The sequence below is a fragment of the Streptomyces sp. NPDC097129 genome (assembly GCF_055668065.1).
Window position 1 is genome coordinate 1,027,155 of sequence record NZ_JBVOQE010000002.1, and the last position, 57,671, is coordinate 1,084,825.

Annotated in this window: 46 protein-coding genes (2 of these 46 cut by a window edge); 16 read left to right on the top strand and 30 right to left on the bottom strand. The window is 72.2% G+C overall.

All coding sequences use genetic code 11. The annotated features are described in order from the left end of the window. The 6 genes from AC0B9F_RS10260 to AC0B9F_RS10285 form a co-directional block, all read right to left on the bottom strand. Positions 1-8 carry the 5' portion of an RNA polymerase sigma factor gene (locus AC0B9F_RS10260; RefSeq protein ID WP_472000714.1) on the bottom strand. It extends 1,540 nt beyond the left edge of the window, so the window shows 8 of its 1,548 coding nt (coding positions 1-8); the start codon lies at positions 6-8; its stop codon lies off the left edge, out of view. A gap of 606 nt (positions 9-614) precedes the next feature. After that, positions 615-1,499, bottom strand: a complete 885-nt coding sequence (locus tag AC0B9F_RS10265; protein ID WP_472000716.1) for a FadR/GntR family transcriptional regulator — start codon at positions 1,497-1,499, stop codon at positions 615-617. Positions 1,500-1,663: 164 nt separating this feature from the next. Beyond that, positions 1,664-3,586: an ABC transporter ATP-binding protein gene (locus AC0B9F_RS10270; protein ID WP_472000916.1), complete on the bottom strand. Its 1,923-nt coding sequence runs from the start codon at positions 3,584-3,586 to the stop codon at positions 1,664-1,666. Between the two features lie 154 nt (positions 3,587-3,740). Beyond that, positions 3,741-4,499 (bottom strand): NUDIX hydrolase, encoded by a 759-nt coding sequence (locus AC0B9F_RS10275; RefSeq protein ID WP_472000718.1) that lies wholly within the window; start codon positions 4,497-4,499, stop codon positions 3,741-3,743. Between the two features lie 300 nt (positions 4,500-4,799). Continuing rightward, positions 4,800-6,713, bottom strand: a complete 1,914-nt coding sequence (locus AC0B9F_RS10280) for a glycogen debranching N-terminal domain-containing protein (protein WP_472000918.1) — start codon at positions 6,711-6,713, stop codon at positions 4,800-4,802. 767 nt (positions 6,714-7,480) lie between these two features. After that, positions 7,481-9,025, bottom strand: coding sequence for a DUF4192 domain-containing protein (locus AC0B9F_RS10285; RefSeq protein ID WP_472000721.1), 1,545 nt, complete (start codon positions 9,023-9,025; stop codon positions 7,481-7,483). Positions 9,026-9,265: 240 nt separating this feature from the next. Here AC0B9F_RS10285 and AC0B9F_RS10290 point away from each other — a divergent pair, with 240 nt between their 5' ends. After that, positions 9,266-11,431 (top strand): RecQ family ATP-dependent DNA helicase, encoded by a 2,166-nt coding sequence (locus tag AC0B9F_RS10290; RefSeq protein ID WP_472000723.1) that lies wholly within the window; start codon positions 9,266-9,268, stop codon positions 11,429-11,431. 361 nt (positions 11,432-11,792) lie between these two features. Further along, positions 11,793-12,413, top strand: coding sequence for a hypothetical protein (locus tag AC0B9F_RS10295; protein WP_472000725.1), 621 nt, complete (start codon positions 11,793-11,795; stop codon positions 12,411-12,413). Between the two features lie 472 nt (positions 12,414-12,885). Here AC0B9F_RS10295 and AC0B9F_RS10300 read toward each other — a convergent pair whose 3' ends face one another. The 5 genes from AC0B9F_RS10300 to AC0B9F_RS10320 all read right to left on the bottom strand — a co-directional run bounded on the left by AC0B9F_RS10300 (position 12,886) and on the right by AC0B9F_RS10320 (position 16,787). Further along, positions 12,886-13,503, bottom strand: a complete 618-nt coding sequence (locus AC0B9F_RS10300) for a hypothetical protein (protein ID WP_472000727.1) — start codon at positions 13,501-13,503, stop codon at positions 12,886-12,888. Positions 13,504-13,571: 68 nt separating this feature from the next. Continuing rightward, on the bottom strand, positions 13,572-14,273 hold the full coding sequence (locus AC0B9F_RS10305; protein WP_472000729.1) for a ribonuclease HII: 702 nt from the start codon (positions 14,271-14,273) through the stop codon (positions 13,572-13,574). 196 nt (positions 14,274-14,469) lie between these two features. Beyond that, positions 14,470-15,375 carry an ADP-ribosylglycohydrolase family protein gene (locus tag AC0B9F_RS10310; protein ID WP_472000731.1) on the bottom strand — a complete coding sequence of 302 codons (906 nt, stop codon included), beginning with the start codon at positions 15,373-15,375 and terminating at the stop codon, positions 14,470-14,472. Between the two features lie 12 nt (positions 15,376-15,387). Further along, positions 15,388-16,047: a histidine phosphatase family protein gene (locus AC0B9F_RS10315; RefSeq protein ID WP_472000733.1), complete on the bottom strand. Its 660-nt coding sequence runs from the start codon at positions 16,045-16,047 to the stop codon at positions 15,388-15,390. Positions 16,048-16,181: 134 nt separating this feature from the next. Then, positions 16,182-16,787: a YdbC family protein gene (locus AC0B9F_RS10320; RefSeq protein ID WP_472000735.1), complete on the bottom strand. Its 606-nt coding sequence runs from the start codon at positions 16,785-16,787 to the stop codon at positions 16,182-16,184. Between the two features lie 155 nt (positions 16,788-16,942). On the opposite strand from AC0B9F_RS10320, the gene AC0B9F_RS10325 reads away from it, so the two are divergent. Then, positions 16,943-17,473 (top strand): TerD family protein, encoded by a 531-nt coding sequence (locus AC0B9F_RS10325; RefSeq protein WP_472000737.1) that lies wholly within the window; start codon positions 16,943-16,945, stop codon positions 17,471-17,473. Positions 17,474-17,564: 91 nt separating this feature from the next. Here AC0B9F_RS10325 and AC0B9F_RS10330 read toward each other — a convergent pair whose 3' ends face one another. Next, entirely contained in the window at positions 17,565-20,462 is a 2,898-nt protein-coding gene (locus tag AC0B9F_RS10330; RefSeq protein WP_472000739.1) for a vitamin B12-dependent ribonucleotide reductase, read from the bottom strand. A 164-nt stretch (positions 20,463-20,626) separates the two neighbouring features. Beyond that, positions 20,627-21,196, bottom strand: coding sequence for a transcriptional regulator NrdR (gene nrdR, locus AC0B9F_RS10335; protein WP_472000741.1), 570 nt, complete (start codon positions 21,194-21,196; stop codon positions 20,627-20,629). A 636-nt stretch (positions 21,197-21,832) separates the two neighbouring features. On the opposite strand from nrdR, the gene lexA reads away from it, so the two are divergent. Next, complete coding sequence (lexA, locus tag AC0B9F_RS10340) at positions 21,833-22,612, top strand: transcriptional repressor LexA (RefSeq protein ID WP_361625100.1); 780 nt, start codon at positions 21,833-21,835, stop codon at positions 22,610-22,612. A gap of 341 nt (positions 22,613-22,953) precedes the next feature. Here lexA and AC0B9F_RS10345 read toward each other — a convergent pair whose 3' ends face one another. The 4 genes from AC0B9F_RS10345 to AC0B9F_RS10360 form a co-directional block, all read right to left on the bottom strand. Further along, positions 22,954-25,026, bottom strand: coding sequence for an ATP-dependent DNA helicase (locus AC0B9F_RS10345; protein WP_472000744.1), 2,073 nt, complete (start codon positions 25,024-25,026; stop codon positions 22,954-22,956). 161 nt (positions 25,027-25,187) lie between these two features. Beyond that, complete coding sequence (locus tag AC0B9F_RS10350) at positions 25,188-25,940, bottom strand: GNAT family N-acetyltransferase (protein ID WP_472000746.1); 753 nt, start codon at positions 25,938-25,940, stop codon at positions 25,188-25,190. Between the two features lie 13 nt (positions 25,941-25,953). Then, positions 25,954-27,813, bottom strand: a complete 1,860-nt coding sequence (locus tag AC0B9F_RS10355; RefSeq protein ID WP_472000919.1) for an IucA/IucC family protein — start codon at positions 27,811-27,813, stop codon at positions 25,954-25,956. Positions 27,814-28,057: 244 nt separating this feature from the next. After that, entirely contained in the window at positions 28,058-29,590 is a 1,533-nt protein-coding gene (locus AC0B9F_RS10360; protein WP_472000920.1) for a diaminobutyrate--2-oxoglutarate transaminase family protein, read from the bottom strand. A gap of 353 nt (positions 29,591-29,943) precedes the next feature. On the opposite strand from AC0B9F_RS10360, the gene AC0B9F_RS10365 reads away from it, so the two are divergent. Together AC0B9F_RS10365 and AC0B9F_RS10370 are read left to right on the top strand one after the other, a co-directional pair. Then, on the top strand, positions 29,944-31,173 hold the full coding sequence (locus tag AC0B9F_RS10365; RefSeq protein ID WP_472000749.1) for a trypsin-like serine peptidase: 1,230 nt from the start codon (positions 29,944-29,946) through the stop codon (positions 31,171-31,173). A gap of 168 nt (positions 31,174-31,341) precedes the next feature. Then, entirely contained in the window at positions 31,342-32,550 is a 1,209-nt protein-coding gene (locus tag AC0B9F_RS10370) for a trypsin-like serine peptidase (protein WP_472000751.1), read from the top strand. Between the two features lie 112 nt (positions 32,551-32,662). Here the strand turns inward: AC0B9F_RS10370 and hflX are convergent, their stop codons facing one another. The 6 genes from hflX to miaA all read right to left on the bottom strand — a co-directional run bounded on the left by hflX (position 32,663) and on the right by miaA (position 41,584). Continuing rightward, the gene (gene hflX, locus AC0B9F_RS10375; protein WP_472000754.1) at positions 32,663-34,156 is read right to left on the bottom strand and encodes a GTPase HflX; all 1,494 of its coding nucleotides are present in this window, start codon (positions 34,154-34,156) and stop codon (positions 32,663-32,665) included. 125 nt (positions 34,157-34,281) lie between these two features. Continuing rightward, complete coding sequence (locus tag AC0B9F_RS10380; protein WP_472000757.1) at positions 34,282-35,793, bottom strand: M1 family metallopeptidase; 1,512 nt, start codon at positions 35,791-35,793, stop codon at positions 34,282-34,284. A 114-nt stretch (positions 35,794-35,907) separates the two neighbouring features. After that, the gene (locus AC0B9F_RS10385; RefSeq protein WP_472000758.1) at positions 35,908-38,394 is read right to left on the bottom strand and encodes a RelA/SpoT family protein; all 2,487 of its coding nucleotides are present in this window, start codon (positions 38,392-38,394) and stop codon (positions 35,908-35,910) included. A gap of 385 nt (positions 38,395-38,779) precedes the next feature. Continuing rightward, positions 38,780-39,649, bottom strand: a complete 870-nt coding sequence (dapF, locus tag AC0B9F_RS10390) for a diaminopimelate epimerase (protein WP_472000760.1) — start codon at positions 39,647-39,649, stop codon at positions 38,780-38,782. Between the two features lie 342 nt (positions 39,650-39,991). Then, on the bottom strand, positions 39,992-40,537 hold the full coding sequence (locus tag AC0B9F_RS10395; protein WP_472000922.1) for a hypothetical protein: 546 nt from the start codon (positions 40,535-40,537) through the stop codon (positions 39,992-39,994). Between the two features lie 108 nt (positions 40,538-40,645). Then, positions 40,646-41,584, bottom strand: coding sequence for a tRNA (adenosine(37)-N6)-dimethylallyltransferase MiaA (miaA, locus tag AC0B9F_RS10400; protein WP_472000762.1), 939 nt, complete (start codon positions 41,582-41,584; stop codon positions 40,646-40,648). A 243-nt stretch (positions 41,585-41,827) separates the two neighbouring features. On the opposite strand from miaA, the gene AC0B9F_RS10405 reads away from it, so the two are divergent. Together AC0B9F_RS10405 and AC0B9F_RS10410 are read left to right on the top strand one after the other, a co-directional pair. Then, positions 41,828-42,085, top strand: a complete 258-nt coding sequence (locus tag AC0B9F_RS10405; protein ID WP_472000764.1) for a hypothetical protein — start codon at positions 41,828-41,830, stop codon at positions 42,083-42,085. A gap of 24 nt (positions 42,086-42,109) precedes the next feature. Next, positions 42,110-42,403 carry an antitoxin gene (locus AC0B9F_RS10410; RefSeq protein WP_472000766.1) on the top strand — a complete coding sequence of 98 codons (294 nt, stop codon included), beginning with the start codon at positions 42,110-42,112 and terminating at the stop codon, positions 42,401-42,403. Between the two features lie 120 nt (positions 42,404-42,523). On the opposite strand, the gene AC0B9F_RS10415 is transcribed toward AC0B9F_RS10410, so the two are convergent. The 4 genes from AC0B9F_RS10415 to AC0B9F_RS10430 all read right to left on the bottom strand — a co-directional run bounded on the left by AC0B9F_RS10415 (position 42,524) and on the right by AC0B9F_RS10430 (position 47,191). Beyond that, the gene (locus tag AC0B9F_RS10415; protein WP_472000768.1) at positions 42,524-43,231 is read right to left on the bottom strand and encodes a class III extradiol dioxygenase subunit B-like domain-containing protein; all 708 of its coding nucleotides are present in this window, start codon (positions 43,229-43,231) and stop codon (positions 42,524-42,526) included. Between the two features lie 687 nt (positions 43,232-43,918). Then, entirely contained in the window at positions 43,919-45,436 is a 1,518-nt protein-coding gene (gene miaB / locus AC0B9F_RS10420) for a tRNA (N6-isopentenyl adenosine(37)-C2)-methylthiotransferase MiaB (protein WP_472000769.1), read from the bottom strand. 103 nt (positions 45,437-45,539) lie between these two features. Continuing rightward, positions 45,540-46,196: a response regulator gene (locus AC0B9F_RS10425; protein WP_472000771.1), complete on the bottom strand. Its 657-nt coding sequence runs from the start codon at positions 46,194-46,196 to the stop codon at positions 45,540-45,542. Beyond that, the gene (locus tag AC0B9F_RS10430; RefSeq protein WP_472000773.1) at positions 46,193-47,191 is read right to left on the bottom strand and encodes a sensor histidine kinase; all 999 of its coding nucleotides are present in this window, start codon (positions 47,189-47,191) and stop codon (positions 46,193-46,195) included. The genes AC0B9F_RS10425 and AC0B9F_RS10430 overlap by 4 nt, the downstream gene beginning before the upstream one ends. 194 nt (positions 47,192-47,385) lie before the next feature. On the opposite strand from AC0B9F_RS10430, the gene AC0B9F_RS10435 reads away from it, so the two are divergent. Beyond that, positions 47,386-47,871: a cation:proton antiporter regulatory subunit gene (locus AC0B9F_RS10435; RefSeq protein WP_472000775.1), complete on the top strand. Its 486-nt coding sequence runs from the start codon at positions 47,386-47,388 to the stop codon at positions 47,869-47,871. Positions 47,872-47,878: 7 nt separating this feature from the next. Beyond that, positions 47,879-49,132 carry a cation:proton antiporter gene (locus tag AC0B9F_RS10440; RefSeq protein ID WP_472000776.1) on the top strand — a complete coding sequence of 418 codons (1,254 nt, stop codon included), beginning with the start codon at positions 47,879-47,881 and terminating at the stop codon, positions 49,130-49,132. Positions 49,133-49,233: 101 nt separating this feature from the next. On the opposite strand, the gene AC0B9F_RS10445 is transcribed toward AC0B9F_RS10440, so the two are convergent. Further along, positions 49,234-49,659 (bottom strand): pyrophosphohydrolase domain-containing protein, encoded by a 426-nt coding sequence (locus AC0B9F_RS10445; RefSeq protein ID WP_472000779.1) that lies wholly within the window; start codon positions 49,657-49,659, stop codon positions 49,234-49,236. A 121-nt stretch (positions 49,660-49,780) separates the two neighbouring features. On the opposite strand from AC0B9F_RS10445, the gene AC0B9F_RS10450 reads away from it, so the two are divergent. Next, positions 49,781-50,779, top strand: coding sequence for a TAXI family TRAP transporter solute-binding subunit (locus AC0B9F_RS10450; RefSeq protein WP_472000781.1), 999 nt, complete (start codon positions 49,781-49,783; stop codon positions 50,777-50,779). A gap of 25 nt (positions 50,780-50,804) precedes the next feature. Here the strand turns inward: AC0B9F_RS10450 and AC0B9F_RS10455 are convergent, their stop codons facing one another. Together AC0B9F_RS10455 and AC0B9F_RS10460 are read right to left on the bottom strand one after the other, a co-directional pair. After that, positions 50,805-52,235: a sensor histidine kinase gene (locus AC0B9F_RS10455; protein ID WP_472000783.1), complete on the bottom strand. Its 1,431-nt coding sequence runs from the start codon at positions 52,233-52,235 to the stop codon at positions 50,805-50,807. A 10-nt stretch (positions 52,236-52,245) separates the two neighbouring features. Then, a complete protein-coding gene (locus tag AC0B9F_RS10460) occupies positions 52,246-52,935 on the bottom strand; it encodes a response regulator transcription factor (protein WP_472000784.1) in 690 nt (229 codons plus the stop codon). 297 nt (positions 52,936-53,232) lie between these two features. On the opposite strand from AC0B9F_RS10460, the gene AC0B9F_RS10465 reads away from it, so the two are divergent. From AC0B9F_RS10465 to AC0B9F_RS10485, 5 genes are all read left to right on the top strand, one after another. Continuing rightward, the gene (locus AC0B9F_RS10465; protein WP_472000786.1) at positions 53,233-54,009 is read left to right on the top strand and encodes an amino acid ABC transporter ATP-binding protein; all 777 of its coding nucleotides are present in this window, start codon (positions 53,233-53,235) and stop codon (positions 54,007-54,009) included. A gap of 65 nt (positions 54,010-54,074) precedes the next feature. After that, complete coding sequence (locus AC0B9F_RS10470; RefSeq protein WP_472000788.1) at positions 54,075-54,917, top strand: glutamate ABC transporter substrate-binding protein; 843 nt, start codon at positions 54,075-54,077, stop codon at positions 54,915-54,917. Between the two features lie 117 nt (positions 54,918-55,034). Next, entirely contained in the window at positions 55,035-55,703 is a 669-nt protein-coding gene (locus AC0B9F_RS10475) for an amino acid ABC transporter permease (protein ID WP_472000791.1), read from the top strand. Then, positions 55,700-56,644 (top strand): amino acid ABC transporter permease, encoded by a 945-nt coding sequence (locus AC0B9F_RS10480; RefSeq protein WP_472000792.1) that lies wholly within the window; start codon positions 55,700-55,702, stop codon positions 56,642-56,644. The genes AC0B9F_RS10475 and AC0B9F_RS10480 overlap by 4 nt, the downstream gene beginning before the upstream one ends. 175 nt (positions 56,645-56,819) lie before the next feature. Further along, a protein-coding gene (locus AC0B9F_RS10485) for an FAD-dependent monooxygenase (protein ID WP_472000924.1) crosses the window boundary here: on the top strand, positions 56,820-57,671 show its 5' portion. It continues 753 nt past the right edge of the window; the window shows 852 of its 1,605 coding nt (coding positions 1-852); its start codon is at positions 56,820-56,822; its stop codon lies beyond the right edge, outside the window.

Sequence of the window (57,671 nt, forward strand, 5' to 3'; positions counted from 1 at the left end):
GCCGACACGAACAACCTCTCGGAACGTTGGAAAACGGCTTCCGGCCCCGTCCACTGCGGACAGGAGCCGACCACCGGCTTGGGGATGGGCCGACGGCGCGGGCGGGCGCCGGGAAGATGCACAGCGCCATGAACGGCGTCCGTATTCCCTCCGCGGCTGTCACCTCTTAGGTCATCGCGTGGTTCCCACGAGCGTTACGCCCAATCTTCGTGGCCCGAGTCACACCCCGTAAGCGCTCAAAAGCGGCCAGACACGGGCACACATGGTCACCTGTACCCGTGAGGGGAGCGTCGAATCCCCGTTCGGCACGGGTTCACGATCCCGTCACCCGCACCGCCCGTGCCGATCGGTGACCGCCGGCACCGCCCTGGCCGGCTGCCGGCCGCAGTCTCGCTCGCGGCCGACCGGTGGCCGCGGGCACCGCTTCAGGCCGGTCGGCCGCTCTGCCGCTCTGCCGCTCTGCCGCTTCCGCCGTACGGCCCGGCTCGCGCGGCCCGGTCGCCGGACCCCGGGGCATCGCGCGGAGGCCGCGGGGTCCGGCGGGGCGGTGGCCGGCCGGGGTATGCCGCAGGAGGGGGGCGGCATACCCCGGCCGTGCCGTCCGCGGGAGGGGGTCAGTGTTCGCGCGGTGCGGGGACCACGCGCTCCACCTCGGGGTGGACGGTGAGCAGTTGCCGCATGGCCGTCTCGGCCGCGGTGCCGTCCGCGGCGGCGAGGGCGTCGGCGATCCTGCCGTGCAGCGCGAGGGACGCCTCGTTCGGCCGGTCACACCCGGTGACGGGAGCGCCGGAGACCTGGAGCGCAGCGGAGACGATCCCCGAAAGGTGCTCGAGCATGCGGTTGCCCGCGATCTGGATGAGCAGGCTGTGGAACTCGGCATCGGCACGGGCGAAGGTCAGCGCGTCGCCCTGCGCCAGGGCGTGCCCCATGATCTCGACCATGTCGCCCAGCCGCTGCTGGACGTCCTCACGTCCGTGCCCCGCCGCGAGGCGAGCGGCCAGTGGCTCGATCGTCCACCGCAGCTCGTTCAGCTCACGACGCTGGTCGTCGCGCTGCGGCCCGAACGCACGCCATTCGATGATGTCCGGATCGAGAAGGTTCCAGTCGCTCACGGGCCGCACGCGCGTGCCCACGTTCGGGCGGGCGCTGACCAGTCCCTTGGCCTCCAGCACGCGGAGCGACTCGCGCACGACGGTGCGGGAGACCTCGAAGCGCTGGCCGATCTCCTCGGGGACCAGCGGACGGTCGGCTCCCAGGTCACCGGAGACGATCATCTGTCCCAGCTGCTGGACGAGTTGGCCGTGCAGCCCGCGGCCGCGGTTGCCCCCGGCCCGCCGGCCCACCCGGCCCAGCTCGGGGTCCGCTCCTTCCCACACGGGTGCGCCGACGCGGTCGGCGGGGGCCTCGGCGTAGGGGTAGCGGTCGAGTTCGCCCGGGCCGGCGAGGCCGGAGTCTGCGGAGCGGGCGGCGGTCATCATGGTGTGCGCAAGGGTACTCACGGATTCCTTTCTCGGCGCTGCCCTCAACTCCCTTGAGGGCTTTGGTGAAAAGCACACGAAAGGGTGATCGCTCACCCCGTCGCAATTGACGCCTTATCGGAAAGAAATGAGCTTCCCTCGGGGGAGTTGTGCACAAGGCGTGCAGGGGAGGGCAGGGACGGTCTTCACCGGACCCGGCTGCGCAGGTTCGTGAGCACATATGCGCAGAGCAGAGCCGTGAGTGACAACATCAGCGCACCTCCGACAGGTTGCACGACCAAGCGCACGGTGGCGAGCAGATAGCGCTCTCCGCCGAAGGGCCACTGCACGAGAAACACCTCGCGCATCCGCGCGGACAGCCCGGCGGCCTCTCGCACGGATGCCCCAGCAACGGCCTGGTGTACGAGGGGTACGACGACGATCGGTACGGCGACCACGGCGGCCAGCCCGGCCGTCGTGGACCGGAACACACCGGCGGCCAGAACGCCGGCCCACGCGCACCCGACGACGAGTCCGGCCCAACTCGCGGACATCACAAGCCAGTCCCCGGGAACTTCCGTGAGCTCCCGCCCGTAGAACAGGTACAGCACTTCGGCATCGCAGCCCACGGACAGAAAAGCCAGCATCAGCGCCGTGGCCGCGGAAACCAGGAGCTTGGCCGTGAGCAGCCCCAGCCGGCGGGGCACGGTGCCGCGGTCCGCCGCCAGAGCGGGGTGGCGGAACTCGTCACCGAACGCGAGCGCGCCCAGCAGCCCGGCCCCGAGCGCCGCGGGCGGCCAGGGCAGCTCCTGCGGCCAGGCGGCGAGCAGCCGGTGCTGCGGAGTGTGCCCGATGCGAGCCAGGATCACGGCAGTGAGAGCGGAGGTGATCAGCACGGCGGCGCAGGTGACGAAACCGGTGCTGATACCCGTGGCGCGCCGCACCTCGTAGCGGAGCGGACGCAGCGGGCTGGGCGCGGCGCGGACGGAGATGGGGGGCGGGAGGGGAGGGAGGGGGGTCCGGGCCCCGGGGACATCCCGACTGCCGCGGTCGCCGCTGCCGTCCCCGGCGTCACCGTCCGGCTCCGGCTCCGGCTCCTCAAGGGCGTGCGGGGCGGATTCCTCCGGCGTCTCGCCGTTTTCCGCAGGGACATCTTCCGCCGCGCCTTCTCCGCCATACGCCTGCTCGAGCTCCCCTGAGGCTGCGGCTGCGGCTGCGTTTTCGGCCTCGCCGCAGGGCTGGTCGGTCGCCCCGGGGCCCATGTCGCCGACCTCGTCGGCGAGTTGGTGGACGAGGATGCCGTAGCGGTAGGCGATCTCTCCGACCTCGGCGCAGGTGCTGCCGTACACGGACAGGTGGTTTCCCGCTTCGGGCACGACTTCCACGGAGCGCCGGCCGGTGCGGGCCTCCTTGGCGAGCAGGGCCGCCAGGCGGGGAGCGTGCGGGCTGCGCACGGCGACCCGGGGCCGCAGCCGGGTCCGGGAGAAGGCCACGGCCTCCTGGTCGGCGACGAGTCTGCCCCCTTCCAGGGTGACGACGCGGTCGGCCGTGCGGGCGGCCTCCTTGGGATCGGTCGTGGTGAGCAGGACGGTGCCGCCCTGGTCTGCGTGCGCGCGCAGCATGCCGTGCAGCCAGCGGCTCTCCCGGACGGACAGTCCGTCGGTGGGATCGTCGAGGACGAGGGTGTGCGGGTCGGCGAGCAGGGCACAGGCCAGTCCGAGCCGACGGTCCATGCCGCGCGAGAGGGTGCCCAGGCGTTCTTCGCGAAGGCTGATGAGTCCTACGGCCTCGAGGACTTCGTCGGCCCGGCGCACCGGGACGCCGGCCGCGGCGCACAGCATGCGCAGATGGCCGCGGACCGAGCGGGCGGGATGTCCGGGGACATCGCCCAGCACCACTCCGACCTCGCGGGACGGGTGGGCGATGCGGTGGAGCGGGCGTCCTCTGAAGTAGGTGATGCCACGGCCCTGTTGGAGTTCGAGCATCAGTCTCAGCGCCGTGGTCTTGCCCGCGCCGGCTGCGCCCAGCAGCGTGGTGACGCGGCCCGCGTGTGCCTCGAAGGAGACGTCGTCGAGGGCGGGGGGAAGGTCCTTGCGCGGATTGCTGGTCAGTCCGAAGGCCTGGATCACCGCAGCAAGATAGCGCGCCATTTCGGGTTTTTCGGGCATCACGGGCGCGTTCGTGCCCTGGTCACCTCCGTACGGCACCGCGTGAGCCCCCGAGCGGGCGTGGCCGGTGGGACAGCGCGTGCCCCCTGGAGCAGGGTCTGCCGTAGGGGGGTTGTCAGACCTCGGGGCGCAGCATCGGCGGGTTGAGGAGGGTGGCGCCGCCCGCGCGGAAGAGCTGGGCCGGGCGGCCGCCCTGCCGCGTGGTGGTCCCGCCCGTGGGGACCAGGAAGCCCGGGGTGCCGGTCACCTTGCGGTGGAAGTTGCGCGGGTCGAGCGCGACGCCCCACACCGCCTCGTACACGCGGCGCAGCTCGCCGACCGTGAACTCGGGCGGGCAGAACGCCGTGGCCAGCGAGGAGTACTCGATCTTGGAACGGGCCCGCTCGACACCGTCCCCGAGGATCTGCGCGTGGTCGAAGGCGAGGGGGGCGACCGGCTCCTCGTCGCGGCCGTAACCACCCTGCTGCAGCAGTTCCTCGACCGGGGCCCAGCGTGCGTTGCTGGCGTCACCGCCCGCGCGGGGCGCGGGAAGATCGGGGGCCAGCGCCAGGTGGGCGACGCTCACGACGCGCATCCGCGGGTCGCGCTTGGGGTCGCCGTAGGTGGCGAGCTGCTCCAGGTGCGCGCCGTTGTCCTGGACGGGCGCCGAGGGGTCGTGGACACGCAGTCCCGTCTCCTCGGCCAGCTCGCGCGCTGCGGCCTGCGCCAGGTCCTCGTCGGCCCGTACGAAGCCGCCGGGGAGCGCCCAGCGTCCCTTGAACGGTGCCTCGCCCCTGCGGACCGCCAGCGCGCACAGAGCATGGCGGCGCACGGTCAGCACGACCAGGTCCACGGTGACGGCGAAGGGCGGAAAGGCTGACGGGTCGTAGGGCATGCGGCGATCATAGTCGTCTGCCTGACGATAAACACGCCCTTCGTCGGTCGCATCGCCCACTGATCCACTTCCGTTCGCCGTGCGCCGCACTGTGCGTCGAGCTCCCTTCCACTCCGCTCCGTCCGTACCGGATTCTGGCCGGTCTGTCGAGGTCAGGATGGCCGTGCGCGGAAGTGTGATCGCTGCCGGGCGAGGTCATGGGACGGCCGCAGGAGGACGGGATCAGGTCCGGGGCAGGCCGGATCAGGTCCCATGCCGACCGTATGAGGTTCGGGACAGGCCGGGCGAGTGCCGAGGTGGTCAGGAGCCCAGTTGGAGTCCCTCGGCGGCCTCCTCGACCATGGCGAGGCCGAGTCTGCTGACCCGTATGGAAAACGGGGCGCCGGCCACTCTGAGGCCCGTCAGGACGAGCTCGCCGAGCGGGGCACTCGGCATGGGGCGCAGGGTCACGGTTCCGGCTGCGGCGTCGGGGCGGATGCCGGCGAGCGTGGTCAGCAGCAGCACCCCTGCGGCAGCTGCGGTCGCGGCGGGGCGGCAGGCGGCTGGATGCGGGAGCGGGAGTCTGCCCTCGGCGCGCTGCTCGCCGCCGTACATCTCGGGCAGCCGGTGCCCGAAGGCTTCCGACGCCGCGAGGAGTCCGCGCAGCAGCGAGGACGCCTCCTTCTCGTAGCCGGCCGCGGTCAGTCCGGCGACGGCCACCGCTGTCTCGTGGACCCGCACGGCGCCGCTGCGGTGGCCGAACGGGTTGTAGCCGGCGTCCTTCGCCGAGAGTCCGCGCAGTCCCCAGCCCGAGTCCAGCGCGGGGCTGCCGAGCAGTCGGGCGAGTTGTTCGGTCTGCACGCGGTCCAGCAGCCCCGGCGCCTGCTCTCCCCCGCCGAGCAGGCCTGTGTCGAGGAGGTGGGCCGCGCCCGCCCCGAGGTGTGTGACGAGCCGGCCGTCGTGGGCGCGGGCAGCGGCCGGACGTCCGCCACCTGGGGCGTCCGCCCAGAACTCCTCCCGGAACGCTGTCCGAAGCGCCTTCGCCCAGTGCCGCAGTTCGTCGGCACCGGGCCTGCCACAGGTGTCGAGCAGGTCGGCTCCGAGCAGCGCCGCGCGGTGGGCATGCGCCTGCGTCTCACAGCGGGCCGGGCCTCCCCGCTGCGGATCGCACAGATAGGTACGGTCACGCACGGTGGCTCGCAGCCAGGCCAGGCAGCGTTCGGCTGCGGGCAGCAGCTGGTCCGTCTGCTGGTCCGGCAGCCCCCATCGACGGGCTTCCGCCAGGAGGACGGGGAAGAGCAGCGTCGCTTCCGTGCCGGTACAGCTCGGTGGCAGATGAGGGCCCGCGTCCCTGCGCGGGCCTGGGATCATCCCGTACCGCGGTCCGGCGCCGGTGACTTGAGTGCGGGCGAGGACGCGCAGTGTGCCCGCGGCGAGCCCGGTGCCCAGGGGGAGGGCCATGCGGGCCGCGGCAAGTGCTTCGGCGGGGGCGAGGCCGCAGCGCCAGGGGGCGCCGGCCGCGAGGTAGGTGTCGCCCGGGTGCGCGGGGTCTCTGAGCAGAAGGGCTTGCAGGTCTTCCACGCTCGTGCGCAGCAGCGCTGGTGCTCGTGGGTCGTCGCCTCCGGCGTGTGCCGATGCGAGCGGGCTCGTCGCCGTACGGCCGGCGGCGCGGACGGGTCCCGCGCCGTCCGGCCGGACGCGCAGTTCCACGGTCGCGGTCTCCCCCGGGCGCAGTTCCAGGTCCCAGCGCAGCAGTCCGGCCGAGGCCAGCGCGTCGGTGGGCGGCGGGTCGGCGCTGACCGAGCAGGTACCGGCGGGCGAGGTCCAGCGCAGACCGCAGTCGTGGACCGTGGCGGGCAGTTCGGGGCCGGCGTCGCCGGAGGCAATGGCGGCGAGGTCTGCCAGGTCGGTGCCGAGGGCCACTTCGAGTGGGAGCCGCAGGGGGCGCGGAGCGGTGCTGTGCAGGGTGATCCGCTCGGTGCCGTCGGCGGAGCGGATCCGTTCGACCACGACGTCCGGGTCCGGACCGCTGTGCGGGGAGGCGCGCAGTGTGGCCACGAAGCGGGCTCGGTCGGCGGAGGTCATCCGTGCCTGCACGGGGAGCGGTTCGCGGCCGGCCACCCGGACCTGGCAGCGGGCGAGCAGACGCCGGCCGGCGCGGTAGATGCCGTCCAGTCCTTTGCCCGAGAGCTGCCCGTCCTGAGAGATGGCGAGCCCCGGCAGAGCGACGCAGATCAGGCTGGTGTGGACGGGCGGGAGATCGACCAGCCGCCGGGGAGCGGACGAACGGGCGGGCAGCGCGGCGTCACGGGAGGTGGGTGACACGGCGGTCGCGGTACTGCCGCGGGTGCCCGGTGCGGCGGATGCAGTGGTCGCGGTACTGCCGCGGGTGCCCAGCGTCGCGGATGCGGTGGTGGCGGTACTGCCGCGGGTGCCCGGTGCGGCGGATGCGGTGGTCGCGGCGGCACGGGGCGTGGCCGGCGGTGTGACCGCCGTGGCGGCACCGGGCGTCCCAGGCGGGGTGGCGTGCGGTGGCGTGGCTGGATGTGGGTGCGGCTGCGGGGCGGTCGTGGAGGCCCTGGGCAGAGGGGGCCGTGTCGGGTGCGGGCTGCCAGGCGACCGGGACAAAGGGGCCGTGGGTGTGTCCGGCGAGGCCGCGGACGGCGGCGTGGGCTGCTGCATGCGTTGGCTCTTCTGCGCGCGGTGCGTCTCGGGCGTGGTCGGCGCCGGATGGCGGGCTGCGACGGAGCGGGTTCGGTGCGGCCACGCACCGGGTCCTGGTGTTCCGCCACTCAGGTGAACGGAGCTGGGCTCTCCGGGGTCACGCCCGCACTTGAGTGGCTCTGAGGCACGGCGGAGGTGACGCATGCGATCGAGGACTGCTCGCAGCGGACCGCCCGTCGATCGACGCCCCGTCGCACCACGGCTCGCCCGGGGTTCGCGCCCGGCGCCGCCGCCGTCCGCACCGGTGCGTTGCCCCTGGCCACCGAGCAGCGGCGCGCTCACCCTTCCCCCTCGGCGTCCGCGCCGGTCTGCAGGGCGCCTTCCCCAGCGGCGCCTTCCGGTCGGCCGCTCGTCCTGCCCGCGGCGCGTGGACGTGTACCGGCCGGCCGTGCGGACCGCGGGCGGGTTCCCGCGCGCACGCGTCCGCTTCCAGGGCGCCGTCGTCGCTCGGCGGCGCCGGACCTGGCCGGTACCTTCGGCCCGGTGCCGGCGAGAGGCTGGGCCGCGTCCGCATCTGCGTTGGCGGCGTCGGCCGTGCCGGGGTCGGGTGTCGCGGACGGTTCGTCGGCGCACTGCCGGTCCGTGGCCTCTTGGCTGCCTGCCACGGCATCGGCACGCTCCGGTGAGCTCGTGGCACGCGTGCGTTCATCCCGCTCCGCGCGCAGGCAACGCCGCACCGACTCGGGGTCCAGTCCTTCGTTGACGGCCTGGTGCAGGAGGCGTGCGAAGACGTACGCCGGGTCTGCGCCGAGCGCCATGGCGAGGGCTTCGCGGGCTTCGATCTCGTCGCCCGTCGACCAGGCGACCCAGCCGGCAAGGGTGAGGGGCGCCGCGGCGTGCTCGCCGTAGGGACCGACGCATCGGCGGGCGAGTGCGCGCCACAGGCGCAGTGCGGGGCCGGCTTCGTCGCCCTCCATCCACTCGGCCAGCCGGTCGCGTGTCGTGCGGTCCTGCAGGCCGAGGATGAGGGCCGCGGCTTCGTCGTGGTCCAGCAGTTCGTCGTCGCGCCGGTCCGCTGCCGCGGCGTCGGGCAGCGGTGTCGCTTCCGACAGACGCCGCATGATCCGTTCGGCCAGCGTGACCGTCTCCAGGGCGACCTCGCTGCCTGCGCCGTCGATGATCCTGGGGACCAGCGCCATGCCGGCGGTGTCCAGGGCCACCTCTTGTTCGAGGGCGGCGGCCGTCTCCCAGGGCAGCAGGCGTTCCCGCAGTTCGCGCAGGGTGCCGCGTACCCGCACGCCCGCGTAGGCGGCCGCGGCGGCGAGCACGGAGGTGCCGGGCAGTCCCATCGGGGTGCCTTCGGGAGGACAGCATGCCTCGCGTTCACAGACGTACGACCAGCAGCGGCCGTCCGAGACGCACAACGCCTCGATGACCGGTACGTCGAGCGATCCGCACTCGGTGCGGAGTTTGTGAGCGAGCGGCTGCAGCCGTTCCATGACCTGCCGGCCGGTCTCGCCCGGCCCGGGCTCCTGGCAGAGGTAGGCGACGATCTGCTCGGGCGGGGCGCCCCGGCGGCGGCTTCCGGTGATCAGGCCCCGGGTCAGCTCGCGGGCGACAGTGGGCCAGTCCTCGGCGTTGCGAGGGATGCCGAGCCGGGCCCGGCCGCCGAACCGGCCGCGTCCGCCGTGGTCGTACAGGGCGACCAGGACGATGCTGTCCTCGGGGCGGTAGCCGAGGACGTAGGGCAGGGCGTCGGCCAGTTCGGCGGGGGTACGCAGGGTCACCTGGTGTGCGGGGCGGTCGTCGGGTCCGAACGGGCCGACAAGGTGGCGGAAGGCGTCGTTTTCGAAGGATCCTGTGGTTTCGCTGTGGTTCGTCATGCCGAGACGATCTCGCGGATTTCGATATTCCGGTTGGGGCTGTGGATAAGTCCGGTCAGGGACGCGTCAACCAGGCCCCCGACCGCCGTGCCGATCCCCGCCCCTACCCCGCCAAGACCCAGGCGAGGCCCAGGCGAGGCCGAGATCAGGCCGAAACCAGGCCCGGACGAGGCGGCGGTCGTGAGCGAGCCACCGACCGTCGCCGCCCGGATTGTCAGTGGCGTCCTGTTGGATGGAGGCATGGAGCACACGAGCAACGCGGAACTCCGGACGGCCGCCGACGCGGTCCTCGCCCGCCTCGTCGGGGATCCCACCGGCGCGGCGCGCCTGCGCGAGGACCAGTGGCGGGCGATCGAGGCGCTCGTCGCGGACAGACGCCGTGCCCTGGTCGTGCAGCGCACGGGCTGGGGAAAGTCCGCGGTCTACTTCGTGGCGACCTCGCTGCTGCGGGCCCAGGGCAGCGGGCCCACGGTCATCGTCTCCCCGCTGCTCGCGCTGATGCGCAACCAGGTGGATGCGGCGGCCCGGGCCGGCATCCACGCCCGCACGATCAACTCGGCCAACACCGAGGAGTGGGCGACCGTCCAGGCCGAGATCGCGGACGGTGAGGTGGATGTGCTCCTGGTCAGCCCGGAGCGGCTGAACAACCCCGACTTCCGCGACCAGGTCCTGCCCGCCCTGGCGGCCGCCACCGGCCTCCTCGTCGTGGACGAGGCACACTGCATCTCCGACTGGGGGCACGACTTCCGGCCGGACTACCGGCGGCTGCGGACCATGCTCGCGGATCTGCCCGCGGGAGTGCCGGTGCTGGCGACCACGGCCACCGCCAACGCCCGGGTGACCGCCGATGTCGCCGAACAGCTCGGCACCGGCGACGCCTCCGACGCCCTGGTGCTGCGCGGTCCGCTGGACCGGGACAGCCTGACGCTGGGCGTGCTGCGGCTCCCGGACGCCGCGCACCGCATGGCCTGGCTCGCCGACCATCTCGACGATCTGCCGGGCTCCGGGATCATCTACACGCTCACCGTGGCCGCCGCCGAGGAGGTCACCGCCTTCCTGCGGCAACGCGGTCACACCGTCGCGTCGTACACCGGACGGACCGAGAACGCCGAGCGCCAGCAGGCCGAGGACGACCTGCTCGGCAACAAGGTGAAGGCTCTGGTCGCCACCTCCGCGCTCGGCATGGGGTTCGACAAGCCCGATCTCGGCTTCGTCGTCCACCTCGGTTCGCCCTCCTCACCGATCGCCTACTACCAGCAGGTCGGCCGCGCCGGACGCGGGGTGGAGCACGCCGAGGTGCTGCTCCTGCCGGGGAAGGAGGACGAGGCGATCTGGGAGTACTTCGCCTCGCTCGCCTTCCCCTCGGAGGACCTGGTGCGACGCACGCTCGACGTCCTCGCCCGCACCGAGGGGCCGATGTCCCTTCCGGCGCTGGAACCCTTGGTGGAGCTGCGCCGCTCGCGGCTGGAGACCATGCTGAAGGTCCTCGACGTGGACGGGGCGGTGAAGCGGGTCAAGGGCGGCTGGGTCGCGACCGGGCAGCCGTGGACGTACGACGCGGAGCGCTACGCCTGGGTCGCGCGGCAGCGCAAGGCGGAGCAGCAGGCGATGCGCGAGTACGCGTCGACGACGGGCTGCCGCATGGAGTATCTGCAGCGGCAACTGGACGACGAGGGCGCCAAGCCGTGCGGTCGCTGCGACAACTGCGCGGGTTCCCGTTTCACGGCCGACACCTCGGCGTCCGCGGTGGACGCGGCGCGCGTGGACCTCGGCCGGGCCGGTATCGAGGTCGAGCCGCGGCGCATGTGGCCGACGGGCCTGCCGGCGATCGGCATCGAGCTCAAGGGGCGTATTCCGGCCGGGGAACAGGCGGGTCAGGGGCGGGCTTTGGGGCGTTTGTCGGACATCGGCTGGGGCAACCGGCTGCGGCCGCTGCTGGCACCGCAGACGCCTGACGGGCCGGTTCCGGACGATGTGGCGAAGGCCGTGGTCGGCGTGCTGGCCGACTGGGCGAAGGGACCGGGCGGCTGGGCCTCGGGAGCGGCGGACGCCCCGCCCCGCCCGGTCGGTGTGGTCACGCTCGCCTCGCGCAGCCGACCGCAGCTGATCGGTTCACTCGGCGCGCGCATCGCGGACATCGGACGGCTGCCGCTGCTGGGGTCGGTCGAGTACGCACCCGATGCCGATCCGGTCGCGCGCAGCAACAGCGCCCAGCGCCTCAAGGCCCTCACAGGCACACTCACGGTGCCGCCGGCGCTGGCCGCCGCTCTGGGAGAGGCCCAGGGCCCGGTCCTTCTCGTGGACGACTTCACCGAAACGGGCTGGACACTGGCGGTCGCCGCCCGGCTTCTCCGACGGGCCGGGGCGCCCAGGGTGCTGCCGCTCGTCCTGGCGGTGCAGGGCTGACCCACCGGCTCGGCGCGGAGAGGCGAGGCGGCCCGTTGCGGTGGCCCGCCCGCCGTGCCAGGCCGCCGGCGCGGTCGCTGACGCGCCCGTGTCTCACTCTCCGTGGCGCCTTCCGCCCGGGCCGTGGCGGTGCATCAGCGGCCGGGAACAGGGGAAGAAATACATTGCCGAGATATAAGCCTCACGCCAGCTCATACCGGTCTGTGGCCCCAATTGCTCGTTGCCGCATCCCAGTTCGACAGGAAGAATTGAAGTCCGCTCCCCGCGCGGCCCGCCCGTGGCCCGGCAGAGCTCTGCTGCGGTGTGGGCTCCCCCGAATCCGACTCGCCCGCAGTGTGGGCGCGTAGCCGAAGGGAGGAACGTGACCTTCGGATTCGCTCCGTCCTCGGCGGCGTCCTTGTCGACGTCCGCGTCCGCCGCGTCCACCGCTCGTCTGCTCGAACCCGCCGAGTGGGCCGCCGCGGGAATTCCCCTGCTGCGCAACCCCAGAGAAGTCGTCAGCGGACTGCACGCCCGGCACCAGCCCGGGCCCTCGACCGCGATCGTGGCCGTTCTCGACCCCGACGAACGGCTGCGGGCGAGCGCCTCCTTCACCCGCCGCCCGGCACCGGCGGACGGCTGGCAGTTCCGCAACGCGCTCCTGTCCCAGCTGCGCCGGGTGATCCCGCACGATCTGCGGCGCCGCACTCCGGTGCGGACCGCCGTGCTGCTGTACTGCCGTGAGGGCGACGCACGGTGGACGGAGGAGGACGGCGCGTGGATGTGGGGCCTGCGAGACGCCTGCACCTTGCACGGACTGCGCTGCGGGGCCTACATCACCCTGACTCGCGACGGCTGGCAGGTCCTCGGCGAAGGGCGCGGCGGGCGCCGCCCGCACGCCTCCTCGGCGCCGGAGCCCTTCGCGACGGCCGAGGCACCGCCTCAGCTGCCCCGCACGGGCGGCGTCGCCTCGGAGATCCTGCGCCGGGCAGCGGCCCGCTGACCCGACTGGGCCGACCACAGGGCCGACCGCCCGGCCGAACCGGTGCCACCGCGGCCCCCGTGAGGCCGTCGACCACGGCAGGCCCATGGCCCCACGGCAGGCCAATGACCCGCCTCAGCACTCGGCCTCAGGGGCCAGGCGCGCACGGCCCGGGCCACACCCGCTCCCCTGGCCGGGCTCCTGCGCCGACCCCGGCCAGCCACAGCCACTTACTGAGGCAGCCGGCCCGGACCCGGAAACAGCCCCGCCACGCGAGCGGCCGCAGCCGCTGTCACCCAGCGGATACGGCGCACACCCGAGGCGGCGTGGCTCGCAAGGCCCCTGTCCGGCAACCGCCCGTCACCGACCCGTCCGACCTCACCCGTCACGCGAGCTGAACCCGTTCGGTCCTGCCCGTCACGGGGGGGGTGCCGGTCCTGCCCGTCACGCGGGGGTGCCGGTCCTGCCCGTCACGGGGGGCCGGTCCTGTCCGTCAGACTCCCGCGCCCAGCACCGCGTTGATCTTCTGCGGGTCGCCGCAGACGATCAGCAGGGCGCCGGCCTTGCCGTGGGCGATGGACAGCGCGGTCGCGGCAGCGGCGTCGGTTCCTCCGTTGAACGCGACGACGACCACCGGCCGGGAGGCAGCACGGCCGACCAGGGCGGCGTCGGCGTAGAAGACGTCGTCGCGCGCGTCGTGCTGCGCCCAGTACGACGTCTCGCCGAAGGACAGCTCGTGGGTGGCCCACGGGTGCTGCTCACCGGTGGTGATCACCAGCACGTCGCTGGGAGCGCGACCGGAGTCGAGCAGCAGGTCCACGGCCTCCTCGGCGGCGTCGAGGGCACCCTCGGCCGAAGCCGGGATGAGCTGGATCTGCGGGGCCGCCGGGGCGGCCGCGGCCGGCGCCGGCTGGGCCGGAACGGCCTCGCGGGGCGTGCGCTGCACCGGCGGCGCGGGCCGGAGGGGGCCAGGACGGCCGGGACGGGCCGGAGCCGCGGGGCGGGGACCGGGTACGGGGCGAGGGGTCGGCGCGGTGCGGCCACTGGCCGGAGTGGCGCGGGGACCCTGGGCACTCTCGTGAATCTGAGGCTCCTCGGGAATGAGAGGCATGGGCTTTTATTTATCAAACGTTGGTGCGGCTCACGTGAACGGGTGGCACATGAGTGCGAGCGAAACGGTCAGAAATCGAAGCCGAGCTGGCCCTCGATCTCCGGAACGCTTCCGTCCGCCCAGCTGCGGGCCTTCTTGAGGTGCCGCCACTGGGGCAGCGCATCAAGATACGCCCACGACAGCCGGTGGTGGGGGGTGGGCCCCCACTCGGCCAGCGCGGCCTTGTGCACGGGCGAGGGATACCCGGCGTTGTCCGCAAAACCGAAGTGTGCATGCTCGAAGCCCAGTTCGGCCATCATTTTGTCGCGCTGGACCTTGGCGATGACCGAGGCCGCCGCGACCGCCACGCACGAACGGTCCCCCTTGATCACCGTGCGGACCTGCCACGGTGTGCCGAGGTAGTCGTGCTTCCCGTCGAGGATCACCGCGTCGGGACGAACGGGCAGGGCGTCCAGGGCCCGACCCGCGGCGAGCCGGAGCGCGGCCGTCATCCCTCGGTCGTCGATCTCCTCGGGGCTGGCGTGCCCCAGGGCGTACGCCGTCACCCACTGCTGCAGTGTCTCCGAGAGCTGGTTGCGTCGTTTGACGGTGAGCAGTTTGGAGTCGGTGAGCCCCTCGGGGGGCCGGCGCAGTCCGGTGACCGCCGCGCAGACGGTGACGGGACCGGCCCAGGCGCCGCGCCCCACCTCGTCGACACCGGCGATGACCTTCGCTCCGGTCGTGGCGCGCAGGGAGCGCTCGACGGTGTGAGTAGGTGCTTCGTACGGCATGGCGCACTTAGCGTACGCCGCCGTGATCCTCGAGCGACACCCCGGTCCCCCTCCCGGCGACAAGTCCCCCTGGTGCGCCGGCGCGTCCGCGGCTCGCATCGGCTGGACCGTTCCCTCGACGATCACCGTGTGGAAGCGGTCGCCCTGCATCGGATCGCATTCGTGAATCACCGCTCGCGGTGCGAGGCGGGAAACCTCACAAGGAAACCGGCACCCAGTCCGGCAGCGTCTCCGTCCGCTCCACCCAGGCCGCAGGCGGCCCGCCGGCCTTCCCGGCGGCCAGAACCCCGCCCACGATGGCGCAGGTGGTGTCCACGTCGCCGCCCACCTGGGCGGTGGTCCAGAACGCTTCCTCGAAGTCGCCGAGGTGCCGAGCGGCCGACCAGAGCGCGAAGGGAACGGTGTCATGGGCGCTCGTGCGCCGGCCACAGCCCAGCACCGCGGCGACGGTCGCGGCGTCGCCGTAGTCCAGCATGTCCCGCGCACGTCGCAGGCCCTGCCCGACCGCGCTCCTGGGCACGAGCGCGACCACCCCGTCCAGTAGCGCTTCGGCGGTCGGGGGACCGCCCGGAGCAGCGGCCAGTGAGGCAGCCGCGGCCACGGCCATGGCGCCGACCACGGCCTCGCGGTGCTGGTGCGTCGGGTACGCGGAGATCTCGGCCTGGTGGGTGGCCTGCTCGGGATCGTCGGCGTACCAGGCGCCCAGCGGCGCGATCCGCATCGCGGCGCCGTTGCCCCAGGAGCCCTGCCCCTTGAAGAGCGCCGCGGACAGCTCACGCCAGTCGCCGCCCTCGCGGATCAGCCGCAGCAGACGGTTGACGGCAGGGCCGTATCCGCGGTCGAAGTCGTGGTGCTCGGCGAAGGAACGGGCCAGGGCGTCCTGGTCGATGCGCTGGTGGGCGGCGAGGACGGCGACCACCGAGCAGGCCATCTCGGTGTCGTCGGTCCACTGCCACGGGCCCGGCGGCAGCTCCCGGTTCTTGAGCAGCGGGTAGTTCGCGGGGACGAAGTACTGGGAGCCCAGCGCGTCCCCCACCGCCAGTCCGCGCAGGCTGGTCAGGGCGCGGACCAGGCGGCCGTCGAGAGAGGAATCAGCGGTCATCGCCCTGCCACTCTATCCGGTGATCCCGTAGGGTTCCGGATCTCGCCACCGGTCGAAGGGCCGGTCGAGCGTGTACTTGCCGTCGTCACCGAGAACGAGCATCCGCGTCTCGCCGTTCCCGGGATTGGACAGCGACTCGAACTCGGCGACGGTCCAGTGGAACCAGCGCATACAGAACAGACGCATGGCCAGGCCGTGGGTCACGATCAGCACGTTCGGCGGGTGGTCCGGGGCTTCGAAGCTGCGGAACAGGCTCTCCAGGAAGCCGCCGACCCGGTCGTAGACATCGGCGCCGCTCTCCCCCTGGGCGAAGCGGTAGAAGAAGTGGCCGTAGGCGTCCCGGTAGGCCTTCTGGAGGCGGACGTCGTCGCGGTCCTGCCAGTTCCCCCAGTCCTGCTCGCGCAGGCGGGGCTCCTCCCGCACCCGTATCAGCTCCGGATCGAGGTGGGAGGCGCGCAGGGTCTCGTGCGTACGGCGATAGGGGGACACGTAGACGCTGATCTGCTCCTGGCCGAAGAGTTCGCGCAGCCCCTTGCCGGTCTCCGCGGCCTGCTGCCAGCCCCGCTCGGTGAGGGCGAGGGCGTGGTCGGGTTCGCGTTCGTACACGGTGTCATCAACGTTGCCGGTTGACTCACCGTGCCGGACAAGGACGATGCGCCGTGGTCGTGCCATGCCGAAACCCTAGAGGGGGTGCCGCCCGAGCGGGTAATCGGACCGGGCCCGTCCGGCGTAGGTCACACTGAACGGGCGGCGGCGGGTCATGCGCGAGCACGCGCGAGGGGGACACGCGAGCAGGCGCCGGCGGGTCACACGGTCCAGGTGGGCTCCAGCTCCACGATCTCGCCCGACAGCGAGGCGATGTCCGCTTCTGTCTGGGCGCGCAGGGCGAGGCGTTCCACCCGCTCGGTGCGGTACTTGCCGTGTTCAGCGGCCGAGCGCCACATCGACAGGACCAGGAACTCGTGCCCCGGGGCCTGAGCGAACAGCCCGCGGATCATGCCGGGAGATCCGGCCATCGCGGGGTTCCAGACCTTCTCCTGCATCAGCGTGTAGTGCTCGACGCGCTCCTCGTGGACCCGGCACAGAGCCGCCCGGATCAGGTCGGCGTCGGTGAAACGGGGCTCGAACCCGGTCTTCACGTCGAAGCGGTAGTCGAACAGCCGGACCTGCGCGTCCTTGAAGGTGCCGGCCTGCGCGGCGGCCAGCCGGTCGTGGGAGCGGGCCATGAAGGAGTCGTAGAAGGCGCGGCTCTCCCAGAAGGCGAAGAGGTTCGCCACCTCCGGGCGTTTACGGCTCCAGCCACCACCCTGCCCCCTGAAGCCCGGTTCCCCCAGCAGCCCCGCCCATTTCCGCTGCCCCCGCTCGAAGCCGCGGCGGTCCACCACGGTGCAGCGAATCCACTTGACCAGCACCGCGCCATCGTAAGGCCAGGAAACGTGGCAGGGGTCACTGTCCGGCCGACTGTGCTCGTACGAGGAGGCACGCGCGCGTGGCAGGATGGACAATCGGCCCTGCCCGGCGGGCAGTTCGGGACAAGGGCGGTTGCACAGTCGGGAAGGGGGAGTCCGTGAACGGCCTCAGCAAGGGAATCCGCAAGGTCGAGGTCGCGCTGAGATGGGATCCGAGTCCGGCGGGGCAGCCACCGGTCGACCTGGACCTGGTCGCCGGGACGTACACGGCGGCCGAGCCGTACGGCGATCCGGCCTATGTCGTCCACTTCGACAGCCGCTCCCCCGACGGCACGATCTATCTCGACCGCGACAGCAGGGACGGCCGGGGCTTCGGCTGGGACGAGGTCATGACGCTCGAGCTGGACCGGCTCGACGACCGGTACGCGCGCGTGGTCGTCGGCGCGGTCATCCAGCAGCGGTCGGCGCACCGGACCTTCATCGGGGTGCTCAATCCGGGTCTGCGGATCCGCGAGGGATACACGGATCTCTTCCTGAGCGACTTCGGCGAGGTACTCGGGGCCACGGCGGCGACCGTCGCGGAGTTCGTCCGCGACACCTCCGGCGAGTGGGAGTTCCGTCCGGGCGTCCACGGTTTCGAGGATCCGGCGGACTTCGCGAGGGTGATGGGGCGGAACCGGCCGTCCTGAACGCGATGGCGCGAAGAACCGCGGGGCGGTGGAACCGGACATCCGGTTCCACCGCCCCGCTCAGTCGATGCGCGCCCGGAGGGCGCTCACCTCAGCTGCAGCCGCTGGTCGAGCCGCAGCCCTCGCAGATGTAGCAGGAACCGGCCCGCTGCATCTTCGTACCGCAGGAGAAGCACAGCGGGGCGTCGGCCTGGATGCCCAGTTGCATCTCCACCAGTTCCGCGTTGGTGTGAGCCTGCTGCGGGGCGGCCTTGGTCGCAGCGGCGTCCGACTGCGGCGTGGCCACGGCCTTCAGCTCCTGCGCGCGCGGCGCCGACTGGGCCAGGCCCTCGACGTCCACCTCGTCCTCGGACGGCTCGTAGGAGCCGGTCTCCAGGTGGCGCTGACGCTCCTCGGCGGAGTGGATGCCGAGGGCGGAGCGGGTCTCGAAGGGCAGGAAGTCCAGCGCCAGGCGGCGGAAGATGTAATCGACGATCGACTGCGCCATCCGCACGTCCGGGTCGTCCGTCATGCCGGCCGGCTCGAAGCGCATGTTGGTGAACTTCGAGACGTACGTCTCCAGCGGCACGCCGTACTGCAGACCGACGGAGACGGCGATGGAGAAGGCGTCCATCATGCCCGCGAGGGTGGAGCCCTGCTTGGACATCTTCAGGAAGACCTCGCCGAGACCGTCGTCCGGGTAGGAGTTGGCGGTCATGTAGCCCTCGGCGCCGCCGACCGTGAAGGACGTGGTGATCCCGGGGCGGCCCTTGGGCAGGCGCTTGCGCACGGGCCGGTACTCGATGACCTTCTCGACCGTCTCGCGGATGGTCGCTTCGGCCTTCTCCGTGACGGCGTCGGTCGCGGACTTGTCCTTGGTCTTGGCGGAGAGCGGCTGGCCGACCTTGCAGTTGTCGCGGTAGATCGCGAGCGCCTTGACGCCGAGCTTCCAGGCCTCGAAGTAGATCTCCTCGACCTCCTCGACGGTCGCCGTCTCCGGCATGTTGACCGTCTTGGAGATGGCGCCGGAGATCCACGGCTGGATCGCGGCCATCATGCGGACGTGGCCCATCGGGGAGATGGCGCGCTCGCCCATGGCGCAGTCGAACACCTCGTAGTGCTCCGGCTTGAGACCGGGGGCGTCGATCACATTGCCGTTCTCGGCGATGTGGGCGACGATCGCCTCGATCTGCTCCTCCTGGTAGCCCAGGCGGCGCAGGGCCTGCGGGACGGTGCCGTTGACGATCTGCATGGAGCCGCCGCCGACCAGCTTCTTGAACTTCACGAGCGCCAGGTCGGGCTCGACACCGGTGGTGTCGCAGGACATCGCCAGACCGATGGTGCCGGTCGGGGCGAGGACGGACGCCTGGGCGTTACGGAAACCGTTCTTCTCGCCGAGGCGGACGACGTCCTGCCAGGCCTCCGTGGCGGCGGCCCACACCGGGGTGTCCAGGTCGTCCATGCGGACGGCGGTGCCGTTGGCGTCGGCGTGCTGCTTCATGACGCGCTTGTGGGCGTCGGCGTTGCGGGCGTAGCCGTCGTACGGGCCGACGACCGCGGCCAGCTCGGCGGAGCGGCGGTAGGCCGTACCGGTCATCAGGGAGGTGATGGAACCGGCGAGGGAGCGGCCGCCGTCGGAGTCGTAGGCGTGGCCGGTGGCCATCAGCAGGGCGCCGAGGTTGGCGTAGCCGATGCCGAGCTGGCGGAACGCGCGCGTGTTCTCGCCGATCTTCTGGGTCGGGAAGTCCGCGAAGCAGATGGAGATGTCCATCGCGGTGATGACGAGCTCGACGACCTTCTGGAAGCGCTCGGTCTCGAAGGACTGGTTGCCCTTGCCGTCGTCCTTCAGGAACTTCATCAGGTTCAGCGAGGCGAGGTTGCAGGACGTGTTGTCCAGGTGCATGTACTCGCTGCACGGGTTCGACGCGGTGATCCGGCCGGACTCGGGGCAGGTGTGCCAGGTGTTGATGGTGTCGTCGTACTGGATGCCCGGGTCGGCGCAGGCCCAAGCGGCCTCGGCGATCTTGCGGAAGAGCGACTTGGCGTCGACCTCCTCGATGACCTCACCGGTCATGCGGGCGCGCAGGCCGAACTTGCCGCCGTTCTGCACGGCCGTCATGAACTCGTCGTTCACGCGGACGGAGTTGTTGGCGTTCTGGTACTGGACGGACGTGATGTCGTCGCCGCCCAGGTCCATGTCGAAGCCCGCGTCGCGCAGGACGCGGATCTTCTCCTCTTCCTTGACCTTGGTCTCGATGAAGTCCTCGATGTCGGGGTGATCGACGTCGAGCACGACCATCTTGGCGGCGCGGCGGGTGGCGCCACCGGACTTGATGGTGCCGGCGGAGGCGTCGGCGCCGCGCATGAAGGAGACCGGGCCGGAGGCGTTGCCGCCGGAGGACAGCAGCTCCTTGGAGGAGCGGATGCGGGAGAGGTTCAGGCCGGCGCCGGAGCCGCCCTTGAAGATCATGCCCTCTTCCTTGTACCAGTCGAGGATCGACTCCATGGAGTCGTCGACGGACAGGATGAAGCAGGCCGAGACCTGCTGGGGCTGCTTGGTGCCGACGTTGAACCAGACGGGGCTGTTGAAGCTGAAGATCTGGTGCAGCAGGGCGTAGGCCAGCTCGTGCTCGAAGATCTCGGCGTCGGCGGGCGAGGCGAAGTACTCGTGGTCCTCGCCGGCCTTGCGATACGTCTTCACGATGCGGTCGATCAGCTGCTTGAGGCTGGTCTCACGCTGCGGGGTGCCGACGGCACCCCGGAAGTACTTGCTGGTGACGATGTTGACCGCGTTCACCGACCAGAAGCCGGGGAACTCGACGCCACGCTGCTCGAAGTTGACCGAGCCGTCGCGCCAGTTGGTCATGACGACGTCACGGCGCTCCCACGCCACCTCGTCGTACGGGTGCACGCCCGGGGTGGTGTGGATGCGCTCGATCCGCAGGCCCTTGGTGCCCTTGGCGCCCTTTGCTCGGGAACCTCGTGCCGGACCGCTCGCCGTCTCTGTCATGCCGCCTCCCTGTACGGGCAAAAACGCCCTGAAGTGCCCCGATGTTCCCGTGGCACGGTGTTCTGTCTGGTGTCGCGGGCACCCTCTCGCTGCCGCCCGCAACAGGTCTTCGCATCGCCGCCGCCGACCGGACCCGGGGCTTGCGCCCGTGTCCGGCCCGTCGGTCAGTCGGCGGTGCCGGCGGGTTCGGGGACCTGGACCGCCCCCGAGGACCCGCGTTCGTTCTCTTGGCTCCCCGCGCCGGCGCCTGCGTCGCCTTCGCGGTCGTCGTCGACCGCGGCGGGGCGTCCCGTCTGTTCCCTGAGCTCCGCGATGGCGGCGTCGAAGTCCTCGAGCGATTCGAACGCCCGGTAGACCGAGGCGAACCGCAGATAGGCGACGAGGTCGAGCTCCTGCAACGGGCCGAGTATGGCCAGACCCACGTCGTGGGTGGTCAGCTCGGCGCTCCCGGTCGCCCGCACGGCTTCCTCGACCCGCTGGCCGAGCTGGGCGAGGGCGTCCTCGGTGACAGGCCGTCCCTGGCACGCCTTGCGCACACCGTTGATGACCTTGGTGCGGCTGAAGGGCTCGGTGACTCCGGACCGCTTGACCACCATCAGGGAGCACGTCTCCACCGTCGTGAAACGACGGGAGCAGTCAGGGCACTGACGGCGCCTGCGGATGGACGTGCCGTCGTCGGTCGTACGGCTGTCGACGACACGGCTGTCGGGGTGCCTGCAGAAGGGGCAGTGCATGAACTCCCAACCCTCCTCACAGCAGACTCATTGGCCTCGCCGGACCTCATGAGCCCCGCGAAGCAGCCCCAAGCATAGGCGATCGCTGCGGGCTCGGAGACCAGGGGGACCACAACTTGTGGGCTGCTGTAGCCATCCAACCACTAGATGTGGGGATTGGCTCATACATCCACACCACGCGCGCGTGTCGCGCCGGGAAGCGGGCGCGCATTGCGCCGGGAAGCGGCTGCATGTTGCGCCGGGAGGCGGCCTTTGCCGGTCGGCGACACGGCCGAGCGTGACACGCCGGGCCGACAAGGAGGTACGGCGCCGCACGGCCGTATCGTTCCGGCACATCACGGAGATACCGTGGGCGCCGCACGGAGACGGGGTGGGACTCCCGCGCAGGGCGGGGACCGCGTCACGGCGCCCGGGACGCCGGGTGGCAGACTGGGGCGACGCACCACGAGGTCCGTACCCCGGCGGTGAAGAGTACAGCAATGGACGCTTTTGCCCGCCGGGGGCCGCGTCAGCCATACACCTGGACACAGGATCGCGACACCTTATTCGCGGTTTTTCACTCGAACGTGTGTTTGGCGCAACCTTTCGAAAGCCACTACCGTTGTGCTGGCAGGGAGACCACCGAGAGGGGCCGACGTGACCACCACCGCAGACAGCGCCACCATCACCGCCCAGGACCGCTCCCAGGGCCGACTCGAGCCGGTGCATGTGATGAACGAATCCGTGAACCCCGAGGGGCCCAAGCGCTCCCTGCCGGGCCGACCTCCAGGCATCCGGGCCGACAGCTCGGGGCTCACCGATCGTCAGCGCCGGGTGATCGAGGTCATCCGGGATTCCGTGCAGCGCCGGGGCTATCCGCCGTCGATGCGGGAGATCGGCCAGGCGGTCGGCCTGTCCAGCACGTCCTCCGTCGCCCATCAGCTGATGGCACTGGAGCGTAAGGGCTTCCTGCGCCGCGACCCGCACCGCCCGCGCGCCTACGAGGTGCGCGGCTCCGACCAGGCCGCCCCGATCCAGCCGACGGACACCGCGGGCAAGCCGGCCGCGTCGTACGTCCCGCTGGTGGGCCGGATCGCCGCCGGTGGCCCGATTCTCGCGGAGGAGTCCGTCGAGGACGTCTTCCCGCTGCCGCGGCAGCTCGTCGGCGACGGTGAGCTGTTCGTGCTCAAGGTCGTCGGTGACTCGATGATCGAGGCCGCGATCTGCGACGGCGACTGGGTCACCGTGCGCCGCCAGCCGGTCGCGGAGAACGGCGACATCGTGGCCGCCATGCTGGACGGCGAGGCCACGGTCAAGCGCTTCAAGCGCGAGGACGGCCACGTCTGGCTCCTCCCGCACAACTCCGCGTACGAGCCGATCCCCGGCGACGACGCGACGATCCTCGGCAAGGTGGTCGCCGTTCTGCGCCGCGTCTGAGCGCCGCGGCGGCGAACACGCGGGTACGGTCGCCTCGACGCCGCACCACCGTCAGGCGGGCATCGCCGGCCCGCCGCTCCCTGACTGGGCCCCGGGACCTCTGCGCCGGTTCCGGGGCCCTTGTGCTGCCCTGTCCTGGACGGACCACCTCCCGCGGGGCCCCTGTGCCGAGCCGCCGGCACGCTGGAGAGCCGGTAGCCACCCCGAACCGTCAGCGGTGCGCACCTGCGCCCGCGCGGCCGTGCAGCCGGGCGCGGGGCTTGACTTCGCAGCCGGGCCGGCCACGCCGTGCTCACACGGCCGCGGCGGCCGAAGTGATCACACCATCGCGGAACGCTTGATCAGACCGCCTCGGGCTGCTCGCTCGCCGACTCGGCCTCCGCGCTCGCCGTCCCGGCCACGCTCGCCGACTCGGCCGCGTTCGCAGACTCGTCCGCGCTCGCCACCTCGGCCTGCTTCGCCGCCGCGTCGATGGCCGCGAGCGACCTACGGACCTGATTACGGTCGGTCGTGTACCAGAAGTCAGGCATGGACGCCTTCAGATAGCTGCCGTAACGGGCCGTGGCCAGACGCTGGTCCAGTACGGCGACCACTCCGCGGTCACCCGAGGCGCGCACGAGACGGCCGGCGCCCTGGGCCATCAGCAGTGCCGCGTGGGTGGCCGCGACCGCCATGAAGCCGTTGCCGCCGGCCTCCTCCACGGCCTTCTGCCGGGCGCTCATCAACGGGTCGTCCGGGCGCGGGAACGGGATCTTGTCCATGACGACCAGCTGACAGCTCGGACCGGGCACATCGACGCCCTGCCACAGCGAGAGCGTGCCGAACAGGCAGGTCTTGGGGTCGGCGGCGAAGTTCTTGATCAGCTCGCCCAGGGTCTCCTCGCCCTGCAGCAGGATCGGGAACTCCGGGATACGGCCGCGGAGCTCCTCGGCGGCCAGCTGAGCGGCTCGCATCGAGGAGAACAGTCCGAGGGTACGGCCGCCGGCGGCCTGGATCAGCTCGGTCAGCTCGTCCAGCATGTCGGCGCGGTCACCGTCGCGTGCCGGACGCGCCAGATGCTTGGCGACGTACAGGATGCCCTGCTTGGGGTAGTCGAACGGCGAGCCGACGTCGACGCCCTTCCATTGCGGGGCGTCGTCCCCCTCCACGCCCTCGGGGGCGAGCCCCAGCGAGGCGCCCACGCCGTTGAAGTCGCCGCCCAGTTTCAGCGTCGCGGAGGTCAGGGTCACCGACCGGTCGGCGAACAGTTTCTCCCTCAGCAGGCCGGACACCGACATGGGGGCCACGCGCAGGGAGGCGCCGAAGCGGTCGTGCCGTTCGTACCAGACGACGTCCCACTCGGAACCGTTGACGATGCGCTCCGCCACGTCGTGGACGTTCTCCACCGATGCCAACGCCTGCTTGCGGACCGCGTCCTCGTCCTGGACGGACTTGTCGCGCGTGGCGCCGATTCCGGAGATCACCGTGCGCGCCGCGTCGCGCAGCGCCATCAGGGCGTACCCGAGGTCCTCCGGGATCTCCTCCAGACGACCCGGCAGAGCCAGCTCCATCAGCCGCTCGAAGCCCTCCGCCGCGGTCTGCAGCTGATCGGCGGCCTTCTCGTTCACGAGCTTCGCGGCGCGGCGCACCGCACGGTTGACCTGGCCGGGGGTGAGTTCGCCGGTGGCGACGCCGGTGACGCGGGAGACCAGCTCGTGCGCCTCGTCGACGATGAGCACCTCGTGCTGCGGCAGCACGGGGGCGCCCTCGATGGCGTCGATCGCGAGCAGCGCGTGGTTGGTGACGACGACGTCGGCGAGTTTGGCGCGCTCGCGGGCCATCTCGGCGAAGCACTCGGCGCCGTAGGCGCACTTGGTGGCGCCCAGGCACTCGCGCGAGGAGACCGACACCTGGGCCCACGCCCGGTCGGAGACGCCCGGGGTGAGATCGTCCCGGTCGCCGCTCTCCGTCTCGTCCGACCAGTCCCGCAGGCGCAGCAGGTCCTGGCCCAGCTTGCTCGTCGGCGCCGCGGCCTCGAACTGGTCGAACAGGCCCTCCTCCTCGTCCTGCGGAACGCCCTCGTGCAGGCGGTGCAGGCACAGGTAGTTCGACCGGCCCTTGAGCATCGCGAACTCCGGGCGGCGGCGCAGCAGCGGATGGAGCGCGTCCACGGTGCGGGGCAGGTCGCGCTCCACGAGCTGGCGCTGCAGGGCCAGGGTGGCGGTCGCGACGACGACCCGCTCGCCGTGCGCGAGCGCGGGCACGAGATAGCCCAGCGACTTTCCCGTGCCGGTGCCGGCCTGGACCAGCAGATGCGAGCTGTCGTCGATGGCGTCGGCGACGGCTTGGGCCATGGCCACCTGGCCGGGACGCTCCGTGCCGCCGACGGCGGCGACGGCAGCGTGCAGGAGTTCGGGAAGTGAGGGCTTCGTCATAGCGCGACCACCCTACGGCTCGGCACTGACAAACGGGGCATCGCGGTGGAGACCTGGGACGGGATCAAGGGCGTGGGCGTTTCCGGATGAAGGGGTGGGACGGGGCGGGAACCAACGGGCGGAGAGGGACGTTCTCCGTGTGACAGTGCCACTACATACCGTTACGGCAGACTCCGCGGGGTCCGGTCCCGGACCATGAGGGCGGCCCGCTTCCCGGGCAGATCCACCTCGGCGGAGCAGCGGAAACCAGCGTTCTGGAACGCGGCAAGGGAGGGGACATTGCGTACATCGGGTTCCGCGACGACGCGGGTGCAGGCCGGACGCCGGTCGAGGACCAGGTCGGCCACGGCTCTGAGCAGGATGCTGCCGAGTCCGCGCCCACGATCGGCGGCATCGCCGAGGAGAAGGTGGAGACCGGTGTCGTGCGGACGGGCGGGGTAGTGCCGGGCCAGCGGATCGAGGTCGGCTCGGTACAGCTCCCAGTAGCTCATCGGCGTGCCGTCGAGGACGCCGAGGCAGGGCACGCTGCGTCCGTCACCGGTGAACTGCGCGGCAAGGTGTGCCTCGGTCACGTCGGCCGGGCCGGCGAGTTCCCAGAACGCCGCGACGGCGGGGTCGTTCATCCACCGGCTGATGAGCGGCACGTCCCGGTCGGCGCGGACGGGGAGCAGCTGGAACTCCCCCGCGGCCGTGGCGGCCGGGCCCCACTCAGGGACCTGGTCGAGCAGGTCACCGCCGAAGAGCGGCAGGCCGGTGCTCCGCGCACGGGAGGAGTCCCGCGCGAGCTCGGCGTCCTGCCCGGCCCCGGGGTCACCACCGGTGGCGCGCAGGGCGAGGAAGTCCGCGGGGAGATGAAGGTCGAGGGTGTCCTCGGAGTCGGCGGTGCCGGTCACAAGGGAGTCGATGGGAGGCACGGCGGCTCTCCTGTCAGAGGAGGGGATTGGCGATGGTGACGTAGACGGACTGGGTGTCCACCGGTCCGACGAGTTCGTCCAGTCCGTGCAGCCGGGTCAGCAGATTGGCCTTGCAGCGCAGAGTGGGCGAGTCGAGCAGCCGGGCCGGCAGCGAGCTGCGCAGCCGAGCGGGACCGGTCGCGGCGGCGTCGAGGAAGCGGCGGAAGGCGGCGAGCAACAGCCGTTCGTCGGCGAGGCGCTGCGAGCCGAACGCGCCGATCAGGCCGAACACGTTGTTGATCGCGAGGTAGTAGAGGAAGCGCTCGTCGGTCACGTCGTCGGCGACGAAGGTGTCGCTGTGCGTGCCGATGCCGGGGAGCCGGGTGTCGAGTTCGGCGCGGTGGGACTCGCGGAAGTAGTAGCCCTGGTTGTCCCGGGAGCGGCCGCCGGCGGGCCAGCCGTCGGGGTCCAGCAGGAGCAGCGTGTTCTGCTGGTGGGCTTCGAGCGCGACACCGGCCTCGCCGTCGAGCCACAGGACGGGGCGGACGACGTGTTCGAGGTAGCGCAGGAACCACTCGGCGGCGACGGCTCCTCGGGGGCGTCCAGTCCGGTGAGCCAGGCGTGTGACCACCTCGGCCAGGCGGGAGGTGACCACGCCGGCGGCGCCGGAGGCCGGTGAGGTGACCACGCCGGACGGCCCGGGGACCGGTGCCGATGCGGCGGACGGCCGGAGGGCGACGAGCCCTGCGACACAGGAGACGTCGTCGGCGGGGGTGAACGGGTTGTGCCGGATGACCACGTCGAGTCCGGTCACCGGCTGGCCGGCCTTGTCGTCGACGGCGAGCCAGGCGGGGTCGCGGACGATGTCGAAGGCAGGGTGCGCGGCGTGCCACTGCCGGGCCAGTCCCGAGCGCAGCAGCCGGTGGACCTCGACGCCGCGGTGGAGTTCCTTGCGGAGGTTCTCGCGGCGGGAGTTGGTGATGCGCAGGCCCAGGGACAGCTTGAGCATGGCGGGGGCGCTGGATCGGTACAGGGTGCGGACGGAGGAGGTGGGGTGCCACGCGGGACCGTGGGCGCCGAGGTCGCGCAGCAGACCGGAGTCGAACAGGGCGGCCGCTTCGGGGCGGTGACGGGCTTCGCGGAGTTGCCAGGGGTGCACGGGCAGGGCGGCGTAGCCGTCGGGCAACGGCAGGCCGGGGCCGGCGAGCCGGGCGGTGAGCCGGTCGGCGGGGACGACTCGGCCGCGCTCGGTCCAGGCGGTGTCGGTGGCCAGTACGGAAGGGGCAACGGCGATCCAGTGGAGCGGGAAGGAGCCGTGCGACTCAGGTGAGTAGAGCCGGGTCTCCGCATCCGACAGGCCCTCACGGCTCTTCGGGGTCGGATGCAGCGGGTGCCCCAGGGTCAGGGCCTGCTCGGCCGTGAGGAACAGATCCGGCCCGTCGGCGGGACGGGCGCGGCGTTCGCTGACGAAGGAGGTGGTGCGGCGCACGGAGTCCGCGACCCGGGCGACCAGGTCGGTGGCGTCGGCGTCGGCGCTGCCGCCGTCAGTGGTGCGGCTCTCCCGTGTGAGCAGCGCGGCGACGGTGACGGCGTCGGCCGGCGGGGCCGTTTCGGGGGCGCCGGCCAGTCGGGGCGGGCCGAAGCGGTGCCAGCCGGTCGGGGACCAGTGGCGGACGGGGACGAGCAGGGCCGTGCCGGTGGCCGGCAGTGGGATGCGCAGGGTCGCTCCGGTGGGGGCGGGGGCGCCGGTCTCGCGCACCCAGCAGCGGAGAAGGTTCTCCACGGCCGCGGCCTGCGCCGCCGTGTGCGGATCGGGGTGGGCCACCGGGTCCGCGCCGGAGGGCACCGGCCGGGGAGCGTCGGTCACCGGCGGCGCACTGCCGGCGGCCGTCACCGGCCCGGGGACGCCGTGCTGCTGACCGTGCGGCCGCCGCTCGCGCCCCGGCCCTCCCTGCTGGGGGACGGACGCGACGACGGGGGCTTGCGGGGCGAGCGGATCGGGGCCGGCGCCGGAGGGGAAGGCCGAGTCGCGGTCGGAGGCGGAGTGGTCGGCCGAGTCGGAGGTGGAGGCAGAGATGGTGTTCAAGAGGTTCCTCGAGACGTCGTGCGGTGAAGGGGTGCGCGATGCGGCCGGACGCTCAGCCCGCCTGTGGGCTGTGGGCGCCGCGCTGCTCACGGTCCTGGGCGCGCTCCTGGGCGCTCGAGGCGGTACGGGCGGCCGCCGCCACCGCGTCGGCGAGCCGGTCGAGGACCGCGGTGGCCTGTTCGTCGGTGATCGTCAGGGGCGGAAGCAGCCGGACGACGCTCGCGTGCCGGCCGCCGAGTTCGACGATCAGTCCGCGCTGCAGGCACTCCCGCTGAACGGCGGCGGCAAGCCGAGGGGACGCCGGGCGAGGGCGCCGGGCGAATCCCGGGCGGGGGCGCGGGATGCCGTCCGGCGCGAGTCCGCCCATGCACGCGCCGCCGCTCTCCATGACGTCCGCCTCCGTCTCGGCCGGCTCCGTCTCGGCCGGCTCCGGCTCGACCATCTCCACCCCGATCATCAGCCCCCGCCCCCGCACGTCACCCACGCAGGGGAACTCGTCGGAAAGCTGCCGGAGTTGGGTCAACATCCGCGAACCGAGGGTGGCCGCGCGTTCGGCGAGGCCGTGGCGGCGGACGTACGCGAGGGTCGCCGTGCCCGCGGCCATGGCGAGCTGGTTGCCGCGGAAGGTGCCGGCGTGGGCGCCGGGTTGCCAGACGTCGAGGTCGTCGCGGTACACCACGACGGCCAACGGCAGGCTGCCGCCGATGGCCTTGGACAGGACCATGACGTCGGGAGTGATCCCGCTGTGCTCGACGGCCCAGAAGGCGCCGGTGCGGCCGACCCCGGTCTGGACCTCGTCGGCGATGAGCGGGATGGACCGGGCGGCGGTGATCTCGCGGACACGCCGCAGCCAGGCGTCGGGCGCGGGGATGACGCCTCCCTCGCCCTGGACGGGTTCGACGATCAAGCCAGCGGGCCGCGGGATGCCGGACCTGGGGTCGTCGAGCGCGGACTCGGCCCAGCGGGCGGCGAGTTCGGCACCCGCCTGCCCGCCGACGCCGAAGGGGCAGCGGTAGTCCTGCGGGTACGGCAGACGGGTCACGGCGCTGCCGGAGCCGGGCAGGTCGGCGGCGTGGCCGGAGACTTCCTGGGCTCCGCGGGTCATGCCGTGGTAGGCGCCGGTGAAGGCGAGGATCCCGGGGCGGCCGGTCGCGGTGCGGACGAGTTTGAGCGCGGCTTCGACGGCGTCGGTCCCGGCCGGCCCGCAGAACTGGACGCGGGCCCGGCCCGCGAGTCCGGGCGGCAGGGTGCCGAACAGCTCGGTGACGAAGGCGTCCTTGACGGGCGTGGCGAGGTCCAGGGCGTGCAGCGGCGCACCGGAGTCGAGGACGTCCCGGATCGCCTCGAGGACGACGGGGTGGTTGTGGCCCAGCGCGAGGGTTCCGGCGCCGGACAGACAGTCGAGGTAACGGCGGCCGTCCGCCCCCTCGATGGTGAGGCCCCGCGCCCGTACCGGCACGATCGGCAAGGCACGCGCATAGGTGCGTGCCGCCGACTCACGCGCCGCCTGCCGTCGCAGGATCCCCTCCGTCACGCCCACGGCTCCCTCTCCTCCCGCCGACCGGAGGCGAGTTGTCGCCCACAGGCTGTGTCCCGCCCCCTCACCCGGTATGCCGGAGCCGTACGGCAGCACACCGCAGCGCCGGGCCCCACCGCTACCAACAGCGCACCGCCGCACTGGTTACGGGTGAGGCGGCACCATACGGACGGCACCGCAGACCGGGGAGGGGACGACACCGCACGGAGGACGAGGCATCCCAGGTGGGACGGCCCGATCCCGTTGACCGTCTGTAGCCGAACCGTTGCCGTTCCACCGGAACTCCCCCACAGCGAGCGCATAGTGTGTGATCCCGTTCCGGACGCCGTGCGCACGCCCCGAGCAGCGAAGAGGGGCCATGGCACGGCGGCAGTAAGTCCACCCCAGGGGGAGTCAGCAGCATGCGATCCATACGGCCGTCGTTCACCGCTCGCCGGGAGGGAGGCGCACGCCGCGGCGCCTCCCCCGGGCTGGCCGCGCTGGCCCTCGTCTCGGCGCTGGCCCTCACCGCCACCGCCTGTGAGGGCACGGACGACAGCGCCGACGGCCGGCCCACCGCGAGCACGACCGCGTCCGCGGCCGGCGACACGCAGATCAAGATCCCGGACGACCTGAAGAACCGGCTCAGGGAGCACGGGATCGATCTCGACAAGTGGAAGAACGGCGCCTGGAAGAACTGGGACCGGGACCAGTGGCTGCGTGAGGCCCAGGACTTCGTCAACCCGATCATCAAGGGCCTGTGGGACCCGGACCGGATGCGGGGCGCGGAGGACCCGGACCGCGGTGTCGACGACAACGACCTCTCCGGCGACCAGGGCGTCACCGACCCCACTCCGGCGCCGGTGCAGGCGAAGGCCGTCGCGCCGGAGTACCACGCCAGCGTGCCCGTGGCCGGCAAGGTGTTCTTCGACTCGCCCGAGGGCACGATGGTCTGCTCGGCGACGGTGGTGAAGGACCCCGCCCACCCGGGCAAGTCCAACCTGGTGTGGACGGCCGGGCATTGCGTCCACGCGGGCAAGAAGGGTGGCTGGTACCGCAACATCGCGTTCGTGCCGTCGTACAACGACTCCGGCAAGTCGGTCGCCCAGCTGCAGAACGCCACCCGGCCCGAGGTCGCTCCCTACGGCGTGTGGTGGGGCGACTGGGCGCAGACCTCGGACCAGTGGATCGAGCAGGGCGGCGAGACCGGCGGTGACGGGGCGTCGTACGACTACGCGGTGATCCATGTGACGCCGGAGGAGGGCAACGGCGGCAAGTCGCTGGAGGAAACGGTCGGTTCGGCGCTGCCGGTCGACTTCGCCGCCCCGGCGGTGCCGAAGATCGAGAGCATGACGGCGACCGGCTACCCGGCGGCCAAGCCGTACGACGGGCAGAGGCTGTACCAGTGCCAGGACAAGCCCGGGCGGCTGTCGCTGAAGGCGACGGACCCGACGATGTACCGCATCGGGTGCACGATGACCGGCGGTTCCTCCGGCGGTGGCTGGATCGCGCAGGGGTCGGACGGCAAGCCGGCGCTGGTGTCGAACACCTCGATCGGCCCGGTGACGTCCGGCTGGCTGGCCGGTCCCCGGCTGGGCAAGGTGGCCAAGGGCGTGTACGACGCGGTGAGCAAGAAGTTCGCCGGGCAGTAGCAGCACGCTGAGGACGAGCGGGGGTGGGGTACCTCAGGAACCTTCACGATCCCGCCGCCGTTCGCCCTCATCCGTCCGTGCATGATGACAGCACTTCACTCACAGCGCGCCCACAGCGCTGCTTTCCCATCGGCTCAACGACAGCACATCAACGGGGGTACACGCAGCATGCGTTCCATATCCGCACGCACCACGGCGCCACACGGCAGACGTCGCCGTACGGCGCTCGCCGCCGCCGGCGTCGTCGCGGCCCTGGCGCTCACCGCGACCGCCTGCAACGGTTCGGACGGCGACAAGGCGAGCGGCGCGGCCGGCGCCGACGCCTCCCAGAGCACGGACCCGGGGCAGGTGAAGATCCCGGCGGACCTGGCCGACAAGCTCAAGAAGCACGGCATAGACGTCGACCAGTGGAAGAACGGCGGCTGGAAGAACTGGGACAGGGACAAGTGGCTCAGTGAGGCCAAGGACTTCGTCAACCCGGTGATCCAGGGCCTGTGGAAACCGGAGCGGATGAAGTCCGCGAAGGAGGCCGACAAGACGGTCACCGCCAAGGACGCCCCGGCCGACCAGGGCGTCAGCGACCCGGAGCCGGCTCCGGTGCCGGCCGAGCCGGAGAAGACGCCGTACCACGAGAACGCGGCGCCGGTCGGCAAGGTCTTCTTCGACTCGCCCGAGGGCTCGATGGTCTGCTCGGGCACGGTGGTCAAGGACGTGAACCACCCGGGCAAGTCCAACCTGGTGTGGACCGCCGGTCACTGTGTGCACGCCGGCGGAAACGGCGGCTGGTACCGCAACATCGCCTTCGTTCCGGCCTACAACGACCTCGGCAAGTCCGACGCGCAGCTGGCGGACGCCCCCGCGCAGGAGGTCGCCCCGTACGGCGCCTGGTGGGCGGACTGGGCCTCGACCTCCAACCAGTGGATCCAGGGCGGCTCGGAGACGGGTGGCGCGGGTGCCGCGTACGACTACGCGGTGCTCCACGTGAAGCCCGAGCGGGGCGCGAAGTCCCTGGAGGAGACGGTCGGTAACGCGCTGGACGTGGACTTCTCCGCGCCGTCCGCGCGGCAGGCGGGCACGATGGGCGCCTGGGGTTACCCGGCGGCGCCGCCCTACAACGGGCTGAAGATGTTCAAGTGCCTCGACCGGCCCGGGCGGTTCTCGCTGTCCCCGTCCCTGCCGTCGATGTACCGCATCGGCTGCACCATGACGGGCGGCAGCTCCGGCGGCGGCTGGTTCCGGGTGGTCGACGGCCGGACCGAGCTGGTGTCGAACACCTCCATCGGCCCGACGGACAACACCTGGCTGGCAGGCCCGCAACTGGGCCCGCAGGCCGAGGCGCTGTACCAGAACATGAGCAGGACGTACGGCGGTCAGTGAGACACCGGTACGCCGGAACACGCCGAAGGCCCGCCCCCCGCAATTCGCTTGCGAGGGGGCGGGCCTTCGGGCGTCACCCGTTACGCGTGACGCGTGACGCGGCAGCCTGCGCTCAGGCGGCCGACGCCGGGACGTACGGCGCGAGGTCGGCGGCCAGCTCCTCGTGCACCCGCACCTTGAGCAGGGTGCCCTCCACGGTGTGCTCCTCGGAGATCACCTCGCCCTCGTCATGGGCGCGTGCGACCAGCTTGCCGTGCGTGTAGGGCACGAGCGCCTCGATCTCGACGGACGGCCGGGGCAGCTCCGCGTCGATCAGGGCGAGCAGCTGGGCCATGTTCTGGCCGGTGCGGGCCGAGACGGCGATGGAGCGCTTCTCCACCCGCATCAGCCGCTGCAGCACCAGCGGGTCCGCCGCGTCCGCCTTGTTGACCACGACGATCTCGGGTACGTCGGTGGCGCCGACGTCCCGGATCACCTCGCGGACCGCGGCCAGCTGCTCCTCCGGGTTGGGGTGCGAGCCGTCCACCACGTGCAGGATCAGGTCGGACTCGCCGACCTCCTCCATGGTGGAGCGGAACGCCTCGACCAGGTGGTGGGGCAGGTGGCGTACGAAGCCCACGGTGTCGGCCAGCGTGTAGAGCCGGCCGCTCGGGGTCTGCGCCCGGCGCACGGTCGGGTCCAGGGTCGCGAACAGCGCGTTCTCAACCAGGACGCCCGCGCCGGTGAGGCGGTTGAGCAGCGAGGACTTGCCGGCGTTGGTGTAGCCCGCGATGGCGACGGACGGCACCTTGTGGCGCTTGCGCTCCTGGCGCTTGATCTCGCGGCCGGTCTTCATGTCCGCGATCTCCCGGCGCATCTTCGCCATCTTCTCGCGGATCCGCCGCCGGTCCGTCTCGATCTTGGTCTCACCGGGGCCACGGGTGGCGAGGCCGCCGCCCTTGCCGCCGCCCATCTGCCGGGACAGCGACTGACCCCAGCCGCGCAGCCGCGGCAGCATGTACTGCATCTGCGCGAGCGCGACCTGCGCCTTGCCCTCGCGGGACTTGGCGTGCTGGGCGAAGATGTCGAGGATCAGGGCCGTACGGTCGATGACCTTGACCTTGACGACGTCCTCGAGGTGGATGAGCTGACCCGGGCTGAGCTCACCGTCGCAGATGACGGTGTCCGCGCCCGTCTCCAGGACGATGTCGCGCAGCTCTTCGGCCTTGCCGGAACCGATGTAGGTGGCCGCGTCGGGCTTGTCGCGGCGCTGGATCACGCCGTCGAGCACGAGCGCGCCCGCGGTCTCCGCGAGGGCGGCGAGCTCGGCCAGCGAGTTCTCCGCGTCGTCGACGGTCCCCGAGGTCCAGACACCGACGAGCACGACCCGCTCCAGACGGAGCTGGCGGTACTCGACCTCGGTGACGTCCTCGAGCTCGGTGGAGAGGCCCGCCACACGGCGCAGAGCCGCGCGCTCGGAGCGGTCGAACTGGTCGCCGTCCCGGTCTCCGTCGATCTCGTGGCTCCAGGCGACGTCCTCTTCCATCAGGGCATCGGCCCGAAGTCCTTCGGGGTAGGTGTGCGCGAGGCGCTTTGTGGCCTGGGAAGAGGAAGAAGAGGAGGTCATTGGGTCCTTACGTCTTTGGGGATTCCGTCATTGGTCACAACGCGCGAGTACCCCGGGAGATTCCCGCGTCCCGCGTCGCGGCGACCCGAAGATGGTCGCACGGAACGGCCCGTCTCGTCACCGGCTTATTTGTCCGCCGTCTTCCGGTCCGCCGTCTTCTGCGAGGGCGCGGTTTTCTGCGGTGCCGCCGGCTTCCAGTCGGGGTGCCCGGGCATCGGCGGCGTCTTCGTGCCGTACAGCCAGGCGTCGAAGAATCCGCGCAGGTCACGGCCGGAGATGCCGGAGGCCAGGTGGATGAAGTCGGCCGTGGTCGCGGTGCGGTCGCGGTGGTCCTGCACCCAGACGCGTTCCAGGCGCTCGAAGGCGGGCCGGCCGATCTCCTGGCGCAGGGCGTACAGGGCCAGCGCGGCCCCGTCGTAGATGTTCGCCCGGAAGATGCCGATCTTCTGGCCGGGCTGCGGCGGCTTGGGGGCGGCGGGCGGCCCGCCGGCCGCGCGCCAGCGGTCGGAGGCGGCGTAGGCGGCCTTCATGCGCGCCTCCATCGGCTTGTGCGCCTTCTCCTCGGCGTACAGGGCCTCGTACCAGGTGGCGTGTCCCTCGTTGAGCCATACGTCGGACCAGGTCCGCGGGCTGACGCTGTCGCCGAACCACTGGTGGGACAGCTCGTGCACCATGATCGACTCGACGTACCAGGCCGGGTAGGCGGGATCGGTGAACAGGTCCCGCTCGAAGAGGGAGAGCGTCTGCGTCTCCAGCTCGAAGCCGGTCGCGGCCTGGGCCATCAGCAGCCCGTAGGTCTCGAAGGGATAGGGCCCGACCTTGCTCTCCATCCAGGCGATCTGGTCCGGGGTCTTCTTCAGCCACGGCTCCAGGACCGTGCGGTCCTTGCTGGGCACGACGTCCCGCACGGGCAGACCGTGCGGTCCGTCGCGGTGCAGGACGCTGGAGCGGCCGACGGAGACCTGCGCGAGCTCGGTGGCCATGGGGTGCTGTGTGCGGTACGTCCAGGTGGTGGCCCCGCCGGCCCGGTCGACGGTGGTGGGCAGGCCGTTGGCGACGGCGGTGTACCCGTTGGGCGCGGTCACCCGGAAGGTGAACATGGCCTTGTCGGAGGGGTGGTCGTTGCACGGGAACACCAGGTGGGCGGCGTCGGCCTGGTTGGCCATGGCGAGGCCGTCCGCGGTGCGCACCCAGCCGCCGTCGCGGCCCTGGACCGGCCTCGGGTCGCTGGTGTGGCGGACGGTGATCCGCGTCCAGCTGCCCGGCGCGAGCGGCCGTCGCGGGGTGACGACCAGGTCCTCACCGGCCTGCGCGAAGGAGGCGGGACGGCCGTCGACCTCCACGGAGGACACCGTGCCGTGCGCGAAGTCCAGGTTCAGCCGGTCGAGGGCGCCGGTGGTCCAGGCGTCGATGGTGGTGACCGCCTGGAGGGGCTTGTCGTTGCTGCCGGAATACGTCAGGGCCAGGTCGTACGACGCGACGTCGTACCCCGGGTTCCCGAGGTACGGGAAGAGGCGGTCGCCGACGCCGAGCGGGGCGGCAGGGGCGCTCGCGGCGATGAGGCAGACGGAAACGGCGGAGGCGAGCAGCGCCGTCTTCAGGCGCCGGATGGTCTTCGTACGGGGGGTGCGCGGCATGGAACACCGCTACCAGCGCACGCGCGCGTGGCGGCGACGGCGCGCGCCCGGCCCACCCGAAAGAGGGGCACGCCGGGTGGCCGGGCGGACGCGCGGAAGCGTCCCGGACGTGTCTCAGAGCAACGGTGGGGCGTGGTGCTGGGCCCGGTCCACGTCGTAGACGCCGGGGACGTTGCGCATCGCCCGCATGAGGGCGGGCAGGTGGGCGGCGTCCGGGAGCTCGAGCGTGTACGTGTGACGGACGCGCTGCTGGTTCGGGGGCTCCACGGTCGCGGAGACGATCTCGGCGCCCTCCACCGCGATGGCCTCGGTGAGGTCGGCGAGGAGGTGGGGGCGGCCGAACGATTCGGCGACCAGGGTCACCCGGCATGCCGCGGTCTCGCCCCAGCGCACGTCGGCTTCCGTGCGCCCCCCGCCCCGCATGCGCGCCACGGCGGCGCACCCCACGCGGTGCACTGTGACGGCCCCGCCGCGCACGGCGAAGCCGGTGATCTCGTCGGGCGGCACGGGGGTGCAGCAGCGGGCGAGCCGTGCGGTGGCGCCGTCACGGCCGAGGACCACCACGTCTGCGGCACGGGGGCGCGCGGCACGCGGGCGGAGCGCGGGGCGCGCGCCGGGCGCGGGCTCCTCCTCGCCGGTCTCGGCCTTCTGACGGCCGTGTGTTTCCCCGGCAGGGCGGGCCCCCGCGGCGGCGGACTCTGCCGAGGCGTTCTCGGGCGTGCCTGCGCGGGTGGGGCCGGTCGCGTCTTCGGCGGTGCCCACCAGGGGGACTGCGTCCGCGCCACCGAACGACTGCGCGCCCTCGCTTCCCCGTCCGATCACGCCCACGGCGCACCCGGGTGTGCCCCCCACTCCCCCATGCGCCGGGCGCACGCCGGGCGCAGCCGCGCTCACTTCGCCTTGGTCCGCGCCTGGGCGCTCCTGCTGTTCCCTGTCCCCCGCCGTGCTCGCGCCCTGGGCGTCCGGCCCCGGGTGCGAGGTCAGCCACCGCTGGATCGCGATGCGTGCCGCGGGCGTGTGCGCGTACTCCAGCCACTCCCGCGACGGCTCCGAGGCCGGGTCCTGCCCCATGAGCGGCTCCACGGTGTCGCCGTCACGCAGCACCGTGCCCAGCGGCGCCAGCAGACCGTTGAGGCGGGCCCCGATGCAGGCGTGGGCGTCCTCGCCGTACTGCGCGTACGCGGCGTCCACGCAGGTCGCACCCTCGGGCAGGCCGATCGGGATGCCGTCGGGCCGGAAGACGGTGATCTCCCGGTCCTGGGCGAGGTCCTCACGCAGGGTCGTCCAGAAGGTGTCGGGGTCGGGGGCGGCCCGCTGCCAGTCCAGGAGCCGGGAGAGCCAGCCGGGCCGGGTGGGGTCGGCGCGCTCGCCGTCGGCCGGGAACTGCTCGTCCGACGGCGGCGCGTAGGGGTTGCCGAGGGCGACGACGCCGGCCTCGGCGACCTTGTGCATCTGGTGCGTGCGGATGAGGACCTCGGCGACCTGGCCGTCCGCGCGGGCCACCGCGGTGTGCAGCGACTGGTACAGGTTGAACTTGGGTACGGCGATGAAGTCCTTGAACTCCGAGACGACCGGCGTCATACAGGTGTGGAGTTCACCCAGCACCGCGTAGCAGTCGGCGTCCTCGTTGACCAGCACGAGCAGCCGGCCGAAGTCGGTTCCGCGCAGTTGACCGCGTTTGCGCGCGACGCGGTGGACGGAGACGAAGTGGCGGGGCCGGATGAGGACTTCGGCGGAGATGTCGGCCTCGCGCAGCACCCTGCGCGCCTCGTCCGCGATCTCGGCGAGCGGGTCGTCGGCGCGGGCCGCGTTCTCGATGATCAGCTCGCGGGTGTGCTCGTACTCCTCGGGGTGGAGGATCGCGAAGACCAGGTCCTCCAGTTCGGTCTTGAGGGCCTGGACGCCGAGGCGTTCGGCGAGCGGGATGAGCACGTCACGGGTCACGCGCGCGATGCGGGCCTGCTTCTCGGGGCGCATCACGCCGAGGGTGCGCATGTTGTGCAGCCGGTCCGCGAGTTTGATCGACATCACGCGGACGTCGTTGCCGGTGGCGACGAGCATCTTGCGGAACGTCTCCGGTTCGGCGGCGGCACCGTAGTCGACCTTCTCCAACTTGGTGACGCCGTCGACGAGATACCGCACCTCCTCGCCGAACTGCTCCCCTACCTGATCCAGCGTCACGTCCGTGTCCTCGACGGTGTCGTGCAGCAGGGAGGCGGTCAACGTCGTCGTCTCCGCGCCGAGTTCGGCGAGGATCAGGGTGACGGCGAGGGGGTGGGTGATGTACGGCTCGCCGCTCTTGCGCATCTGGCCGCGGTGCGAGGACTCGGCCAGCACGTAGGCGCGGCGCAGGGGTTCGAGGTCGGCGTCCGGGTGGTGGGCGCGGTGGGCGTCGACGACATGGCTGATGGCGTCGGGCAGCCGGCCACGGGCGGCCGGGCCGAGCAGTGCGGCGCGGCCCAGGCGGCGCAGGTCGATGCGGGGGCGGGCCTTGCGGCGCGGGGAAGGGGGCGCGCCCTGCTCGAGCGCCGCGGTGGAAGCGGGTGCGACCTGCCCCGTCACCGGGCCTGGGGTCGCGGGGTTCGTTGCCTCCGCACTCATGGGCACCTCCGGCTGCGTGGACCGGCGGACGGGGTGCCCCAGGGCGGACACGGCTCAGGGGAGGGCGACTCCCCCGTCCGAGCCGGTGCTTGATGCTACCGAGCCCACCACGCGCGTAGGACCGTCTCTCGGCGAGCGTGAAACGGATCACCCATTCGAGCGACGGTCGACGGGTTTACGGCGTGGCGTCAACCGCCGTCCGAGCGGTACGGGGCCGGAAGCCGTGGCCGGTGCCGGCCGAACGCGTCGGTGCCGGCGGAACGCGTCGGTGCCGGCGGAACGCGTCGGTGCCGGCGGAACGCGTCGATGTCAGCCGAACGCGTCGATGTCAGCGGATCACCCCGGTGTCATCCGATCACCTCGGTCTCATCCGGTCACGCCGGTGTCATCCGATCGCGCCGCGCAGCCACTCCGCGTCGATCTCGCCCTGCGCGACGATCACCGCGGGGCCGGTCATCTCGATCTCGCCGTCGGGGCGCTCGGTGATCACGAGACGTCCGCCGGGGACGTCCACGGTGTACGTCACCGGAGTGCCGGTGGTGGCCGGGTCGGCGCCGTCGCGGCGGGCGGTGGCGACGGCGACGGCACACGCGCCCGTGCCGCACGAGCGGGTCTCGCCGGAGCCGCGCTCGTGCACGCGCATGCCGACGTGGCGTGGACCGCGGTCGACGACGAACTCGACGTTCACGCCGTCCGGATAGGCGGAGGCCGGGCTGAACGGCGGCGGCGAGCACAGGTCGCCCGCGTGGGCGAGGTCGTCGACGAAGGCGACCGCGTGCGGGTTGCCCATGTTGACGTTCCGCGCGGGCCAGCTGCGCTCGCCGACGCTCACCGTGACGTCGCCGTCGGGCAGGACCGCCTTGCCCATGCCGACGGTGACGTCGCCGTTCTTGGCGATGTGCACGCTCTTCACGCCCCCGCGCGTGGCGACGGCCAGGTCGCCCTCGTCGACGTGCCCGGCGTGCTGGAGGTAGCGCGCGAACACGCGCACGCCATTGCCGCACATCTCGGCGATCGAGCCGTCGCCGTTGCGGTAGTCCATGAACCACTCGGCCTCGGCGGCCATGGCCTTCGCCTCGGGATGCGCCGCGGACCGCACGACGTGCAGCACTCCGTCGCCGCCGATGCCCGCGCGGCGGTCGCACAGGGCGGCGACGGCGGCCGGGGACAGGTCAAGGGCGTTCTCCGGGTCCGGGACGATCACGAAGTCGTTCTCGGTGCCGTGACCCTTGAGGAAGGCGATCCGCGTGCTCATGCCTCGATCGTACGGGAGCGCTCCGCCGGGGCGCGTACGGCTGGGTGGCAGGTGAGCGGTGGTGCGACGCGGCGGACGGGCCCGCTTGGGGTGGCCCACTCGCCCGACGGTGGGTCGCTGGGCGGTGGCTTGCTCGCCCGAGGGTGGGTCCGTGGGCGGTGGCTTGCTCGCCCGAGGGTGGGTCCGTGGCCGGTGGCTTGCTCGCCCGGCGGTGTCCGTGGGCGGCGGCTCGCTCACCCGGCGGTGGGCCCTCGGTGCTGGCCCGCACACACGGCGTGCTCCCCTCGCGCGGAGGCGCTCCCGTGCGAACCCGCTCAACGCGGGGGCCGCGCGCAGCCGCGCTCAGCGCAGCCGCGCCACCCGCCACACGGCGAGCGTGACGACGACGGCCACCAGCAGGACGTACCCGAGGACGACCCGCCAGTCAGGGCGGCGGCCCGAGCCGCGGGGCGGCAGGCCCGGCCATGTGTAGCCGACGCGCCGGGCGGCCGTCATGCCCCAGCCGGCCGCGCAGGAGCAGATCAGCAGGCCCAGCATGGCGATGACGGCACCGCTGTCCCCGAAGTCGAAGGCGAGCGGGAAGGCGAACATCAGGGAGCCGCTCGCGGCGAGCGCGACGATCGGCGCGAGCTGCCACAGCCGCAGCCGGCGCTGCGGGCGCAGCTCGACCTCGACCTCGGGCCCGCCCGCGAACATCTCTTCCGGTTCCGGACCGTCCGCGGTCACGCCGCCCTGGGTGTCGTCGGGGCCGTCCGGGCTCAGCGGGTCCCCGTCCGGGACCGGACGGTCGCCGTCGAGGCCCGAACCGCTTGTGCCCTGCGGCTCCTCACCCCTGTCGGTGGTGACGGGCTCGGTGTCTTGTGCGGTGTCGCGAGGGCCGGCCTCCATCGCCACGCGCCCTCCCAACTCGGACTCCACTTGGTCGATCGAAGCTCGATGATGGCACGGCGCCGGAGGCCGGGATGACGGCCTGGGCGTCCCGATGCCATGACGTGATCAGGCTGTAACCGGTCGTTCGATCAACGCCAGCGCGAGCTGCGGAAGTTCCCCGAGGTCCGCCGCGGCCCCACTGAGCCAGTGCACCCGCGGATCGCGCCGGAACCATGAATCCTGGCGGCGCGCGAAGCGCTTGGTGGCACGGACGGTCTCGGCGCGCGCCTCCTCGAGCGTGCACTCCCCGGCGAGCGCCGTGAGCACCTGCTGATAGCCGAGGGCGCGCGACGCCGTACGCCCTTCGCGCAGCCCCCGCGCCTCCAGGGTGCGCACCTCCTCCACGAGGCCGGCCTCCCACATCCGGTCGACCCGGCGCGCGATGCGCTCGTCGAGCTCGGGTCGCGCCACGTCGACGCCGATCTGCACGGTGTCGTAGACGGAGTCGTGGCCGGGGAGGTTCGCCGTGAAGGGCTTGCCGGTGATCTCGATCACCTCAAGGGCCCGGACGACCCGGCGCCCGTTGCTGGGCAGGATCGCCCGCGCGGCCTCGGGGTCGGCGACGGCCAGCCGGGCGTGCAGGGCGCCGGAGCCGCGCAGCGCCAGCTCCTCCTCCAGGCGGGCCCTGACCTCGGGGTCGGTGCCGGGGAACTCCAGGTTGTCGACGGCCCCGCGGACGTAGAGGCCCGAGCCGCCGACCAGGATGGGCCAGCGTCCGGCGGCGAGCAGTTCGTCGATCCGTCCGCGGGCGAGCCGTTGGTACTCGGCGACGGAGGCGGTGACGGTCACGTCCCAGATGTCGAGGAGGTGGTGCGGTACGCCGGCACGCTCCTCGTGCGTCAACTTGGCGGTGCCGATGTCCATCCCTCGGTACAGCTGCATGGAGTCGGCGTTGACGACCTCGCCGCCGAGTTGCCGGGCGAGAAAGACGCCGAGGTCGGACTTGCCGGCCGCGGTGGGACCGACGACGGCGATGACGCGGGGGGCGGGAGGTGCGCTGCTCACCGCACCAGTTTCGCAAACCCCGGACCGTGTCCTCGAACGAGTTACGTGACGCGGTCTCCGCGAGGTCGTTGCCACCTTGCGAGATCCCGTCACCGGCTCGTGCGGGGCGGTGATCCCGGTGGCGCAATCGGACGCACCGGGCCACGCGGAATTTCGCCCGGACGAGTACCGTATGGAGTTGATATGGGCGTTTTTGCGAAACTTTTTCGGAGGTCGGAGACCGCGGCAGCGGCCGAGCAGGCCGTGAGCGAGCCCTCCGCCGACGAGGCTGAGACGGCGGCGAGCGCGGAGATCACGGGCGGCACGGGCGGCACGGAGAGCACCGGCGGCGCGGACCACACGGAAGCCGCCGAGACCGCGGAGGCGAGCAAGGCGAGTGAGGCTGCGGATCCCGGGGCAAGCGAGAAGGGCGAGGAGAACGCGGAGGCCGCCGGTATCCCTCAGCAGCAGTCCGCCGAAGCGGCCGCCGACAGTGAGGCCGGTGAGGGCGCCCACACGTAACTGTCCCGCCAGGGAAGGTGGACCATGGGTCTGATGGACAATCTGAAAGCCAAGCTCGGCCCGGCCAAGGACAAGGTGTCGGACCTCGCGCAGCAGCACGGGGACAAGATCCAGCACGGCATCGACCGGGCCGCGAAGGTCGTCGACGAGAAGACCAAGGGCAAGTACAGCGACAGCATCCAGACGGGTACGGGCAAGGCGAAGGGCGCCATGGACCGGCTCGCGCACATGGGCGGCGCCGCGGCCGACGGCGGCGCGGCCACCCCGCCGACCCCTCCCCCGGCGACCCCGCCCCAGGGCCCGCCGCCCACCTCCTGACCCCGTCCCGCCACGGCCGGGGCCGCCAGGGCCTCAGCCCGCAGCGCAACCACGGACGGCCGCGCAGCCTCACGGCGCGCGGCCGTCCGGCATGTGCGCTCGCGTCGCCCGTGACAGGCGCTACGACCAGGTGGCGACCAGGTAGCCCACACCGTACGGCGCGTCCTCGTACAACAGCGCCCCGCCCAGGTCCGCGTCCGCCGCCGCGCCCGCGAGCACCTGCCACGGGGCCCGGCCGGAGACCTGCAACTCGTCAGCGAGCCGCACGTCCAGCGCCCGCAGCGCAACCACGTCCGCCGCGCCGAGCGCCCGCGCCACCTCGGCGTCGAAGGGCGCCGCGCGTTCGTCCAGGTAGCCCGGCGCCTTCACGGTGCGGCAGGCACTGGCGTCGCCCATCACCAGCAGCGCGACCCGTTCGGCGGCCGCGGCGAGGTCCGCGCCCAGCTCGGCGCACTGCTCCGGCGCGAGCGTCCGCGCCACGGCCAGCCCCTCGATCGGGGCGTCCGACCAGCCGGTCCGCTCCAGCAGCCGGCCGGCGACCGCGAGCGAGGGCGGCAGCACGGGCTCGGCAGCCGTATCCCCGCCCTGCCCCAGCGTTACGTCGACATCCACGCCGAAGCCACGGAACGAGCCCCGCGCTCCCTGCGGGTACGTCCCCGTCTCCTCGGCCGCTCCGACGACCACGAGCCGGTCGGGGCGGGCGGCCGCGAGCACGCCCAGCGCGTCCGTGCAGGCCGCGCGGGCGGCGTCCAGCTCGGGAGCGGCGCCCGCGGCCACCTCGGGCAGGAGAAGCGGCGGGCAGGGGCAGACGGCGGCGGCGACAAGCATGATCAGCAGACTACGCGGTCAGTAGCCGAACGGACACGCCAGCCGACGGCGGTGCCGCGAGGGCCGGGGCCGGCCGCCGCCGGCGCCGCGAGGGCCGGGCCGGCCGCCGCCGGCGCCGCGAGGGCCGAGGCCGGCCGCCACTGGCGGTGACACGAGGGCCGGGGCCAACCGCCGCCAGCGGTGCCGCGGGGACCGGGGGCCAGCTGTCACCGGCGGCACCACGAGGGCCGGGAGCAGCCGCCCCTTGCGGCGCCGCGGGGACGGGGGGCCAGCTGCCACTGGCAGCGCCGCGAGGGCCGGGGCCGACCGCCGCCAGCGGTGCCGGGGGGAGGGCGGGGACACCAGCGGCCGGCGATGACGACCGAAGCACAAGACGCCGGCCGGCCCCAGCGGTTACGCGGAGGCCGGAGACACCAGCCGCCGCCGACACGCAGAACCAGAGACACCAACCAGCCGCCACCGACACACAGACCGGAGACACCAGCCCGCCGCCACCGACACGGAGACGGGAGACACCAACCCGCCGCCGGTGACGCCGAAGTCGGCGAGGCCCCCCGGCCGGTGACCTGGAGACCGCTGCAGCCAGCCCCGATGACACGGCGGCGCGCGCACGGCTCACCCCGGCGACACGGGCACGTTCGCCGCGCCGGCGCGTGGCACGTTCGCCGCGCCCGGGCGGTCGTCCGGTCAGTCGCAGCCGCAGCCGCTGCCCGTGGCGACCGGCAGGGGTGCGGGCGCGCCGATCTTCGGCAGGCCCAGCATCACGCCGGCCGGCTTGGCCTGTTCCGCCTCCTGGCGCTTCTGCCAGGCGTCGCCCGCGCGTGTGCGGCGCACGTTCAGCACCGGGCCCTCGGCGAGGAGGTGGTGCGGCGCGGCGTACGTCACCTCGACGGTGACGACATCACCGGGGCGCACCTCCTGCTCCGGCTTGGTGAAGTGGACCAGGCGGTTGTCGGGGGCGCGGCCGGACAGGCGGCGGGTGGCGTCGTCCTTGCGGCCCTCGCCCTCGGCGACCATCAGCTCCAGCGTGCGGCCGACCTGCTTCTTGTTCTCCGCCCAGGAGATCTCCTCCTGCAGGGCGACCAGCCGCTCGTAGCGCGCCTGGACGACCTCCTTGGGGATCTGGTCCTCCATGGTCGCGGCCGGGGTGCCGGGCCGCTTGGAGTACTGGAAGGTGAAGGCCTGCGCGAACCGGGCCTCGCGCACCACGTGCAGCGTCTGCTCGAAGTCGTCCTCGGTCTCGCCGGGGAAGCCCACGATGATGTCGGTGGTGATCGCGGCGTCCGGGATGGCGGCGCGGACCTTCTCGATGATCCCCAGGTAGCGCTCCTGGCGGTAGGAGCGGCGCATCGCCTTCAGGACCGTGTCCGAACCGGACTGCAGCGGCATGTGCAGCTGCGGCATCACGTTCGGCGTCTCGGCCATGGCGGCGATGACGTCGTCGGTGAAGTCACGCGGGTGCGGGGAGGTGAAGCGGACGCGCTCCAGGCCCTCGATGTTCCCGCAGGCGCGCAGCAGCTTGCTGAAGGCCTCACGGTCGCCGATGTCGGAGCCGTAGGCGTTGACGTTCTGGCCGAGCAGGGTGATCTCGGAGACGCCCTCGGCGACCAGGGCCTCGACCTCGGCGAGGATGTCGCCCGGGCGGCGGTCCTTCTCCTTGCCGCGCAGCGCGGGGACGATGCAGAAGGTGCAGGTGTTGTTGCAGCCGACCGAGATCGACACCCAGGCCGCGTAGGCGCTCTCACGGCGGGTGGGCAGCGTGGAGGGGAAGGCCTCCAGCGACTCGGCGATCTCGACCTGCGCTTCCTCCTGCACGCGGGCGCGCTCCAGCAGGACGGGCAACTTGCCGATGTTGTGCGTGCCGAAGACGACGTCCACCCAGGGGGCCTTCTTCACGATGGTGTCGCGGTCCTTCTGCGCGAGGCAGCCGCCGACCGCGATCTGCATGCCCGGCCGCTGGGCCTTCCTCGGCGCGAGCCGGCCGAGGTTGCCGTAGAGCCGGTTGTCGGCGTTCTCCCGGACGGCGCACGTGTTGAAGACCACGACGTCGGCGTCACCGTCGGAGCCCTCGGGGGCGCGCACGTACCCCGCGTCTTCGAGCAGGCCGGCGAGCCGCTCGGAATCGTGGACGTTCATCTGGCACCCGTAGGTGCGCACTTCATAGGTCTTGACGTCCACTGCGGGGCTCCGGTCGCTGCTGCTCATGCCATACAGGGTAGGCGGTTCCGGAACCAGCCCGGTCCGGGCTGTGGACAACGTCCGCCCGGCCCTGTGGACAAGCGGACGCCGGCCCGCGGACGGGCGGGGCTCAGGGGTCCACGAGCCCCGCGCGGATCGCGTAGCGGGTGAGCTCCAGGCGGTCGCGCAGGCCGAGCTTCTGCAGGATGTTCGCGCGGTGCCGCTCGACCGTCTTGACGCTGATGAACAGCAGGTCGCCGATCTCCTTGGAGGTGTGTCCCTCGGCGACCAGCTTGAGGATCTCCTCCTCGCGCTCGGTGACGGCGCGCTCGGGCAGCCCGTCGCCGCGGTGGAGGCGGTCCAGGTAGGAGCGGACCAGCGTGCGTTCGGCGCCCGGGTAGATGAACGGCTCGTCCCGCATGGCCGCGCGGCACGCCTCCACCAGGTCCCGGTCGGCGACGGACTTCAGCACGTACCCGCTCGCGCCCGCCTTGAGCGCCTCGAAGAAGTACTGCTCGTTGTCGTACATGGTCAGGATCAGCAGGCGCAGACCGGGCAGCCGCCGGGACAGCTCGCGGGCCGCCTGCAGGCCGGTCATGCGGGGCATGGCGATGTCCAGCACGGCGAGATCCACCTCACGCGCGCGTGCCAGCTCAACCGCCTCGGCCCCGTCGCCGGCCTCGGCGACGACGGTCAGGTCGGGCTCCGACTCCAGGATGAGCCGCACGCCCCGCCGTACGAGGGTGTGGTCGTCGGCGAGCAGGACGCGCACGGGGCGGCCGGTCACGTGGAGCCCCCCTCGCCTGCGCCCACGCCCTCCGCCGCGCGGTCACCGTCCGCTCCTTCGGCGGTGAGCGGTACGCGCAGCCGTACGTCCGTCCCGCCGCCCGGCGCCGCCGCGACGCTCAGCTCGGCGCCGACCAGCAGGGCACGCTCGCGCATGCCGCTGATGCCGGCGCCCTCGGCCGTCCCGGCCGTGCCCCGGCCGTTGTCCCGCACCAGCAGCTCGACGCCCGCCGCGCCGGCCCGCAGGCGCAGCGCGGCGCGGTGTGCGCCGGAGTGGCGGGCGGTGTTGGTGAGGGCCTCCTGCGCGACCCGGTACAGCACGAGTTCCGTCTCCCGGGGTAGCGGCGTGAGATCGGCGACGAGGTCGTGGCGGACGGTCAGTCCGTGCCCGGTGAACTCGGCGGCGAGCGAGCGCAACGCGCTGAGCAGCCCCAGTTCCTCCAGCACGGCTGGCCGCAGCCGGCGGGCGATGCGGCGGATCTCGTCCAGCCCCGCGCGGGTGGCCTCCTGGGCCTGACCCACCTCCTCGCGCAGCTCCGCCGGGGCCCGGTCGGCGACGCGCCGGAGCTGGAGCAGGACGGCGGTAAGGGTCTGGCCGACCTCGTCGTGCAGCTCGCGGGCGATGCGATGGCGCTCCCTCTCCTGCGCGGACAGCGCACGGGCGGCACCGGTTGCACGCTCGGCCGCGAGCCGGTCGAGCATCGCGTTGTACGTCGTGATCAGCCCGGCCGCCTCCGCCGGACCGGCGACCTCGGGCCGCGCCCCGGGGCGCAGTAGGTCGGCGGTGGCCATGGCTCCGGCCAGCCGGGTGAGCGGGGCGAGTCCGATGCGCAGGACGGCCGCGTTGACGACGAGCAGCGCGGCCAGCCCGCCGACCACCACCAGCGCCTCGCCGGGCAGCACCGGGGTCGAGACGGTGACCGGGCCGAGCAGCAGCGCGGTAGCGACGACGAGGCCGATGGCGTTGAGGAAGAAGATCCGCCAGAACAACGACACTCGCCTGGCACCTCCTCTTCCGCTTCGCGCCCACAGCCCTCCCGTCGCCAGTCTCCGCGCCGCCCGCTCACCGCGTCCATCCGTGCTGACACCCATGTCGTCACCGTACGGAAGGGTGGCAGCATGGCCGCTCCGCACCGGCCGGAACGATCTCCGGCGGTGCCCGTACGACCGGCGAATGAAGGGGAAGAAACGTGCCTGCGCCGCGCCTGAGGGCGACACCGCTGCCGGGGATCGGCGTCAAGTACGACCTGGTGACGCGGGAACAGGGCCATCTGTCGGTGGTGGCGCACCGGGACGGCAGCCGCACCCTGAGCGTGTACCGGGCCGACGACCCCGATTCCTGCGCGCACTCGCTGCGGCTGACCGGCTCGGAGGCGGACTCGCTCGGCGACGCGCTGATGCCCGCCCACCACAGCCCGAACCTGCTGCACACCACGGACCTGGGTCTGGTGGCCGAGCGGATCGAGATCGCGGCGGCCTCGCACTGGAACGGCCGGCTGCTCGGCGAGACCCGGATGCGCACGGAGACGGGTGCGTCGATCGTGGCGGTGCTGCGCCGCGCCGACGCCGTGCCCTCCCCCACGCCGGCCTTCCGGCTCGCGGGCGGCGACACCGTGATCGTGATCGGCACCCGCGAGGGCGTGGACGCCGCCGCCGCCATCCTCGGGCGGGAGTGAGCCGCCGGTGCACTCCTCCGCGGTTCTGCTCATCGAGTTCGGTTCGATCATCCTCTGCCTCGGCCTGCTCGGCCGGATGGCGGCCCGGTTCAGCTTCTCGCCCATCCCGCTGTACCTGCTGGCCGGTCTGGCGTTCGGCGAGGGCGGGCTGCTGCCGCTGGGGGCGAGCGAGGAGTTCGTCGCCACCGGCGCCGAGATCGGCGTCATCCTGCTGCTGCTCATGCTGGGCCTGGAGTACACCGCGAGCGACCTGGTCTCCAATCTGCGTACGCACTATCCGGCGGGCCTGGTCGACTGCGCGCTGAACGCGTTGCCGGGCGCGGCCGCCGCGCTGCTGCTGGGCTGGGGGCCGGTGGCGGCCGTGGTGCTCGCCGGGGTCACCTGGATCTCCTCCTCCGGGGTCATCGCCAAGGTGCTCGGCGACCTGGGCCGGGTCGGCAACCGGGAGACACCGGTCATCCTCAGCGTGCTGGTCCTGGAGGACCTGGCGATGGCGGTCTACCTGCCGATCGTCACCGCGCTGGTGGCGGGCGCCGGGTTCGCGGCCGGCAGCGTGACGCTGGCGATCGCGCTGGGCGTGGCGGGCGTGGTGCTGTTCGTCGCGGTCCGCCACGGCCGGCTCATCTCACGCTTCGTCTCCAGCGACGACCCGGAGAAGCTGCTGCTGGTCGTCCTCGGCCTGACGATCCTGGTCGCCGGTGTGGCGCAGCAGCTCCAGGTGTCGGCCGCGGTGGGTGCGTTCCTGGTCGGCATCGCGCTGTCCGGGGAGGTGGCGGAGGGAGCGCACACGCTGCTGAGCCCGCTGCGGGACCTGTTCGCCGCGGTGTTCTTCGTCTTCTTCGGGCTGCACACCGATCCGGCGAGCATCCCGCCGGTGCTGCTGCCCGCGCTCGCACTGGCGGTGGTCACCGCGCTGACGAAGATCGCCACCGGCTACTGGGCGGCCCGGCGCGCCGGGATATCGGCCAAGGGGCGCTGGCGGGCGGGCGGTGCGCTGGTGGCGCGCGGCGAGTTCTCGATCGTCATCGCCGGGCTCGCGGTGACGGCGGGCATCGAACCGTCCCTGGGCCCGCTGGCCACGGCGTACGTCCTGATCCTGGTCGTCCTCGGTCCGGTGACCGCCCGCTGCACGGAACCGCTGGCGGCCCGCTGGTCCCGGCGCCGCGCCGCCACGCCTGCGGTGGCGGGACCGGCGGACGTGGAGGGCGGGTCGGCGGCGCAGGCCGGAGCACGGGAGCGGACGGCGGTGCCACGGGACTGAGACGTGCGGCCCGGGTCGCGGTTGCCGCACTACCCGACTGCCGCACTACCGGACCACCGGACCACCGGACCACCGGACCACCGGACCACCCGACCATGGTTTCAGGCGGCGCTCTCAGCCCCCGACTCACCCCTCGGCTCCCATCCCTGCCGGCGCAGCACGCCCGCGACGTCCGGCGCCTCGTAGGTCTCCCCCTTGAGCACCTTGCCGTCGGCGCGGCGGGCGATCCGGCCGTCGGGGCCGAGCTTGGTCATGTTGGAGCGGTGGATCTCGGCGATCACCTGGTCGAGGTCGATGCCGTGCACCAGCGCGGTGCCGTACGCGACGTAGACGACGTCGGCCAGTTCGTGGGCGAGCTTGTCGAGTGGTCCGGTGACCGACACCTCGGCGACCTCCGCGGCCTCCTCCGCGAGCAGTTCACCGCGATGGGCGGCGAGCGCGGGCGACACCTCGGTGGGCGTGCTGCGGGCGTCGAGACCGAAGGCGAGGTGGAACGCACGGACCAGGTCGGCGGGGGAGGAACTCATACGCGCGACTGTAATGGGCGCCACTGACAGCCCCGCCCGGCCCGCCGCCACCGCGCCGCCCCGCCGGCCGGTGCCCGCCGCCCCTGGCCAGCACGGCGCGCCGCCTGGCAGGATCGCGCCCATGTCCACGCTCCTCCCCCGTATCGGCAGGCGCCGGGCCCTGATGGGCGCGGCGGCCGGCGTCCTGGCGCTCGGCCTGCTGCTGTGGTGGCTGCTGCCGCTGGGCGAGGAGCCGCCGAGCGGATCGGTCACGATCAGCACGGGCACTCCGAGCGGGGTCTACCAGGACTACGGCAAGCGGCTGCGCGCCGCGCTCGCCAAGGACATGCCGCGGCTGAAGGTGCGCCTGCTGACCAGCGACGGCTCACAGGAGAACGTCACGCGCGTGGCGCGCGGCCAGGCCGACTTCACGATCGCCGCGGCCGACGCGGTGGAGACGTACGCGCTCAACGGCGGCCAGGGCGCGGACCGGCTGCGCGGCGTCGCCCGCCTGTACGACGACTACGTCCAGCTCGTCGTCGCCCGCGACTCGGGTATCCACTCGGTCGCCGATCTGCGCGGCAAGCGAGTGGCCATAGGGCCGCCGGAGTCGGGTGTGCGGCTGATCGCCGACCGGGTGCTGCGGGTGGCGGGCATCGACGCGGACAAGGACATCACGCCCGAGGCCGACGGCATCGGCAGTGCGCCGAAGCGGCTGCGGGAGGGCGCGATCGACGCGTTCTTCTGGTCGGGCGGCGTGCCCACCGACGGCGTACGGCAGCTCGCCGGCTCGTTCCCGATCCGGTTCGTGCCGATCGGGCCGGACCTCGTCGCGCGGCTGCACCGTGAGGGTGACGCCTCGCGCTACTACCGCGCCACCAACATGCCGGAGTCGGCCTACCCCACCGTGCAGAACGGCGCGGCCGTCCCGACGATGGCGGTGTCCAACCTGCTGATCACGCGCGCGGACATCGATCCACGGCTGACCGAGTGGGTGACCCGCACCGTCATCAAGAGCCGCGACGGCATCGGCGCGCACGTGCACTCCGCGCAGCTCGTGGACCTGCGCACGGCGATCTACACGGACCCGCTGCAGCTCCACGAGGGCGCACGTCGGTACTACCGCTCGGTGAAGCCGTGACGCCGCCGGCCACGTCGTCGCTCGCTCAGGCCGACGCCGCACCCTGCGTGGACGCCGGCTGCGGTGCGTGCCGGGGCACCGTCACCGTCACCACCAGGCCGTGCGGCTCGTGGTGGCCGTAGGAGATGGAGCCGCCGCCCGCGGCGAGCAGCGCGCGAGTGATGGACAGGCCGAGGCCGGAGCCCTTGACGTTCTGGTGCCGGCCGCTGCGCCAGAAACGGTCGCCGACGCGGGTCAGCTCCTCGTCGGTGAGGCCGGGGCCGTTGTCGGTGACGACGACGGTCACGGTGTCGCCTCCCGCCGCGACCGCCACCTCCACGCGCTGCCCGGCGGGCGTGAACTTCACCGCGTTGTCGATCACCGCGTCCAGCGCCGACGACAGGGTCACCGGGTCGGCCCAGCCGGTCGTGGCCGGGCAGTCGCCGACCAGACGCACGCCCTTGGCCTCGGCGGTGGGCGCCCAGGCCGCGACGCGCTCGGCGGCGAGCGCGCCGATGTCCGTGGTCTTCGTGTCCGCCTCGGCGTGCTCGGCGAGCGCCAGGTCGAGCAGGTCGTCCAGGACCTGCGCCAGCCGCTTGCCCTCGGCCTGGACCGAGGCGATCTCCGTATTGCCCTCCGGGAGCTCGAATTTCAGCAGTTCGATGCGCAGCAGCAGCGCGGCGAGGGGGTTGCGCAGCTGGTGCGAGGCGTCCGCGACGAAGGCGCGCTGCTGCTCCAGCACGTCCTCGACGTGGTCCGCCATCTCGTTGAACGACTTGGCCAGCCGCTGGAGTTCCGGCGGCCCGCCGGCCGCCGCCACCCGTGACTTCAGACGTCCGGTGGCGATGTCGTGGGTGGTGGCGTCCAGCACCCGCACGGGCCGCAGGACCCAGCCGGTCAGCCGCAGTGCGGCGCCGACGGCGAGCAGCATCGCGGCGACCAGGCCGGCGGCGATGACCAGCCAGCCGCGCAGGATCCGCGAGCGCATCTCGCCGGTGGGCGAGTCGGTGACCACGACGGCGACGACGTCCCCGTCGCGGATCACCGGTGAGGCGACGACGAGCCGGCCGCGCTGCCAGGGCCATACCTGCTGCGGGTCGTGGCTGCGCCGGCTGAGCAGCGCTTCCTCGAAGGCGGCCCGCACCTCACCCGTGCGGGGGAGGAAGAACCCGGCGGGGGCGTGCACCATGGGCGTGTCGGTGCGGTAGAAGACGCCGGCGCGGATGCCGTACACCTCGTAGTAGCTGGCGAGTTCGTGGCTGAGGGTCTCCAGCCGTTCGTCTCCCGGGTTGCGGTCGGCGGTGGCTGCGGTGTCGACGTACTGCGCGAGGGCCGCGAAGCGGGCGGTGTCGTCGATCCGGTCGACGACCACCTTCTGCTGCTGGCCGGCCGCGACGCTGACGGCCAGCGGGATGCCGAGGGCGAGCAGGACGGCCGCCATCAGGACGATGAGCAGCGGCAGCAGGCGTGTGCGCAACCCGTCCCCGCTAGGCGGCCGGGGCGACGAGGCGGTAGCCGACGCCGCGTACGGTTTCGATGAGGGCCGGCATGCGCAGCTTGGCGCGCAGGGAGGCGACGTGCACCTCCAGGGTCCGGCCCGTTCCCTCCCAGCTGGTGCGCCACACCTCGCTGATGATCTGCTCGCGGCGGAAGACCACGCCGGGCCGCTGCGCGAGCAGTGCGAGCAGGTCGAACTCCTTGCGGGTCAGCTGGACGACGCTGCCGTCGACGGTGACCTGACGGGTGGGCAGCTCGATGCGGACCGCGCCGAGGTGGACAGCGGTGCGGGTGTTTTCGGTGGCCTCCTCGGCGGCGGGACGGCGCCTGCTGACGGCGTGGATACGGGCGAGGAGTTCCCCGGTGTCGTACGGCTTGACCACGTAGTCGTCGGCGCCGAGGTTGAGGCCGTGGATGCGGGAGCGCACGTCGGCGCGGGCGGTGACCATGATCACCGGGGTGGCGGTGCGCTTGCGGATCTTGCTGCAGACCTCGTAGCCGTCCTGGTCGGGCAGGCCCAGGTCGAGCAGCACGACGCCGAAGCCGGGGCCCTCCGGGACGAGCGCCTGCAGGGCCTCCTCGCCGTTGCGCGCGTGCGTGACGTCGAAACCGTGCCGGGCCAGGACCGCGGACAGTGCGGCGGCGACATGGTTGTCGTCCTCGACGAGCAGCAGTCTCATCCCGGCCTCCTCCGATTCATCGGGCGTACGGTTTGTCTGAGTAACAACGCGTGCACGCGCGCGTGCACCATGGCAGTCACGCTGATGGACGAGGACGGCGTCAAGAGGGTTCCGGTTGGTCGGGGCTTTAGTTACCCGCCCGATACGTGCCCAGGTCACTCCGCGCGGCACAAGTGCTACGACAGGTGTCCGATTGCTATCGGATCGTGATGCTCAGATTCCCCTCAGATGTAATGACGCTGGTCGGGGCTGGTTACTACATTCCTCCGAAACCGAGGAGGACGGAGCCTGAGAGCGATGAGCGAAGTATCGGTGGCCAAGCAAGACGTGGCCTCCAGCGACGAACTCGTCGTCCTGAAGAGCGTCAACAAGCACTTCGGCGCGTTGCACGTGCTCCAGGACATCGATCTGACGATCGCGCGCGGTGAGGTCGTCGTGGTCATCGGGCCCTCCGGGTCCGGTAAGTCCACCCTGTGCCGCACCATCAACCGGCTGGAGACCATCGACTCCGGCTCCATCAGCATCGACGGCAAGCCGCTGCCCGCCGAGGGCAAGGCCCTGGCCCGGCTGCGGGCCGACGTCGGCATGGTCTTCCAGTCCTTCAACCTCTTCGCGCACAAGACCGTGCTCGAGAACGTGATGCTGGGCCAGATCAAGGTCCGCAAGGCCGACAAGAAGCAGTCCGAGGAGAACGCCCGCGCCCTGCTGGACCGGGTCGGCGTGGGCACCCAGGCCGACAAGTACCCCGCTCAGCTCTCCGGCGGCCAGCAGCAGCGCGTCGCGATCGCGCGGGCTTTGGCCATGGGTCCGAAGGTGATGCTCTTCGACGAGCCGACCTCCGCGCTCGACCCGGAGATGATCAACGAGGTGCTGGAGGTCATGCAGCAGCTCGCCCGCGAGGGCATGACGATGGTCGTCGTCACCCACGAGATGGGGTTCGCACGTTCGGCTGCAAACCGCGTGGTGTTCATGGCGGACGGCCGGATCGTCGAACAGGCTGCGCCCGACCAGTTCTTCAGCAACCCGCGCAGCGACCGGGCCAAGGACTTCCTGTCGAAGATCCTGCACCACTGAACCGGCCGCGCGCCCGCCGCGCCGTCGAGCGCCCCGCATCGTTCCTCACGCAAAGGATGTCCACCATGAAGCTCCGCAAGGTGACCGCCGCCTCGGCCGTCGTCCTCAGCATCGCCCTGTCCGCCACGGCGTGTGGCGGTGGCAACAAGGACAACAGCTCGTCGTCCTCGGGCAGCAGCAACAAGGTCAAGATCGGCATCAAGTTCGACCAGCCGGGTCTCGGCCTGAAGGAGCCGAACGGCAAGTTCTCCGGCTTCGACGTGGACGTGGCCACGTACGTCGCGGGGCAGCTCGGCTACAAGCCGGACCAGATCGAATTCGTGGAGACCAAGAGCGCCGACCGCGAGAACGCCCTCTCACGCGGCGACGTGAAGTTCATCGTGGCCACGTACTCCATCACCCCGAAGCGGCAGCAGAAGGTCGACTTCGCCGGTCCGTACCTGCTGGCCCACCAGGACCTGCTGGTCAAGAAGAACTCCGACATCACCAAGGGCACGGACCTCAACGGCAAGAGGCTGTGCTCCGTGACCGGTTCCACCTCGGCCCAGAACGTTCAGCAGAAGATCGCGCCGAAGGCCCAGCTCAAGGAGCTCGGCGGCTACTCCGAGTGCATCTCCGGCCTGCAGAGCGGCGCGGTGGACGCGGTCACCACCGACGACTCGATCCTGGCGGGCTTCGCCGCGCAGGACAAGTACAAGGGCCAGTTCAAGCTCGCCGGTCTGAAGCTGAGCAACGAGAACTACGGCATCGGCGTGAAGAAGGGCGACGCCCAGCTGGTCGACAAGATCAACAAGGCGATCGAGAAGATGGAGAGCAGCGGCGCCTGGGAGGCGGCCGTGAAGAAGAACTTCGGCCCGGCCGACTACAAGAACGAGCCGGCTCCGAAGATCGGCCAGATCGTCAAGTAACGCGGCCCACCGCAGTCAGCTCGGGGTCCCCCCGGTGCGCGCCGCCGCCCGTCGCCCTGCCGGCGGCGGCGCGCCCCGCCCTCCACGTACGTCACCCACCCGGAAGCGCGGGAGATCGTGTTCGACTTTCTTGAAGGCTACGACGTCCTAGGGGCGTTCTGGATGACGGTGAAACTCACCGTCTTCTCGGCCGTGGGCTCCCTGGTCTGGGGCACCCTGCTGGCGGCGATGCGGGTCAGCCCGGTCCCGCTGATGCGCGGCTTCGGCACCGCCTACGTGAACATCGTCCGGAACATCCCGCTGACGGTGATCATCGTCTTCACCTCGCTCGGCCTCGCCGACATCTTCCGCATCACCCTGGGCGCTCCCAACGACTTCGCGCTGCAGGGCTTCCGGCTCGCGATCCTCGGCCTGGTCGCCTACACCGCGGCCTTCGTCTGCGAGTCGATCCGCTCCGGCATCAACACGGTGCCCCTCGGCCAGGCCGAGGCGGCCCGCGCGATCGGGCTGAACTTCAGCCAGACCCTCCGCCTGATCGTGCTGCCGCAGGCCTTCCGGGCGGTCATCGGCCCGCTGGCCAACGTGCTGATCGCGCTGACCAAGAACACCACGGTGGCCGCGGCCATCGGTGTGGCCGAGGCGGCCTCCCTGATGAAGAAGATGATCGAGAACGAGGCCCAGACGCTCGCCATCGGCGCGGTCTTCGCCCTCGGTTTCGTGGTCCTGACCCTGCCCACGGGCCTCATCCTCGGTTGGCTGGGCAAGCGACTGGCGGTGAAGCGATGAGTTCCGTCCTCTACGACACACCCGGACCCCGTGCCAAACGGCGCAACGTCCTGCTCTCGGTCGTCTTCTTCGTCCTCCTCGCCCTGTTGTTGTGGTGGGTCGTGCAGACGCTGGACGACAAGGGCCAGCTCACGAGCGCCCTGTGGAAGCCGTTCGTCCAGGGCGACACGTGGACGACCTACCTGATCCCGGGCCTCGGCAACACCCTCAAGGCGGCCGCGCTCGCCATGGTCATCGCCCTGCCGCTGGGCGCGTTCTTCGGCATCGCACGCCTGTCCGACCACCGCTGGGTGCGGGGGCCGTCCGCCGTGGTGGTGGAGTTCTTCCGGTCCATCCCGGTGCTGCTGCTGATGCTGTTCGCGAACGAGCTCTACTCCCGCTACACGAACGTCACCAGCGACGAGCGGCCCTTCTACGCCGTCGTCACCGGCCTGGTGCTCTACAACGCCTCCGTGCTCGCGGAGGTGGTCCGGGCGGGCATCCTGTCCTTGCCCAGGGGTCAGAGCGAGGCGGCCTACGCCATCGGTCTGCGCAAGACCCAGACGATGACGAGCATCCTGCTGCCGCAGGCGGTCACGGCCATGCTGCCGGCGATCGTCAGCCAGTTGGTGGTCATCGTGAAGGACACCGCGCTGGGCGGTGTGATGATCGGCTACAACGAGCTGCTGAACTCGCGCAGCACCCTCGCGGCCAACTTCGCCAACGTCATTCCCAGCTTCATCGTCGTGGCGGTCATCTACATCGTGCTGAACTTCATCCTGACGTCCTTCGCGAGCTGGCTCGAGGGCTATCTGCGGCGCAGCAAGCGCAGCACGGGCGCGGTCCTCGGCGCGGAGGACATGGAAGAGCTGAACCCGGCGGCGGTGGGCGGCACCTTCGGCACCGGCGGTGAGGGCGGCGGCCCCAGCGGCTTCACCCACCCCGGCGGCAAGAAGCCATGACGGCCAATCAGGTTGCTTGAGAGAAACGGAGGCAGTGGCGTGATCGCCACTGCCTCCGTCACTTGACGCAAGCAGCGGCAATGGGTTGCATACGTTCTGTGATCGCGCACCCTGCTCCAACCTGTTGTTCACCTACGTCCCCGAGGGCACCGCTGCGAGCAGGGGGCGCCGCGCCGTGGACCCGGTGATCATCGTCGGAGCGGGGCCTGTGGGGCTCACGCTCGCCCTGGCGCTGGCGCGTCAGGAGGTGCCGTCGGTCGTCCTGGACGAGGGACCCGGCAAGGACGAACCCCGGCTCGCCCGTACGGTCGTCCTGCGCGAGGACACCGCCGCCCTGCTTCAGCGGCTCACCGGAGTGCCGCTGGACCGGGCCGGACTGCGTTGGGCCGGATGGCGGTCGATGCGGCGCAAGCAGGTGATGCGCGAGATCGCCTTCGACGACGACACCGAGCCCGCTCCCCTGCACATCGCCCAGCACGTCCTGACTGGCGTCCTGCGCGACGCACTCGCCGGTGAGCGCCTCGTCGAGATCGCCACGGACAGCCGCCTGGACACCGTCGAGCAGGAACCCTCCGGCGTCACCGCCCACACCCGCGGCCCGAACGGCACCTGGTGGCGCGGCAGTTTCCTCGTCGGCTGCGACGGCCCCCGCTCCACCGTGCGCAAGCTCGCGGACATCCGCTTCCCGGGCCGTACGGCGGTGGAACGGTACGCCGTCGCCGCGCTGCGCACCGAACTCCCCTGGGACGGCGAGGCCGTACTGCACCGCCTGCCGCCGTGGCGCACCTCCGGCCCGAGCGCCGGCGAGGTCACCGCGCGGCCGCTGCCGGACGGGGTGTGGCGGCTGGACTGGCTGCTGCCGGCCGGCAAGGACCTGGTCACGCCGGAGCTGCTCATCGCCCGCGTGCGGGAGACCCTGGCCGGCTGGCACGACGGCACCACGCCGCCGTACGACCTGCTGGACACCGGCGTGCACACCGTCCACCACCGCCTCGCCCGCCGCTGGCGCTCCGGCCGGGTCTTCCTC

Coding starts and splice junctions, on each gene's coding strand:
- AC0B9F_RS10345 (WP_472000744.1), bottom strand. CDS start 25,026: ATGACGAAGCCCTCACTTCCCGAACTCCTGCACGCTGCCGTCGCCGCC.
- AC0B9F_RS10310 (WP_472000731.1), bottom strand. CDS start 15,375: ATGACCGCTGATTCCTCTCTCGACGGCCGCCTGGTCCGCGCCCTGACC.
- AC0B9F_RS10415 (WP_472000768.1), bottom strand. CDS start 43,231: ATGCTTGTCGCCGCCGCCGTCTGCCCCTGCCCGCCGCTTCTCCTGCCC.
- AC0B9F_RS10480 (WP_472000792.1), top strand. CDS start 55,700: ATGAGTTCCGTCCTCTACGACACACCCGGACCCCGTGCCAAACGGCGC.
- dapF (WP_472000760.1), bottom strand. CDS start 39,649: ATGAGCACGCGGATCGCCTTCCTCAAGGGTCACGGCACCGAGAACGAC.
- AC0B9F_RS10465 (WP_472000786.1), top strand. CDS start 53,233: ATGAGCGAAGTATCGGTGGCCAAGCAAGACGTGGCCTCCAGCGACGAA.
- AC0B9F_RS10470 (WP_472000788.1), top strand. CDS start 54,075: ATGAAGCTCCGCAAGGTGACCGCCGCCTCGGCCGTCGTCCTCAGCATC.
- AC0B9F_RS10385 (WP_472000758.1), bottom strand. CDS start 38,394: ATGAGTGCGGAGGCAACGAACCCCGCGACCCCAGGCCCGGTGACGGGG.
- AC0B9F_RS10285 (WP_472000721.1), bottom strand. CDS start 9,025: ATGACGAACCACAGCGAAACCACAGGATCCTTCGAAAACGACGCCTTC.
- AC0B9F_RS10330 (WP_472000739.1), bottom strand. CDS start 20,462: ATGACAGAGACGGCGAGCGGTCCGGCACGAGGTTCCCGAGCAAAGGGC.
- AC0B9F_RS10380 (WP_472000757.1), bottom strand. CDS start 35,793: ATGCCGCGCACCCCCCGTACGAAGACCATCCGGCGCCTGAAGACGGCG.
- hflX (WP_472000754.1), bottom strand. CDS start 34,156: ATGACCTCCTCTTCTTCCTCTTCCCAGGCCACAAAGCGCCTCGCGCAC.
- AC0B9F_RS10275 (WP_472000718.1), bottom strand. CDS start 4,499: ATGCCCTACGACCCGTCAGCCTTTCCGCCCTTCGCCGTCACCGTGGAC.
- AC0B9F_RS10450 (WP_472000781.1), top strand. CDS start 49,781: ATGTCCACGCTCCTCCCCCGTATCGGCAGGCGCCGGGCCCTGATGGGC.
- AC0B9F_RS10395 (WP_472000922.1), bottom strand. CDS start 40,537: ATGGAGGCCGGCCCTCGCGACACCGCACAAGACACCGAGCCCGTCACC.
- AC0B9F_RS10290 (WP_472000723.1), top strand. CDS start 9,266: ATGGAGCACACGAGCAACGCGGAACTCCGGACGGCCGCCGACGCGGTC.
- miaB (WP_472000769.1), bottom strand. CDS start 45,436: ATGAGCAGCAGCGACCGGAGCCCCGCAGTGGACGTCAAGACCTATGAA.
- AC0B9F_RS10445 (WP_472000779.1), bottom strand. CDS start 49,659: ATGAGTTCCTCCCCCGCCGACCTGGTCCGTGCGTTCCACCTCGCCTTC.
- AC0B9F_RS10370 (WP_472000751.1), top strand. CDS start 31,342: ATGCGTTCCATATCCGCACGCACCACGGCGCCACACGGCAGACGTCGC.
- AC0B9F_RS10305 (WP_472000729.1), bottom strand. CDS start 14,273: ATGCCGTACGAAGCACCTACTCACACCGTCGAGCGCTCCCTGCGCGCC.
- AC0B9F_RS10460 (WP_472000784.1), bottom strand. CDS start 52,935: ATGAGACTGCTGCTCGTCGAGGACGACAACCATGTCGCCGCCGCACTG.
- nrdR (WP_472000741.1), bottom strand. CDS start 21,196: ATGCACTGCCCCTTCTGCAGGCACCCCGACAGCCGTGTCGTCGACAGC.
- AC0B9F_RS10300 (WP_472000727.1), bottom strand. CDS start 13,503: ATGCCTCTCATTCCCGAGGAGCCTCAGATTCACGAGAGTGCCCAGGGT.
- AC0B9F_RS10315 (WP_472000733.1), bottom strand. CDS start 16,047: ATGGCACGACCACGGCGCATCGTCCTTGTCCGGCACGGTGAGTCAACC.
- AC0B9F_RS10410 (WP_472000766.1), top strand. CDS start 42,110: ATGGGTCTGATGGACAATCTGAAAGCCAAGCTCGGCCCGGCCAAGGAC.
- AC0B9F_RS10365 (WP_472000749.1), top strand. CDS start 29,944: ATGCGATCCATACGGCCGTCGTTCACCGCTCGCCGGGAGGGAGGCGCA.